55 protein-coding genes and 5 pseudogenes (1 of these 60 cut by a window edge) are annotated in these 56,749 nt (G+C 56.8%); 17 read left to right on the plus strand and 43 right to left on the minus strand.

The genetic code is table 11. From position 1 onward, the window contains the following. A pseudogene (locus A3220_RS12950) lies at window positions 1–907 on the minus strand (LysR substrate-binding domain-containing protein); the annotation flags it as partial. Window positions 908–1,056: 149 nt separating this feature from the next. Here A3220_RS12950 and A3220_RS12955 point away from each other — a divergent pair. Continuing rightward, window positions 1,057–1,939 (plus strand): annotated as a pseudogene (locus A3220_RS12955) (SDR family oxidoreductase). Window positions 1,940–2,030: 91 nt separating this feature from the next. Here A3220_RS12955 and A3220_RS12960 read toward each other — a convergent pair. From A3220_RS12960 to gmk, 4 genes and pseudogenes are all read right to left on the minus strand, one after another. After that, complete coding sequence (locus tag A3220_RS12960; RefSeq protein ID WP_044629297.1) at window positions 2,031–2,420, minus strand: RidA family protein; 390 nt, start codon at window positions 2,418–2,420, stop codon at window positions 2,031–2,033. Window positions 2,421–2,513: 93 nt separating this feature from the next. Further along, window positions 2,514–4,648, minus strand: a pseudogene (locus A3220_RS12965) (RelA/SpoT family protein). Between the two features lie 26 nt (window positions 4,649–4,674). Next, window positions 4,675–4,935 carry a DNA-directed RNA polymerase subunit omega gene (gene rpoZ, locus A3220_RS12970; RefSeq protein ID WP_062375190.1) on the minus strand — a complete coding sequence of 87 codons (261 nt, stop codon included), beginning with the start codon at window positions 4,933–4,935 and terminating at the stop codon, window positions 4,675–4,677. 88 nt (window positions 4,936–5,023) lie between these two features. After that, the gene (gene gmk / locus A3220_RS12975) at window positions 5,024–5,656 is read right to left on the minus strand and encodes a guanylate kinase (protein WP_044629294.1); all 633 of its coding nucleotides are present in this window, start codon (window positions 5,654–5,656) and stop codon (window positions 5,024–5,026) included. 121 nt (window positions 5,657–5,777) lie between these two features. Here gmk and A3220_RS16990 point away from each other — a divergent pair. Next, window positions 5,778–5,957 (plus strand): annotated as a pseudogene (locus tag A3220_RS16990) (extensin family protein); the annotation flags it as partial. A 9-nt stretch (window positions 5,958–5,966) separates the two neighbouring features. On the opposite strand, the gene A3220_RS12980 reads toward A3220_RS16990, so the two are convergent. Together A3220_RS12980 and A3220_RS12985 are read right to left on the minus strand one after the other, a co-directional pair. Further along, window positions 5,967–6,230: a hypothetical protein gene (locus A3220_RS12980; RefSeq protein ID WP_044629293.1), complete on the minus strand. Its 264-nt coding sequence runs from the start codon at window positions 6,228–6,230 to the stop codon at window positions 5,967–5,969. A gap of 107 nt (window positions 6,231–6,337) precedes the next feature. Further along, window positions 6,338–7,549 carry an MFS transporter gene (locus tag A3220_RS12985; RefSeq protein ID WP_062375192.1) on the minus strand — a complete coding sequence of 404 codons (1,212 nt, stop codon included), beginning with the start codon at window positions 7,547–7,549 and terminating at the stop codon, window positions 6,338–6,340. Between the two features lie 206 nt (window positions 7,550–7,755). On the opposite strand from A3220_RS12985, the gene A3220_RS12990 reads away from it, so the two are divergent. Beyond that, entirely contained in the window at window positions 7,756–8,367 is a 612-nt protein-coding gene (locus A3220_RS12990; protein ID WP_062375194.1) for a DNA-3-methyladenine glycosylase, read from the plus strand. 28 nt (window positions 8,368–8,395) lie between these two features. Here A3220_RS12990 and A3220_RS12995 read toward each other — a convergent pair whose 3' ends face one another. The 3 genes from A3220_RS12995 to A3220_RS13000 all read right to left on the minus strand — a co-directional run bounded on the left by A3220_RS12995 (window position 8,396) and on the right by A3220_RS13000 (window position 10,550). Further along, entirely contained in the window at window positions 8,396–9,271 is an 876-nt protein-coding gene (locus tag A3220_RS12995; protein ID WP_062375195.1) for a pirin family protein, read from the minus strand. A gap of 96 nt (window positions 9,272–9,367) precedes the next feature. Continuing rightward, complete coding sequence (locus tag A3220_RS18190; RefSeq protein WP_266100297.1) at window positions 9,368–9,493, minus strand: hypothetical protein; 126 nt, start codon at window positions 9,491–9,493, stop codon at window positions 9,368–9,370. A 16-nt stretch (window positions 9,494–9,509) separates the two neighbouring features. Next, window positions 9,510–10,550: a zinc-dependent alcohol dehydrogenase family protein gene (locus tag A3220_RS13000; protein WP_062375197.1), complete on the minus strand. Its 1,041-nt coding sequence runs from the start codon at window positions 10,548–10,550 to the stop codon at window positions 9,510–9,512. Between the two features lie 147 nt (window positions 10,551–10,697). Between A3220_RS13000 and A3220_RS13005 the strand changes: the two genes are divergently transcribed. Further along, window positions 10,698–11,177 carry an Lrp/AsnC family transcriptional regulator gene (locus A3220_RS13005; protein WP_062375198.1) on the plus strand — a complete coding sequence of 160 codons (480 nt, stop codon included), beginning with the start codon at window positions 10,698–10,700 and terminating at the stop codon, window positions 11,175–11,177. A gap of 124 nt (window positions 11,178–11,301) precedes the next feature. Further along, window positions 11,302–12,348, plus strand: a complete 1,047-nt coding sequence (locus tag A3220_RS13010; RefSeq protein ID WP_062363274.1) for a PDDEXK nuclease domain-containing protein — start codon at window positions 11,302–11,304, stop codon at window positions 12,346–12,348. A gap of 70 nt (window positions 12,349–12,418) precedes the next feature. Here A3220_RS13010 and A3220_RS13015 read toward each other — a convergent pair whose 3' ends face one another. Beyond that, window positions 12,419–13,276: a DUF3883 domain-containing protein gene (locus tag A3220_RS13015; RefSeq protein ID WP_062363270.1), complete on the minus strand. Its 858-nt coding sequence runs from the start codon at window positions 13,274–13,276 to the stop codon at window positions 12,419–12,421. A gap of 5 nt (window positions 13,277–13,281) precedes the next feature. After that, a complete protein-coding gene (locus A3220_RS13020) occupies window positions 13,282–14,160 on the minus strand; it encodes a YicC/YloC family endoribonuclease (RefSeq protein ID WP_062375200.1) in 879 nt (292 codons plus the stop codon). A 119-nt stretch (window positions 14,161–14,279) separates the two neighbouring features. Here A3220_RS13020 and rph point away from each other — a divergent pair. Beyond that, window positions 14,280–15,016 (plus strand): annotated as a pseudogene (gene rph, locus A3220_RS13025) (ribonuclease PH). A gap of 86 nt (window positions 15,017–15,102) precedes the next feature. Here rph and A3220_RS13030 read toward each other — a convergent pair. Continuing rightward, window positions 15,103–15,870 (minus strand): exodeoxyribonuclease III, encoded by a 768-nt coding sequence (locus A3220_RS13030; protein ID WP_054640729.1) that lies wholly within the window; start codon window positions 15,868–15,870, stop codon window positions 15,103–15,105. A 141-nt stretch (window positions 15,871–16,011) separates the two neighbouring features. Between A3220_RS13030 and pyrE the strand changes: the two genes are divergently transcribed. Beyond that, on the plus strand, window positions 16,012–16,677 hold the full coding sequence (pyrE, locus tag A3220_RS13035; protein WP_062375202.1) for an orotate phosphoribosyltransferase: 666 nt from the start codon (window positions 16,012–16,014) through the stop codon (window positions 16,675–16,677). Here the strand turns inward: pyrE and A3220_RS13040 are convergent. Beyond that, the gene (locus A3220_RS13040) at window positions 16,674–17,156 is read right to left on the minus strand and encodes a tRNA (cytidine(34)-2'-O)-methyltransferase (protein ID WP_054640782.1); all 483 of its coding nucleotides are present in this window, start codon (window positions 17,154–17,156) and stop codon (window positions 16,674–16,676) included. The genes pyrE and A3220_RS13040 overlap by 4 nt on opposite strands. 108 nt (window positions 17,157–17,264) lie before the next feature. Here A3220_RS13040 and rep point away from each other — a divergent pair, with 108 nt between their 5' ends. Then, complete coding sequence (gene rep, locus A3220_RS13045; protein WP_062375203.1) at window positions 17,265–19,334, plus strand: DNA helicase Rep; 2,070 nt, start codon at window positions 17,265–17,267, stop codon at window positions 19,332–19,334. Between the two features lie 120 nt (window positions 19,335–19,454). On the opposite strand, the gene A3220_RS13050 is transcribed toward rep, so the two are convergent. The 3 genes from A3220_RS13050 to A3220_RS13055 form a co-directional block, all read right to left on the minus strand. Beyond that, window positions 19,455–20,276, minus strand: a complete 822-nt coding sequence (locus tag A3220_RS13050) for a c-type cytochrome (protein ID WP_062375205.1) — start codon at window positions 20,274–20,276, stop codon at window positions 19,455–19,457. 255 nt (window positions 20,277–20,531) lie between these two features. Beyond that, window positions 20,532–20,708: a GNAT family N-acetyltransferase gene (locus A3220_RS18335; protein ID WP_354702741.1), complete on the minus strand. Its 177-nt coding sequence runs from the start codon at window positions 20,706–20,708 to the stop codon at window positions 20,532–20,534. Continuing rightward, window positions 20,630–21,418: a hypothetical protein gene (locus tag A3220_RS13055; RefSeq protein ID WP_062375213.1), complete on the minus strand. Its 789-nt coding sequence runs from the start codon at window positions 21,416–21,418 to the stop codon at window positions 20,630–20,632. Before A3220_RS13055 ends, A3220_RS18335 begins: the two co-directional genes overlap by 79 nt. Window positions 21,419–21,477: 59 nt before the next feature. On the opposite strand from A3220_RS13055, the gene A3220_RS13060 reads away from it, so the two are divergent. From A3220_RS13060 to A3220_RS13070, 3 genes are all read left to right on the plus strand, one after another. Further along, complete coding sequence (locus tag A3220_RS13060; protein WP_062375215.1) at window positions 21,478–22,152, plus strand: response regulator transcription factor; 675 nt, start codon at window positions 21,478–21,480, stop codon at window positions 22,150–22,152. Then, window positions 22,149–23,549 carry an ATP-binding protein gene (locus tag A3220_RS13065; RefSeq protein ID WP_062375216.1) on the plus strand — a complete coding sequence of 467 codons (1,401 nt, stop codon included), beginning with the start codon at window positions 22,149–22,151 and terminating at the stop codon, window positions 23,547–23,549. The genes A3220_RS13060 and A3220_RS13065 overlap by 4 nt, the downstream gene beginning before the upstream one ends. A 120-nt stretch (window positions 23,550–23,669) precedes the next feature. Continuing rightward, entirely contained in the window at window positions 23,670–24,287 is a 618-nt protein-coding gene (locus A3220_RS13070) for a CBS domain-containing protein (protein WP_062375218.1), read from the plus strand. Between the two features lie 137 nt (window positions 24,288–24,424). Here A3220_RS13070 and nhaD read toward each other — a convergent pair whose 3' ends face one another. The 5 genes from nhaD to A3220_RS13095 form a co-directional block, all read right to left on the minus strand. Continuing rightward, window positions 24,425–25,891, minus strand: a complete 1,467-nt coding sequence (gene nhaD / locus A3220_RS13075; protein WP_044628613.1) for a sodium:proton antiporter NhaD — start codon at window positions 25,889–25,891, stop codon at window positions 24,425–24,427. Window positions 25,892–26,046: 155 nt separating this feature from the next. Next, complete coding sequence (gene glmS / locus A3220_RS13080) at window positions 26,047–27,873, minus strand: glutamine--fructose-6-phosphate transaminase (isomerizing) (RefSeq protein ID WP_062375220.1); 1,827 nt, start codon at window positions 27,871–27,873, stop codon at window positions 26,047–26,049. A gap of 53 nt (window positions 27,874–27,926) precedes the next feature. After that, the gene (gene glmU, locus A3220_RS13085; RefSeq protein ID WP_062375222.1) at window positions 27,927–29,294 is read right to left on the minus strand and encodes a bifunctional UDP-N-acetylglucosamine diphosphorylase/glucosamine-1-phosphate N-acetyltransferase GlmU; all 1,368 of its coding nucleotides are present in this window, start codon (window positions 29,292–29,294) and stop codon (window positions 27,927–27,929) included. 1 nt (window position 29,295) lies between these two features. Next, window positions 29,296–30,414 carry an FAD:protein FMN transferase gene (locus tag A3220_RS13090; protein WP_062375224.1) on the minus strand — a complete coding sequence of 373 codons (1,119 nt, stop codon included), beginning with the start codon at window positions 30,412–30,414 and terminating at the stop codon, window positions 29,296–29,298. 26 nt (window positions 30,415–30,440) lie between these two features. After that, window positions 30,441–31,241, minus strand: coding sequence for an undecaprenyl-diphosphate phosphatase (locus A3220_RS13095; protein ID WP_044628609.1), 801 nt, complete (start codon window positions 31,239–31,241; stop codon window positions 30,441–30,443). A gap of 187 nt (window positions 31,242–31,428) precedes the next feature. On the opposite strand from A3220_RS13095, the gene A3220_RS13100 reads away from it, so the two are divergent. Beyond that, entirely contained in the window at window positions 31,429–32,622 is a 1,194-nt protein-coding gene (locus A3220_RS13100; protein ID WP_044628608.1) for a cation diffusion facilitator family transporter, read from the plus strand. A gap of 16 nt (window positions 32,623–32,638) precedes the next feature. On the opposite strand, the gene mgtE is transcribed toward A3220_RS13100, so the two are convergent. The 19 genes from mgtE to argC form a co-directional block, all read right to left on the minus strand. Then, entirely contained in the window at window positions 32,639–34,021 is a 1,383-nt protein-coding gene (mgtE, locus tag A3220_RS13105) for a magnesium transporter (protein WP_044628607.1), read from the minus strand. A gap of 118 nt (window positions 34,022–34,139) precedes the next feature. Continuing rightward, a complete protein-coding gene (locus A3220_RS13110; protein ID WP_044628606.1) occupies window positions 34,140–34,568 on the minus strand; it encodes a F0F1 ATP synthase subunit epsilon in 429 nt (142 codons plus the stop codon). A gap of 24 nt (window positions 34,569–34,592) precedes the next feature. Further along, window positions 34,593–35,972: a F0F1 ATP synthase subunit beta gene (gene atpD / locus A3220_RS13115; RefSeq protein WP_058577336.1), complete on the minus strand. Its 1,380-nt coding sequence runs from the start codon at window positions 35,970–35,972 to the stop codon at window positions 34,593–34,595. 76 nt (window positions 35,973–36,048) lie between these two features. Further along, window positions 36,049–36,936, minus strand: coding sequence for a F0F1 ATP synthase subunit gamma (atpG, locus tag A3220_RS13120; RefSeq protein WP_062375226.1), 888 nt, complete (start codon window positions 36,934–36,936; stop codon window positions 36,049–36,051). A gap of 65 nt (window positions 36,937–37,001) precedes the next feature. Next, window positions 37,002–38,546, minus strand: a complete 1,545-nt coding sequence (gene atpA / locus A3220_RS13125; protein WP_062375228.1) for a F0F1 ATP synthase subunit alpha — start codon at window positions 38,544–38,546, stop codon at window positions 37,002–37,004. 16 nt (window positions 38,547–38,562) lie between these two features. Then, window positions 38,563–39,096, minus strand: coding sequence for a F0F1 ATP synthase subunit delta (locus A3220_RS13130; RefSeq protein ID WP_062375230.1), 534 nt, complete (start codon window positions 39,094–39,096; stop codon window positions 38,563–38,565). Window positions 39,097–39,107: 11 nt separating this feature from the next. Then, on the minus strand, window positions 39,108–39,578 hold the full coding sequence (locus A3220_RS13135) for a F0F1 ATP synthase subunit B (protein WP_044628601.1): 471 nt from the start codon (window positions 39,576–39,578) through the stop codon (window positions 39,108–39,110). Window positions 39,579–39,654: 76 nt separating this feature from the next. Further along, the gene (gene atpE / locus A3220_RS13140; protein WP_007112217.1) at window positions 39,655–39,882 is read right to left on the minus strand and encodes a F0F1 ATP synthase subunit C; all 228 of its coding nucleotides are present in this window, start codon (window positions 39,880–39,882) and stop codon (window positions 39,655–39,657) included. A 65-nt stretch (window positions 39,883–39,947) separates the two neighbouring features. Next, window positions 39,948–40,775: a F0F1 ATP synthase subunit A gene (gene atpB / locus A3220_RS13145; protein WP_044628644.1), complete on the minus strand. Its 828-nt coding sequence runs from the start codon at window positions 40,773–40,775 to the stop codon at window positions 39,948–39,950. Between the two features lie 16 nt (window positions 40,776–40,791). Then, the gene (locus A3220_RS13150; RefSeq protein WP_044628600.1) at window positions 40,792–41,184 is read right to left on the minus strand and encodes an ATP synthase subunit I; all 393 of its coding nucleotides are present in this window, start codon (window positions 41,182–41,184) and stop codon (window positions 40,792–40,794) included. Between the two features lie 221 nt (window positions 41,185–41,405). Beyond that, window positions 41,406–42,332, minus strand: coding sequence for a ParB/RepB/Spo0J family partition protein (locus tag A3220_RS13155; protein WP_062375232.1), 927 nt, complete (start codon window positions 42,330–42,332; stop codon window positions 41,406–41,408). 55 nt (window positions 42,333–42,387) lie between these two features. Beyond that, the gene (locus tag A3220_RS13160; protein WP_054640719.1) at window positions 42,388–43,155 is read right to left on the minus strand and encodes a ParA family protein; all 768 of its coding nucleotides are present in this window, start codon (window positions 43,153–43,155) and stop codon (window positions 42,388–42,390) included. Next, window positions 43,155–43,820 (minus strand): 16S rRNA (guanine(527)-N(7))-methyltransferase RsmG, encoded by a 666-nt coding sequence (rsmG, locus tag A3220_RS13165; protein WP_062375233.1) that lies wholly within the window; start codon window positions 43,818–43,820, stop codon window positions 43,155–43,157. Before rsmG ends, A3220_RS13160 begins: the two co-directional genes overlap by 1 nt. Next, the gene (mnmG, locus tag A3220_RS13170) at window positions 43,817–45,721 is read right to left on the minus strand and encodes a tRNA uridine-5-carboxymethylaminomethyl(34) synthesis enzyme MnmG (RefSeq protein WP_062375235.1); all 1,905 of its coding nucleotides are present in this window, start codon (window positions 45,719–45,721) and stop codon (window positions 43,817–43,819) included. The genes rsmG and mnmG overlap by 4 nt, the downstream gene beginning before the upstream one ends. Window positions 45,722–46,302: 581 nt before the next feature. Next, window positions 46,303–47,061: an amino acid ABC transporter ATP-binding protein gene (locus A3220_RS13175; RefSeq protein ID WP_062375237.1), complete on the minus strand. Its 759-nt coding sequence runs from the start codon at window positions 47,059–47,061 to the stop codon at window positions 46,303–46,305. 10 nt (window positions 47,062–47,071) lie between these two features. Next, on the minus strand, window positions 47,072–47,743 hold the full coding sequence (locus tag A3220_RS13180) for an amino acid ABC transporter permease (protein ID WP_054640716.1): 672 nt from the start codon (window positions 47,741–47,743) through the stop codon (window positions 47,072–47,074). Window positions 47,744–47,854: 111 nt separating this feature from the next. Next, on the minus strand, window positions 47,855–48,622 hold the full coding sequence (locus A3220_RS13185) for a transporter substrate-binding domain-containing protein (protein WP_062375238.1): 768 nt from the start codon (window positions 48,620–48,622) through the stop codon (window positions 47,855–47,857). 149 nt (window positions 48,623–48,771) lie between these two features. After that, complete coding sequence (gene erpA, locus A3220_RS13190; RefSeq protein ID WP_062361049.1) at window positions 48,772–49,125, minus strand: iron-sulfur cluster insertion protein ErpA; 354 nt, start codon at window positions 49,123–49,125, stop codon at window positions 48,772–48,774. Window positions 49,126–49,227: 102 nt separating this feature from the next. Further along, window positions 49,228–50,262, minus strand: coding sequence for an N-acetyl-gamma-glutamyl-phosphate reductase (gene argC / locus A3220_RS13195; protein WP_062361047.1), 1,035 nt, complete (start codon window positions 50,260–50,262; stop codon window positions 49,228–49,230). Between the two features lie 170 nt (window positions 50,263–50,432). On the opposite strand from argC, the gene A3220_RS13200 reads away from it, so the two are divergent. From A3220_RS13200 to A3220_RS13220, 5 genes are all read left to right on the plus strand, one after another. Continuing rightward, on the plus strand, window positions 50,433–52,232 hold the full coding sequence (locus tag A3220_RS13200) for a chloride channel protein (RefSeq protein WP_062375240.1): 1,800 nt from the start codon (window positions 50,433–50,435) through the stop codon (window positions 52,230–52,232). Window positions 52,233–52,259: 27 nt separating this feature from the next. Further along, on the plus strand, window positions 52,260–52,691 hold the full coding sequence (hemJ, locus tag A3220_RS13205; protein WP_058577321.1) for a protoporphyrinogen oxidase HemJ: 432 nt from the start codon (window positions 52,260–52,262) through the stop codon (window positions 52,689–52,691). Further along, a complete protein-coding gene (locus A3220_RS13210) occupies window positions 52,691–53,500 on the plus strand; it encodes a hydroxymethylpyrimidine/phosphomethylpyrimidine kinase (protein WP_062375241.1) in 810 nt (269 codons plus the stop codon). The genes hemJ and A3220_RS13210 overlap by 1 nt, the downstream gene beginning before the upstream one ends. Window positions 53,501–53,536: 36 nt before the next feature. Next, complete coding sequence (hemL, locus tag A3220_RS13215) at window positions 53,537–54,817, plus strand: glutamate-1-semialdehyde 2,1-aminomutase (RefSeq protein ID WP_062375243.1); 1,281 nt, start codon at window positions 53,537–53,539, stop codon at window positions 54,815–54,817. Between the two features lie 86 nt (window positions 54,818–54,903). Beyond that, the gene (locus A3220_RS13220; RefSeq protein WP_062375245.1) at window positions 54,904–55,281 is read left to right on the plus strand and encodes a hypothetical protein; all 378 of its coding nucleotides are present in this window, start codon (window positions 54,904–54,906) and stop codon (window positions 55,279–55,281) included. A gap of 57 nt (window positions 55,282–55,338) precedes the next feature. Here the strand turns inward: A3220_RS13220 and A3220_RS13225 are convergent, their stop codons facing one another. Beyond that, window positions 55,339–56,616 (minus strand): hypothetical protein, encoded by a 1,278-nt coding sequence (locus A3220_RS13225; protein ID WP_062375246.1) that lies wholly within the window; start codon window positions 56,614–56,616, stop codon window positions 55,339–55,341. A gap of 60 nt (window positions 56,617–56,676) precedes the next feature. Continuing rightward, window positions 56,677–56,749, minus strand: partial view of a hypothetical protein gene (locus A3220_RS13230; RefSeq protein WP_062375248.1) — the 3' portion only. The gene runs 470 nt beyond the window's last position; the window shows 73 of its 543 coding nt (coding positions 471–543); its start codon lies beyond the right edge, outside the window; it ends in the stop codon at window positions 56,677–56,679.

Raw genomic sequence — 56,749 nt, forward strand, 5'->3', positions numbered from 1 at the left:
CACCGGCTGCTGGCACTGGCTAATCGCCTTGGTCCAAGGCATCAATGGCCTTGGGCCGTGGGAAGCTGGCCCGCCAGGCAATCGCCACGGTGCGTGAAGGGGCGGGGGCCACAAACGGGCGGCTGACCAGCATGGAATTTTCGTACTGGTCGGTGCCAAGTGCCGACTGAGGCAGCACGGTAATCCCCAGCTTAGAGGCCACCATATGGCGAATGGTCTCAAGCGAGCCGCCTTCGGCAATCAGGGTATTATTGGGGCTATTCAGCTTTTGGGTAATCGCCGGGCAGGCTTCCAAAATTTGATCGCGGAAGCAGTGCCCTTCCCCTAATAGCAGCAGCCGCTCTTCTAATAAGTCTTCTTTATGGATCGCCTCGCGCTCGACCCACGGGTGGCTGGCGGGCATTAACACTTCAAAGTGCTCGTCGTAGATCGGCTTGGTGACCACGTCGGTTTCAGTAAACGGTAGCGCAACGATAATCACGTCTAGCTCGCCGCTGCGCAGCTTGGCCCGCAGCGTGCCGGTCATGCCCTCTTCAATATAGAGCGGCATTTGCGGCGCGGCGTTGGCCAGCGCGGGCACCAGGTGCGGGAACAGGTAAGGCCCGATGGTGTAAATCGCACCAATGCGCAGCGGGTTCGCCAGCTGGTCTTTGCCAGCACTGGCTAACTCATAAATCAGCCCGCTCTGCTCCAACACACGCTGCGCCTGAGCAACAATTTTTTCGCCCAGAGGGGTGACTTGCACCGTGGATTTAGAGCGTTCAAACAGGGGAATTTCCAGCTCATCTTCGAGCTTTTTAACGGCCACAGAGAGCGTCGGCTGAGAAACATGGCAGCGCTCGGCGGCGCGACCAAAGTGGCGCTCCTGGGCAAGGGTTACGATATAGCGAAGTTCTGTTAAAGTCATAGCGGTGCCAGTGGCATCCTCTCGTTGCAGCTCGTGACTAGTAATGGTGTTAGCGAGACGGAAAAGGACAGACAAGCCTTATTGAAGATGGCACATCTCATAGGGACTTTGTATCTGATAGGGAATATTTATCAAGAGGGGTGAGCAAGGTGAAGCTAACGGTACTGATTATCGGCTGTGGAGACATCGGCGTCACGCTTGGACAAGAGCTGCTGGACGAGGGGCATCGGGTGATTGGCGTGCGCCGCCAAGCCAAGGCATTAGAGCATACCGGCATTGAGCCGTTAGCCCTTGATCTCAGCACCTTGGAAGGGGCCGACGCCAGCGCACTGCCCCAGGCCGACTACGTGATTTACACCGTCAGCGCAGACCGCTTTGAAGAGAGTGCCTACCAGAGCGCCTATCCGGATGGCCTAAAGCGTGTTCTCAGCGTCTTGGAACAGCACGAAACGCCGCCACGGCGCGTCTTTTTTTGTCTCCTCCACCAGCGTCTATGGCCAGCAAGAGGGCGAAGTCGTTAACGAAGAGAGCCCCACGGAATCTACCAGCTTCTCCGGCAACCTGATGCGCGAGGCCGAACAGGCGCTGCTCAATCACCCGCTGCCCGGCACCGTGGTGCGCTTCTCCGGGATTTATGGCCCAGGGCGTGATCGTTTGATTCACCAAGTGGCCGAAGGCCGACTGGCCGCCGTCACGCCGGTGATCTACTCCAACCGCATCCATCGGGACGACTGCACCGGCATTCTGGCCCACCTGATCCGCTGCCAGGAGAACGGTACGCCGCTGGCAGACCTCTACCTGGGCAGCGATTGTGAGCCGGTCACTCTGCATAACGTGATGGCGTGGCTGGCCAAGCAATTAAAGGTGGAGTCCACCGACACCATGCAGTCGCCGCTGCGCCGTCGTGCCAGCAAGCGTTGCGACAACCGCCGTATTCTCGAAACCGGCTACACCTTCCGCTATCCGACCTACAAAGAGGGCTATGCCCAGGTGTTGAAAGAGGGCGGTTTTTTAGAGTTGCAAAAAGCCTAGCGCTCTAGCCGCGAGTCGATTGGAACGCTAGAAAAGGCAAAGAGCGAGCCTCATCGGCTCGCTCTTTTTGTATGCGTCGGTGTCACGCCGTTTAGTCGCCAATCACCATTACGGCTTCGGCTTCTACCTGGCTGCCTTTAGGCAGCGCTTTAACACCCACCGCCGCACGCGCCGGGAACGGCGTGGAAAAGAACTCTTCCATCACCTTGTTGACGATCGCAAAGTTGTCCAAGTCGACCAGGTAGAGGTTGAGCTTGACGATATCGCCCAGCGAGCCTGCGGCTTCTTCACACACGGCCTGTAGGTTGGTGAACACCTGACGCGCCTGGGCTTCGAAATCATCAGAGACAATTTCCATGGTTTCCGGATTAAGCGGGATCTGGCCCGACAGGTAAACCGTGTTGCCCGCTTTGACAGCCTGGGAGTACGGGCCGATGGCGGCAGGGGCTTTTTCTGTGTTGATAACCGCTTTATTGCTCATGGGGTGTCATGCTCCTGTATTAATGAAACGTTGATTATTATCACCATGGCCTACGCTGCCAGCTTGAAAAGCCAGCGCTAGGCGCATAAGCGTTTAGTTTGCAGTACGGGTAATTTTGCCAACGTTGGGCAGGTTGCGAATGCGTTTAATAATACGGGCGAGGTGTACCCGTCCTTTCACCGACAGCGTGAGATTGACGGTGGAAAGCCGAGCATCGCGCTCCTCAATGCCGATACGTTCGATATTGGCATCGGCATCGGTCACTAGGCCTGCCAGTTCAGCAACAAGGCCACGGCGGCTTTCAATTTCGATGCGCAGCGCCACAGGGAAGTCCTCATCAATATGCTCGGACCACTCCAGGGCAAACAGCTTTTCAGGATCGTTTTTACGGTCAGCGAGGTTTTTACACTCGCTACGGTGTACCACCAGCCCTTTACCGACCGACAGATGCCCTACCACCGGGTCGCCGGGTAACGGGTGGCAGCAGCGGGCAAAGTTAAGCACCATGCCTTCGCTTCCGCTAATCACCACAGCCTTATCGCTATTGTCGGAAAGCGTCTTATCAAAGCTATCGCCATGCGCAACATCGACCAAACGGCGGGCCACTACGTGGGCCATGCGGTTGCCTAACCCCAACGATTCGAGCAAGGCGTCCAGCGACGACACATCCAACTCTTTGAACGCCTGTTCGAAGACACTCTCGTCGAGCTCTTCCAGGCTCGTTTCGAACGATGCCAGCGCCTTGTTGAGCAGTCGACGGCCCAGCATCACCGCCTCCGCCTGCTGCTGATGCTTCAACGCATGGCGAATGGCGGAGCGCGCCTTGGCAGTGGTGACGAAATTCAGCCACGCTAGGTTCGGCCGCGCACCGGGGGCGGTGATAATCTCCAGCGTCTGGCCGCTTTCCAGCCTCGTGGAGAGCGGCGCGAGGTGGCGATCGATGCGGCAGGCGATGCAGTTATTGCCGATATCGGTGTGTACGCTGTAGGCGAAGTCGATCACCGTGGCGCCCTGGGGCAGCTCCATGATGTCGCCTTTTGGGGTGAACACGTAGACATCGTCGGGGAACAGGTCGTTTTTGACGTGTTCGATAAACTCCAACGAATCCCCCGCGTGGCGCTGCATCTCCAGCAGCCCTTTCACCCAGGCACGGGCGCGGGCATGGCTGCCTTCAGCAATCGGATGCGCCGTCTGCCCGGCTTTGTAGAGCCAGTGCGCGGCAATTCCGTTATTGGCCATGGCTTCCATTTCACGGGTGCGGATTTGCACCTCGATGGGCATGCCGCGCTGGCCAAACAGCGTGGTGTGCAGACTTTGGTAACCATTCGCCTTGGGAATCGCGATGTAGTCTTTAAAGCGCCCCGGTACCGGCTTATAGAGGTTATGCACGACGCCAAGGATGCGATAACAGCTGGCCACGTCTTCGGTGATAATGCGAAAACCGAAGACATCCATAATCTCGGCAAACGGCTTGCGCTGGTCGCGCATCTTTTTTATAAATCGAGAGCAGATGTTTTTGGCGGCCAATCACCGTGCCTTTTAGGCCTTCGTCGTCCAGGCTCTGCTGCAGCGAGGCCTGAATTTCCCGCATGGCGCTGCGGCGGTTGCCCCGCGCGCTGGCCACTGCGCGCTTGATACGCTCGGCCCGCATGGGGTGAATCGCCTGGAACGAGAGGTCTTCCAGCTCCACACGAATGGTGTTGATCCCCAGTCGCCCTGCAATACGGGCGTAGATTTCTAACGTTTCACGGGCAATGCGGCGTTTTTTTATCGGGCCGCAGTGCGCCCAAGGTGCGCATGTTGTGCAGCCGGTCGGCCAGCTTGACGATGATGACGCGGATGTCCCGCGACATTGCCAACACCATCTTTTGAAAATTCTCCGCCTGAGCGACGGCTTTATCTTCAAAAGTGATTTGGGTCAGCTTGGAGACGCCATCTACCAACTCAGCCACAGGCTTGCCAAACTGCGCCGCCAGGGCTTTTTTAGAGACGCCGGTGTCTTCAATCACATCATGCAGCATGGCGGCCATCAGGCTCTGATGGTCCATGTGCATGTTAGCGAGAATATTAGCGACCGCCAGCGGATGGGTGACGTACGGCTCGCCAGAGCGGCGGCGCTGGCCATCGTGGGCCTGCTCAGCGTAGTAGAAGGCGCGCTTGACCTGCTGGATCTCATCCGGGGGTAAGTAGCCGCCGAGTCGGTCAGCTAGGTCATCAATGGTGAACATGTACCGCGCCTCTAATCGGTGCTAGCTTAATCGTCGATTTGAGCGCTAGGCGTCATAGCAGGACGCGCACGCACAGGAGCTTCAACTGGCTCGTCCAAAACGGTGTGGTCGACCAGGCCAGCGGCGATTTCACGCAACGCCATCACGGTCGGCTTGTCGTTTTCCCAGGGCAGCAGTGCATCGCGGGAGCCGCGGGCCAGCTGGCGAGCACGCTGGGTGGAAATCATCACCAGTTTGAAGCGGTTTTCTACATTTTCCAGACAATCTTCAACGGTTACGCGAGCCATGGGGCCTTCCTGTAATGACGACGCCGGGCCGGCGTTGTTGAACAACGTCGCCGACCCAGCGAAAAGAGTGGTGATAGGACCTGATAGATTACTCGACGCTAGGCGCCTGTGACAAGAGCGCATCGAGCAAGGGGGCGTGGCGTTCTTGCATTGCAGCACGCGTGAGGCGGCGGCTGATCACCAGCGACTGCAGCTCTTGCAGGGCGGTGGTGAAATCGTCGTTAATCACTAAGTAATCGTACTCATCGTAATGAGACATCTCGCTGACCGCATCGCGCATGCGCCGAGCGATCACCGCGTGTTCGTCGGTGCCACGGCTGGAGAGACGTCGCTCCAGCTCGCTACGCGATGGCGGTAGGATGAAGATCGACACGGCAGAAGGCATCTGCTCGCGTACCTGCTGCGCGCCCTGCCAATCGATCTCTAGGATGACGTCTTGCCCCGCGTCTAGCAAGGTTTGGACCGACTGACGCGACGTGCCATAGTAATTGTCGAAGACCTTGGCATACTCGAAGAAGTCGCCGCGGTCGATCATCGCTTCGAAGTCAGGCACTTGGGTAAAGTGGTAGTTGACGCCATTGACCTCACCTTCGCGTTTGGCACGCGTGGTATGCGACACCGACACCTGAATGCCGTCCAGGCTTTCGATCAGCTCACGAACGAGGCTGGTTTTACCCGCGCCCGACGGGGCAGAAACAATAAACAGCGTACCCTGGGACATGAAGCGCTTCCCTAGTTAGTCAAAATGGTCGTTCGTTATCACGCAGGCCGGCCACTGCCGGCGTTATTGGGTGCGCAGTATCGCACACCCCTGGCAGGGACTGTAGGGGTTCAAGAAACCACACGGAGGTCAGATTACGCTGATTCGCGACTGGGATGACGAGGGAGAAATGGGAGAGCTCTTGCGGGCAGCGCGGGATGGCGCCTGCGATACCTTCGGCAATGTACTGGGGCCTGAGTACAACGCCGCGCATGCCGACCACTTTCATTTAGGCATGCGCGGCTTCAGGCTTTGCCGCTAGTGGGGCGAGTTAGTCGAGGTTGATATCGTCCTCATCGGTGGCGGCACCGGTGGCAGCACCCACGCCACCGCCAATCACAGCACCTTGGGTGACGCTACCACCGGTGACCGCAGCGGCCCCAGCACCAACAGCCGCCCCTACGCCAGCACCACTGGTAGCACGCTCGCTAGTGGTCGTTCCACAGCCCGCCAGCGCCAGAGTCATCGCTGCAATAGCACTTAATGTTACGAGTCGCGGGGTTACAACGCGCGATGTCTTCACTAGGTTATGCATAGGTCACCTCCTTATGGATTGCACCTTTACACCCTAGAAACGATAAGCGTTTTTTGCCACTTTAAATGCTCTAAATATTTATTTAGCAATCACTTATTTATAGCGCTTTATTTGTAGCTCTGAGCCACCGACGGCTCCGCGGGATAGGTGCGTTTTTCCAGCCAGCGCCCCCAAGCGAAAATCACTAGGCCACACAGCGCAAGCCCGGCCCCTACCAGCCCCGTACTCGACCAGCTAAATCCGGCGCTAATCGCCAAGCCCGCCAGCCACGCCCCCAGCGCGTTCGCCCCGTTAAAGGCCGCATGGTTCATGGAGGCCGCCATGGTTTGGGCGTCTTCGGCCACGTCCATCAGGCGGGTTTGCAGCGACGGCGCAAGCGCCATGCTGGTGCCCACCAATCCCACGAACAGCAGTCCCGACCACACCTGGTTGGCAGCAAAGTAGAACAGCCCCTGCACCACCGCGCACCACACCAAAATGGTAGGAATGGCCCGCATCAGGTTTTTATCCGCCATACGCCCGCCCACCAGGTTACCGGCGATAGAGCCCAGGCCAAAAATCACCAACACCAGCGGCCCCAGCGCTTCGCTCATACCCGCCTGTTGAGTCAGCGTCGGCATCACATAGCTGAAGATCGAGAACATACCGCCGCAGCCAATACAGGCAATCGCAATGGTCACCAGCACGCGCTGTTTGACCAGCGCGGAAAGCTCTCGCAACGGGCTGGCGTGAGCATCGACAGGCTGCACAGGCACAACCAGGCGAATCAACAACGCCGTGAGCAGCGCAATGCCGCCGACCGCCGCAAAGGCGATCTGCCAGCCCAACAGGTTACCCGCCCAGGTGCCCAACGGCGCACCGATTAGAATGGCCACCGTCAGCCCCATCATGACGCGGGCAATGGCCCGCGCCCGTTGATCGACCGGCACCGCGCCGGCGGCCACTAGCGCCGCCACACCAAAATACGCCCCATGGGGCAACCCTGCTAAAAAGCGCAGCCCGACGAACGACCAAAATCCCGGGGCCATGGCGCTGGCAATGTTGCCCAAAGCAAATACCAACATCAGTGCGATCAGCAGGGCTCGTTTAGGCACCCGCGCGGCCAGTGTCGAGATTAGCGGCGCCCCCACCACGACCCCCAGCGCATAACTGCTGATGGAGTAGCCTACTTGCGGCACGCTCACGGCTAGGTCTTCCGCCACGCGGTTCATCAACCCCATGATGACGAATTCGCTGGTGCCGATGCCGAACCCGCCCAGCGCCAGCACGAACTCCGCCCATCGCGGATGCCGCGCCAGCTCCGTTGATGATGCTTGCATACCTCTCTCCCCAGGCGCTGTGTAAAGCGCCTGTTCACTGAAACGATCCTGGTTAACCGCAAATGATGGCAGGATTAGACGAAAGTAGAAATATACGACGCTAAAAAAGTTAGCATGCAAAGGGCAAGGCATTCTGCACTTTCGCGTCATCTCAAAGTAGCAACTGCTAGGATGTTACGATGCTCTATTGATCAAGAGAGGTGGCCATGACTCCCTGTACCCTCGAGCGCGCCATGCAGGCCTTGGCCAGCGCCGATCCCGACATTGCTCGCGCTTACCCCTTGGTCGGTGCGCCCAACCCGCGCCAGCGCAACCCGGGGTTTGCCACCTTCTTTTCGACCATCGTCAGCCAGCAGATCTCCACCGAGGCCGCTCGGGCGATCATGGGCCGGGTGAATACGCTGCTGCCCGAACTGCATGCCAAGGCGGTGATGGACGTAGAAGGCCAAGCACTGCGCGATGCAGGGCTATCGTGGCGTAAGATCGAGTATGCCAAAGGGCTGGCCGACGCAGAGCTTTCGGGCACGTTTAGCGCCGATGGCTTAGCGCATCTCAGCGATGACGAGGCAATTACCGCCATTACTCAACTGCGCGGGTTTGGCCGCTGGAGCGCCGAAATTTACCTGATGTTCTCGCTCCAGCGGCCCGATATTTTCCCCGCCGACGACCTCGCCTTAAGGGTAGCGTTAGGCCGCTTGAAGGGTATGGAGAACAAACCCACGCCGAAGCAAGCCCGCCAGTTGGTAGAGCACTGGGCACCCTGGCGCAGCGTGGGGTCGCTGTTTTTATGGCACTACTATCGCGGCGAGCCGGTGTAGCGCGAGTGTTTAGAGCATTAGCAGGTCTTTAAAGCGTAAGCCCGCCAAACTTACCATTCTGGTAATCCTCCACCGCCTGGACGATCTCATCGCGGTTAGTCATCACGAAGGGGCCGTGAGAATAAACCGGCTCATCGATGACTTCGCCATGGCCAAACAGCAGGCGCGCATCGCTCGCTGCTTCAATGCTCAGGCTTTTACCGTCACGGTCAACTTCGATCAAATGGTGCGCCTTGGCAGGCTCGCCACCCACCGTCACATCGCCACTCACTACGTACAGGAACACCTGCCGGCCAGGAGCCACGGGTAGCTGCTCACGCGCGCCCCCAGGCAGCGCTAGCGTCGACATGAACACGCCGGTCAGCGATTCAATTGGGCCTGTTTGCCCCTGCCACTCCCCGGCAATCAGGTTGAGTGTACCGCCGCCCGACAGCTCAACAGCGGGGATGCTCTCTTGCTGCAAGCCCACGTAGCGCGGCTCGCTCATCTTCAGCCGCGACGGCAGATTGACCCACAGCTGGAGAATTTCCAGTGGCCCGCCTTCGCGCAGGAACTCAGGGGGCGAGATTTCTGCATGCACGATGCCGCTGCCCGCGGTCATCCACTGCACGCCGCCTGCATGGATCACGCTCTGATGTTTGGCGCTGTCGGCGTGGGCCAGCGAGCCCTCCAGAATGAAGGTGACCGTCTCGAACCCCCGGTGCGGGTGCGGCCCAAACGGCAGCCCACGATTGTTGGCCGGGTAAACCTGCGGGCCGTGATGATTCAAAAACAGAAACGGATCGAGCTGATCCAACCCCGGCCCCGGCAGCGGCCGGCGGGTGACCAGGTCACCGATATCGTCCCGATGGGCAGGGTGCTGAGCGACCACGCGGCGAACGGATGGGGTATGGGGTGATGACATGACGTCCTCCTTATCGATACGCCCAGCGTAAAACCTCCGCGACGCGATGAGGAGCGAATAATTTGCCTTGGTTCATTGAAGGAAATGCACAAAACCTCAGCGGCTGGGAATGCTAAGCCGCCCCACCACCGCAAATCCATCCTCCTGGGGGCGCACGACTACCATTTCCCCGGAACTGACACCGCCGCCAGTCAGCGCCGTGATATTCACCTGATGCGTCACCAGCAGCCCTCTTTTATCAGAATTCCGTGACGACGGTGACCCCCACGCCTTCAAACTTATCCATGTTGATCAACGCCTGCACCGACTCCTCTAGCGTGATCCGGCGGCCAATCAGCTTTTCCGGCGCCAGTTTGCCCGACTGAATCATCGCCAGCATGGCATCGTAGCGATGGGCCTGCATGCCATGACTGCCCAGAATTTCCAGCTCATTAGCAATCACCTTGCTCATCGGAATGGCAGGCGTGCTGTGATCTGCCAGCATCAACCCTACCTGGACATGCTTGCCGCGCTTGCGCAAATTGCTAATAGAGTTGAAGCAGGTGGTGGGGTGACCCAGCGCATCCAGCGAGACGTGCGCGCCCCCTTGAGTGATTTCCACCACCGCCTCGACCACATCGGCCACTTGGTTGGCATTCACCGTGGCCACCGCGCCCAACTGGCGCGCCAAGGCGAGCGCCTGTTCAGAAATATCCACCGCCACCACGTTCGCGCCCGCCGCGCTGGCGATCATGATGGCCGACAGCCCCACACCGCCGCAGCCGTGTACGGCCACCCACTGCCCGGCGGACACGCGGCCCTGATCCACCACCGCACGAAAAGAGGTCACGAACCGGCAACCCAGGCTGGCGGCGGTGTCGAACGCTAGGGTATCTGGCAGGGCGACTAGGTTCACATCGGCGTAGTGAATGCCCACATACTCGGCAAACGAGCCCCAGTGGGTAAACCCTGGCTGGAACTGGCTATCGCATACCTGATGGTGGCCTGCGTTGCACTCCGGGCAAGTGCCGCAGCCGCCCACGAACGGCACGGTCACACGATCCCCGACCCGCCACTTCGTCACATCCTTGCCCACCGCTTCCACCACGCCGGACAGCTCGTGCCCCGGCACATGGGGAAGCCGGATATCCGGGTCGTGGCCCATCCAGCCGTGCCAATCACTGCGGCATACGCCGTTAGCCATCACCTTGACCACGACGCCGTGAGGTTCGGGAGTCGGATCCGGCACCTGCTGAATAGTGGGCGGGGTGGAAAACTGCTCAAATACGACGGCTTTCATGGGCCACTCCTGAACGTTTAGGCTGCGGATTCGCTAACGCTACTATAGCGAGCCTGACCTGAAATGAGCTTTCCATATCGTGGACAACACTGACCAATGTGAAGCACTCTTTCTCTTTATAGTGTTGATAAGAAAGAGACTTGCAATATGAGCGCATTGGATAAAAAAGACGCCAAGTTAGCAGCGTTACTCCAGATTGATGGCAGAATGCCCAACGCGCGACTGGCCGAACAGCTGCACCTGAGCGAAGCCACCTGCTGGCGACGGCACAAACGCCTGGAAGAACTGGGGGTGATCAAGGGCTATCAAGCCATCTTCAATCGACGCAAAGTCGGCGCCAGCGTACTGGCCTTCGTGCAGATTACCTGTACCCAACACAGCGAAGCCGCGACGGCAGAGTTCGAGCGCATCATCCAATCAAGCTCTCGGGTGCTGAGCTGCCACAACACCACCGGCGAGGCCGACTTCCTACTGCAAGTGGTCGCCAAAGGCCTAGACGACTACAGCCACTTCGTCGAAACGGTACTGCGCCAGCTCCCCGGCGTGTCGAGCATCCGCTCCAACCTCTCGCTGAGGGAAATGAAGGCGACCAGCCACTTGCCGGTTGAGGAGTTGTTGGGGTTGTGAGCGAGGCAGTTGGCTATATGCACTGTTGATATGATCGCCATCACCAACTCTTCCTATCGGCAAAATTTGATATTGTTAGGCCTCAGCCAGCTGACATTACTCTATAACGCCAGGGGTTAAGCCTATGACGGAGCAGAACCAAACCGCTTTTAGCCGCCTCGTTAGCGCAATTACTCAACAGATAGAGCAAGCACGCGGGCAGGTTCGCCAAGCCGTGAATACGGCCATGGTACAAAGCTACTGGGAAATAGGCCGTTTAATTGTCGAACACGAACAGCAAGGCAATCGTCGTGCTGAGTATGGTAAGCAGCAGCTAAAGCAGCTCTCACAACAGCTCACCGAGCGGCTGGGGAAAGGTTTTGATGTCACCAATTTACGCAATATGCGCCAGTTTTATCACGCCTTTCCAATTCGCGACGCAGTGCGTCTTGAATTGAGTTGGACTCACTATCGCACCCTTCTGCGAATAGAAAACGCCCAAGCCCGCGACTGGTATTTGCACGAAGCGATCAACCAAAGCTGGAGCGCCAGAGCTCTAGAACGCCAGATTAGCACTCTCTACTACGAGCGACTTCTGGCCAGCCAAGAAAAATCCTCGGTGGCAGCAGAAGCCCAGCAAAACACCCAGCCACTGGCAGAAAGCGCTAAAGACTATCTGCGTGATCCCTACATTCTGGATTTTCTTAATCTGCAGGATAAAACCTATCAGGAAAGCCAGCTAGAGCAGGCCATTATCAGCAACCTGCAGCAGTTTTTACTGGAATTAGGCAAAGGCTTTGCCTTTGTGGAGCGCCAGCAGCGCATTCGCTTTGACGACGAAGATTTCTACATCGACTTGGTATTCTACAACTTCAAACTGAAGTGCTTTTTGCTGGTGGATCTAAAACTCGGCAAGCTCAGGCATCAGGATATCGGCCAAATGGATACCTACGTGCGCTTATACGATGAGCAGCGCAAAGGCAGCGACGACAACCCCACTATTGGCTTGGTGCTGTGCAGCGAAAAAAGCGAAGCCGTGGTCAAGTACTCGGTACTGGCCGAGCAAAAACAGCTGTTTGCGGCGAAGTACCTGCCGTATCTGCCCTCTGAAGATGAGCTTAAACGCGAGCTAGAGCGCGAACGGGCTCAGGCCGTTGAACAGCTTCAGCAGCACGAACGGAGCGATGAGTGAACGATAGCTTCACGAACAATCTCAGCGGCTGAAGTTTTGATTTCTTGAAGCAGCTCCCTCTTTTAAGCTATTAACGTACTCCCGCCCGGTAGCTATTTGGCTCCAGCCAGAGCTGTTCGTGGAGATCACCTTTCAAGAAAAAAAGCTTCGGCCCCTTGCGGAAGTTGAACAGTCGGAACAAATGATAGTGTTCCGAATGGGCACGCGAGCATTCGAGCTCGTTGGGCGTAATAAAAAACGCACTCTCTTTGGCAAAGGCGGTGGTTTTGACTTCAATCAGCCGATCACTGCCGTCGGGCTCGAAGGAACGGATATCGAACCCCAGCCCGTCACCCTGAGTTACCGCAACGTGCTCGACCCTCTCCGCCAGCTTATCGTACTCAGCTTGGATCAGCCGGTGCTGCTCGAACCGAATCACTAGGTGCTCACCGGCTAGCCCAAGCTCGCGGTTGCGGGTTTCCCGGGCCAGGTAGTCCCGTTTTTGCGGCGGGCGCACTGAATAGTCGGCGCGGAATTCTCGAACGCCTTGTTGCGGCGGTGTCGTTCTAGGAGGTTCGACGATAATGCGCTCGTCTACGATGCCAGTGGTATCAATCACTGGAAGATCAGCGGCCAAACGCGCTGCGCGATCAACAAGCTCGCTTCGCAACAACAGCCCCTCGACAGCTTCAACTAGGCTTTGTTGATAGTTGCTACGCGGCTTATAGCCATCGACATAGGGGCAGTTGGCATCGCGTAACACTGCGCTGATATTGCAGTGCTTGAACTCTATGGCACTGGCCGAGCGGCCATCAAGCTGTATCATCAGCGCTCGATTAAGTGCGCGCTTGTTAGAACTTTGCCCGCTCAGTTCTGCTACTAGCATCTGCCGGTAGGTAGCAATGGTTGCCTCTACCTCGCCAGCACTCCAGGGTGTCGCTCGACTCATCTTCATCACTCAATATTTTGCACCTGCTCCCGCATCTGCTCAATCAGCACCTTCAGCTCCACCGCGCAGCGGGTCGTCTCTGCCACCACGGATTTCGATGAAAGTGTATTCGCTTCGCGGTTGAGCTCTTGCATCAGGAAGTCCAGGCGGCGGCCTTTGGGGCCTTTTTGGGCGAGCTGGTGGCGCACTTCTTCAATGTGCGCCGTTAGGCGGTCTAGCTCTTCGTCTACGTCGGCTTTTTGGGCTACCAGTACCAGCTCGGCTTCCAGGCGTTGGGGGTCGAGTTCGGTTTTGGCGATTTCTAAACGCTCTAGCAGCTGGGCGCGTTGGCGTTCCAGAATCTGCGGCAGCAGGCTGCGTACGGTGGCCACTTGCTCGCTCACCGCGTCTAGGCGGGTGGTGATCATCTCGGCCAGCTTATCGCCTTCGCGGGCGCGGGCGTCGATCAGTTCATCCAGCGCTTGGTTAAAGAGCGCTTTGGCGGCGGCTTTAATAGCGTCTTGGTCGAGGTGCTGGGTTTCCATCACGCCGGGCTGGTTGAGCAGTGCCAGCGTGGTGGGCGGCACGGCGCTGGGCACCTGCTGCTGAATGGCAGCCAGGGCGTCTGCAATCTCTTTTAGGCGCTGGGCGTTCACTGCCGGTGCTTGGGCGGTGTCGGCGCTCTCGAACCGCACGCTGCACTCTACCTTGCCTCGGGCCAGGCGCGTGCGTAGCGCTTCGCGCAGCACAGGTTCTAAATCTCGCAGGCTTTCATGAAGGCGAAAGTGCGGCTCTAGGTAGCGCTGGTTCACTGAGCGAATCTCGACCTGCAGGGTGCCAAACGGGGCGGCCTGCTCGGTGCGGGCGAAGGCGGTCATGCTGTGTACGCGGCGGGAAGCGGCCATAAGTCGATGCATCCTTTACATCAATGTGATTCCGAACAGTCTAACCGATAGGCCCATCCGCGCACGCTCAGACGTGTACAATAGAGGGCTTTTCCACTTTTAAGATGATGTGAGGTGCTATGCGTCCTGATGTTGTTCGCCCCAGCGGTCGCGAGGCCGACCAGCTCCGTGAGATTCGCTTGACCCGTGATTACACCCGCCATGCGGAAGGCTCCGTGCTGGTGGAGTTTGGCGATACCAAGGTGCTGTGTAACGCGAGCGTGGAAGCGGGCGTGCCGCGCTGGCTGCGCGGTAAAAATCAGGCTGGATTACTGCCGAATACGGCATGCTGCCCCGCGCCACCCACTCGCGCAGCGGCCGCGAAGCGACCCGTGGCAAACAGGGTGGCCGCACGCTGGAGATTCAGCGCCTGATTGGCCGCAGCCTGCGTGCGGCGGTGAATTTGAAGAAGCTGGGCGAGTTCACCATCACCGTGGATTGCGATGTGATTCAGGCCGATGGCGGCACGCGCACGGCAGCCATTACCGGCGGCTGCGTGGCGCTGGTGGATGCGCTTCGCTACCTGCAGCGAGAAAAGAAGATCAAGGGCGATCCCTTCAAGCAGCTGGTCAGTGCGATCTCGGTGGGCATCTACAAAGGCGTGCCGGTGCTGGACCTGGACTACCCGGAAGACAGCAAAGCCGACACCGACCTGAACGTGGTGATGACCGAAAACGCCGAGCTGATCGAGGTGCAGGGCACCGCTGAAGCGGGCGCGTTCAACCGCCAGGAACTGAACGCGATGCTGGATTTGGCCGAGAAAGCCGGTGATGAATTGCGCGAGAAGCAGCGTGAAGCGCTGGGCATTCGCGGTTAAGGGAACTCGGTATTACGGAGCCCTGAACGCAACAGGCCAGCGGTAAGCCGGCCTGTTGCAGGTGCGACGCGGGAAGTAGCTAACGCTTAGAGCGCTAAATCATACTCAACGATCAGCGGTGCGAACTCGGAGAAGGTCGCATCGTAATCAATCCACGCGTCGACCACGTGACGACGGAAGTTGGGGCCGACCAGTTGGTAGTCGATCCGCCAGCCTTCTTGACGATCACGGGGCACGTCTTGGTCAAGTTTTGGCCACCAGGTGTACTCGCCTGCATCGCGATTAATTTCGCGGAAGGTGTCGATAAAGCCGGTGGGGCCAAGCACCTGATCCATCCAGGCACGCTCTTCCGGGCGGAAGCCCGAGGTGAGCTGGTTGTCCGACCAGTTGGCCAAATCGATGGTTTTATGGGCGATGTGCCAAGTACCGCAGATGATGTATTCGCGTCGTTTGCGGGACATCTTCGTCAGGTACTCTTGGTACTGCTCCATGAACGCCTGTTTGGCTTTTTGGTCGCTGCCATCAGGCATCAGGAAGGTGGCTATACTGAAGCGGTCGTAATCCGCCTGCAGAAAGCGTCCTTCGTGGTCGCACTGAGGGAACCCCAGGCCGTACATGATGGCTTTGGGGATTTTGCGGCAATAGAGTGCCACACCGGAGAAACCATCCTCCTCAGCATCCAGGAAGTAGCCTTCGTAGCCTTCCGGATAGAGGATGTGGTCACCCAATTCGAAACTTTTCGCCTTGATGTTCTGCACGCAGACCACGTCGGCATCCTGCTGAGCCAGCCAGTCCAGGAAGCCACGGTCGACGGCATCACGTATACCATTGACATTGATGCTGGCAATTTTCATAAATCGTCCCTTTTGCGTCGCTGCTGTATGATACCCGACGTTTAGACGTTTGGGTAAAGGCAGCGAGTAAAACTTGCCATTTACCCTACTTTTATTGTTGCTTTCGTGCCGATTGAAACCTACCGCTTAGTGAGGAATGCCGTGGCCACCACTCTACAACCCTACCAGCGCGATTTCATTGCTTTTGCCATTGAACAGGGCGTACTTAAGTTTGGCGAGTTTACGCTGAAATCTGGCCGCGTTAGCCCCTACTTTTTTAATGCTGGGCTGTTCCAAACCGGTCGGGCGCTGGCCAAGCTAGGCCGCTTTTACGCCCAGGCTATTGTAGATAGTAGCTTGAAAGCCGACGTTCTGTTTGGCCCGGCCTACAAAGGCATTCCGCTGGCGGCGGTCACCGCGGCGGCGCTGGCCGACCACCACGACCTGGATATGCCTTACTCCTTCAATCGCAAAGAAGCCAAAACCCACGGCGAAGGCGGCAACATTGTGGGCGCGCCGCTGTCTGGCGATATTTTGATCATTGATGACGTGATCACCGCAGGCACCGCGATCCGTGAAGTGATGGGCCTGATTGAGCAGAGCGGTGCCCGTGCCGGTGGGGTGATCATTGCCCTGGACCGCCAGGAGCGTGGCCAGGGCGAGCAGAGCGCCATCCAGGAAGTGCAGTCCCAGTATGGCGTGCCGGTGGTCAGCATCGTGTCGCTTGAGCAAGTGCTCACCTACCTGGAAGAGCAGTCAGGTAGCGACCTCAGCAGCCATGCCGAGGCCGTGCGTGCGTACCGCGACCGCTACGGTATCGCCGGTTAGGTTGCGTCGCCCATGGGCAGTGCGCCAGCGTAGTCTTGTTGGCGCCACGCTTCGTAACTGACCACCGCCACGGCGTTGGAGAGGTTCAGGCTGCGGTTGTTGGGCTGCATGGGAATGCGCAGTTTTTGCTCTGCGGGCAGCATGGCGTGCACCTCGGGGGAGAGCCCGGCGGTTTCCGAGCCGAACAGCAGCACATCCCCCGGTGCGAAGTTGGCATCACTGTGGGCGCGGGTGCCTTTGGTGGTAATCGCCCAGATGGTGCGCCCCTGCATGGCGGTGTAAAACGCCGTAAAATCCGCGTGACGGGTCACGTTGGCAAGGTCGCGGTAGTCTAAACCAGCGCGGCGCAGCTTTTTCTCTTCGAGATCAAAGCCCAGCGGCTCGATCAAATGGAGACGGCATCCGTTGTTCGCCACTAGGCGCATAATGTTGCCCGTATTGGGAGCCATGCGCGGCTCGAATAGCGCTACTTCAAACATCACCACCTGCCTATGAGTTACCTGCTGTATTAGCCTGCTGCGCCTTCGTCAGCGCCGCTGATTGTAATAGAAATTGCCCCGAAACACTTGTAGAGGTCACCCTTCGCCATGACGCCCCAACCGCCAAAGAGCATTCTTAGCCGTATCAAAGGGCTCAACCCACGCCAGCAAGAAGCGGTGCGCTATATCGATGGCCCCTGCCTGGTACTGGCGGGTGCGGGGTCGGGCAAAACCAGCGTGATCACCACCAAGATTGCCTACCTCGTGCAAGAGTGTGGCATGAGCGCACGCAAAATTGCCGCAGTGACCTTTACCAACAAGGCCGCCCGAGAGATGAAAGAGCGGGTGGGCCAGATGCTGAAGGGCAAAGAGGGCCACGGGCTGACGGTTTCGACCTTCCACAACCTGGGGCTCAACATCATTCGCGGCGAACTGAAGACCCTGGGCTACAAGCCGGGGTTTTCGCTGTTCGACCCGGAAGACGCCAAGGCGCTGCTGCGCGACTTGATGAATAAAGACGCTCAGGTCGATGCCGAGCAGATCAACGCCGTGCAGGCCAAGATATCCCAGTGGAAAAACGACCTGGTGCTGCCAGGGGATGCGCTTTCGTTCGCTGCCGATGACGACGAGCATTTCGCGGCACGGGTGTACGAAGCCTACGTTCGCCACCTGAAAGCCTACAACGCGGTGGATTTCGACGACCTGATTCTGCTGCCCGTGGTGCTCTTGCAGCGTGACCCGGAAGCACTGGCCCGCTGGCGGCGAAAAATCCACTATATGCTGGTGGATGAGTACCAAGACACCAACGTCTCCCAGTACCTGCTGGTAAAGCTGCTGATGGCCGAACGCGCCACCTTTACCGTGGTCGGCGACGACGACCAGTCGATTTACGCCTGGCGGGGCGCACGGCCGGAAAACCTGGTCACCCTGGGGGAGGATTTCCCCCGTTTGAAAGTCATCAAGCTGGAGCAGAACTACCGCTCTACCGGCACGATACTGCGCGCCGCCAACACGCTGATTGCCAACAACCCCCACGTCTACGACAAAACCCTGTGGTCGGAGATGGGCGACGGCGCGCCGATTCGCGTGGTGGTGAACCGCCATGAGGAGGCCGAAGCCGAGCGGGTGGCCAGCGAGATGCTCACTCGACGCATCAAGGAAAAAGCCGAGTGGCGCGATTTTGCGGTGCTTTACCGAGGCAACTTTCAGGCACGGCTGCTGGAATTGAAGCTGCAGCACTATCAGATTCCGTACAAGCTCTCCGGCGGCACGTCGTTTTTCTCGCGTAACGAGATCAAGGACGCCATGGCGTATCTGCGCCTGCTGATCAATCCCGCCGACGACAACGCCTTTTTGCGCATCGTCAACGTGCCCCGCCGCGAAATTGGCCCCGGTACGCTGGAAAAACTCGCCAACTATGCCACCGAGCGCTCGATCTCGCTGTTTGCTGCCTGCCATGAGCTAGGGCTTGAACAAACGCTGCCCGCCCGCGCCGTGGAGCGCCTCTCGCGCTTTACCCACTTTATTGATGGTGTGCGCAAGCGGATGGATCAGGGCGATGCCATTGCCGCGATCCGCGATATGCTGCGGGATATGGATTACGAGGCGTGGCTCTACCAAAACGCCAGCACCCCTACTATTGCCGAGCGGCGCATGGCCAACGTATGGATTTTGATTGATCAATTAGAGAAGTCGCTCAACCGCGACCCGGAAGACGCAGATGACTCTACCGCAACAGAAACCGACGGCGTAGAAGCGGCCATTTCACGCTTAGTGCTGCGGGATATTTTGGAGCAACAGGCCGAAGAGGATGACTCTGACCGGGTGCAGCTGCTCACCATGCACGCCTCCAAGGGGCTGGAGTTTCCCCACGTTTATCTGATGGGCTGGGAAGAGGATCTGCTGCCCCACCGTAACGCCATCGAGATGGGTACCGTGGAGGAGGAGCGCCGCTTGGCTTATGTGGGCATTACCCGCGCCCGGCGGACGCTAACGCTGACGCTGGCGCGCCAGCGCAAGGCCTATGGCGAGCTAATGGACTGCCAACCCAGCCGCTTTTTGGATGAGCTGCCCGCGGATGATTTGGAGTGGGAGGGCCGCGCCGATAAAGAGGACCCGGAGAAAAAGCAGGCACGCGGCAAGGATGCCATTGCTGGGTTGCGCTCGCTGCTGGGATAAGCGTGCTGGGCAAGCGCTATGTATCGCGCAAAAAAATATCCACAGAGGGTTTGGAGCACCCACCTGTGGATATTTTATAACGCCTGACCTACCCGCCCCATGAGAGCGGGCTGCTAACGCTTACTGTACTTGCGAGACCATGTAATCCACCACGGCCATAATCTCTTCATCGGAAGCGCTGCTACCACCACGCGGCGGCATCACGCCTTTACCGTTGAAGACGCTTTGGTAGAGTGCATCGGTACCCTGCTCAATACGCGGGCCCCAAGCTTCAGCGTCGCCAATCTTCGGTGCACCCGCCACGCCAGCGGCGTGACACGCCACACAGCCCACACTGGCGTAAAGCGCTTCACCGTCTAAACCGCTACCACCGCTGGAAGCGTCTTCTTCACTGGCGACTACTTCATCTTCGCTGGCCACAGCATCTGCCGTCGCCATCTCGTCGCTACCACTCTCGTCAGTTGCTTCGGCAGCCGCGCCTTCATCACCGCCACCTAGCTCAGGAACTTCCATGACAGGCTCGACCATATACGCTGTCGCCGCTTCCATCTCTTCGTCTGACAGGTTGGGGTTGCCGCCACGGGCAGGCATTGCGCCAATACCATTAATGGAGTGGTCTAGCAACGTGGCAAAACCTTGCTCAGTACGCTCAGCCCAGGCCGCTTCGTCACCGCGCACCGGTGCTCCAGCGGCACCCGTTTCGTGGCACGCCATACAGACGTTGTTGTAAATACCGGCACCGTCAATTTCACCACCACCGCTACTGCTGGCCGCGGCCGGAGCTGCCGCCGTACCACAGTCTTGGCCTTGAAGGCAGAGTTGTCCTACCGGCGCTAGGCGCTCAGCGATTGCGTCACGCGCTGCATCTTGGGCATAAGCACCGGATGTGCCTGCCATGACGCCGAGGGCCGCCAGCCCGCTCATGATCAGCTTAGATTTCACTCTCACCACCTCTTAAGTTTTATTTAATAAAAGCTTAGTGCTTCAAAATTAGTGCTTATGCTTGATACCTAGCGCTTGGAGACGCCGCACTTGCCCCTGATGCAGCAGTACCACTATCTACTTTGGCAACCCAGACGCCAAGACATACGTATGGAGTTAGTATACCGAGAACATAAAGGGTAAGAAAATGCTACTAAGCGCGGCAATTCAACCCACGGTAATGGTGCTCATTCGTTGCGACCTCTGAAGACGACTTCAATACCACCCTAACAGGCGCTCGCGCCCCCGTAGTTCGAAGCCTGTGTGGTCATATACACGCCGTGCGGGTGTGTTTTGCGCATCGACCGTTAAGCTCAGGCTCTGCGCCCCAGCCTCGGCGGCCAACGTTTGCGCATGGCCGATGATGGCTCTCCCCAGCCTTGGCCCCGCCATTCGGGCACCAGCCCCATCAGTTGCAGGCTCCAGTGTGAGGAAGAGGTGCCCAGTAACAATACCCCCACCTCTCGCTGCTGGTACGTCAACCCAAACCAATGCGATGGTTGAGACGACCCCGCCTGAGCCTGGAACCCCGCCAGCAAAGTCGTCACGGGCAGTGCATCGCGCAGCGCTGGGCAATCCAGCGACGCTTCCCCCACCCGCGCCAACAGCGCATGCTGTTCAGCCAGAGGAAACATCGTGAACGGACGTAACCCCAGCGATGGCTGGGGAGCAACGGAAGTTCGGCATGTCCATACCCGATGCTCCAGCGTGGCCATGGCCCGCATTCCGCCATGAACCAGCGTTCTTTCCCATGCGTCCCACGGCGCGGGTAGCACCACATGGCACAACGCGATGGGTTCGCGCCTTATCCACTCTCGTAGGGCGTTTAACAAGGGCAGCGCGGCATCGACGTGCCTGGGCAACCATAGCTGCGCCGTTTGGCTCGACAGCGGCTGCACCCAAGTAGCCGCGAGAATATGCTCGCCCGCCATGGCCACCCATAGGCCTCGCCAATCGGCCGAGCGGGCCGTGGTCAGGGCGTGCTGCAAATCCGCCTGCTGGGTAGCGTTATGAACGGCTGCCAAATGCAGCAGCGCCTCGCGCCGACGGTGGTCGGTGCAGGGCCGAACGACAAGGTGGCTGAGTGGCGAACGACGTGTCATGTTAGATAATCGGGTAATATGAAAAAGCCCCTATGAGTCAAGGAGGGTCCCCCTACGTTATGCGCCTGTTATTAGTAGAAGACGACCCCAGCTTAGCATCGGGAATTCGCATCGCCCTAAAACCCGAACACTATACGGTGGATCATCTTACCGATGGAGAGAGTGCGCTCAACGCACTCCAAAGCGAACCCTTTGATGCCGTCATACTGGATCTCGGTTTACCCAACGTGGATGGTATAGAGGTATTACGGACGATTAGACGTCACGGCAATCACGTGCCCATTTTAGTACTCACTGCCCGTGATGCCGTGGATCATCGCATTGAAGGACTCGATTCAGGCGCCGATGACTATCTCACCAAGCCATTTGAGGTGGATGAACTCAAGGCACGTTTACGCGCCCTGCTACGTCGTAGCCAAGGCCACACGAATGACGTGTTGAGATTTCGCGGCATTAGCTTGGATCCTCAATCATTGATCGTGACCTATCAACACCAGACGGTTCCCCTGTCACGTCGTGAACTCGCGTTGCTTCAAGAGTTTATGAGTCATCCAGGACGTGTTTTCACCCGCGATACGCTCACTCGATTGATTTATGGGTGGGAAGAGGAGGTAGAGAGCAACGCCATTGAAGTTCATATCCATCATTTAAGGCGCAAGCTATTTCCCGATGTGGTGCGAACGGTACGAGGGATTGGTTATGTCATGGATAAACCCGAGCTGGTAGCTCCATGACCTCCATTCGCCGTCGCACGTTAGGCCTCGTCCTACTCGTCTTTGGCATTAGCATGCTGATCATTGGCTATATCAGCTATCGCTATGCCGCTCGCGAAATCGAGGCGTTGCATGATAGGAGCTTGGCGCAAAATGCCGTGTTGCTAGAGGGACTACTTCAAGCCCCTTTGCCCGAATACGAACAGTCATTGCTGATTAGTAGCCTAGAAAAAGCCCTATCGGCCCCCCACCAACGTGTTACCTCTGCGACAGCTGACACCCTGCGTGAACTCGCCTTTCAATTGTGGGAAGAGGATCGTCTGCTACTACGCTCTGCCAGCGGACCGAGCACGCCGCTGGCTCAGCAACCGGCTGGCTACTCGACGATCACGGTGGACGAGTACGAGTGGCGCGTGTACGTCCTGGATATTCCCAACAGCCCCAAACGCGTGGTGGTCAGCGAGCGCGAGGACGTGCGCGGCGAGCTGATCAGCGCCGTGGCGCTTCGCACGCTGCTGCCAGACCTGATCGGCTTACCTTTCTTAACGCTGCTGCTATGGTGGTCCATCGGCTGGGGGCTGGCGCCTCTTTCCCGCATGGCGGAACAGATCCGTAATCGCGACCCACATAACCTACAGCCGCTAACACTCTATCCGCTGCCCCAGGAGCTAGGCACTATTGCCGGGGCGTTGAACCGGCTCTTAGAGCGGCTGCGCCAGCTGCGTGTGCGCGAGAAACGCTTCATTGCCGATGCCGCCCACGAGCTGCGTACCCCACTGGCGGTGCTGGATCTTCACGCCCAGAATGCGTTAGCGGCCGATAACGCCGAAGATCGTGAAGCGTCGCTGCACTACTTGCGTAGCGGTGTCGCTCGCTCGACGCGTCTAGTGTCCCAGTTACTCACCCTAGCGCGCCTAGACCCCGAAGAGGAACCGTTGCCTGAACTGCGCCATGCCAACGTGCTGCTGGAAACCCGAGAAACCCTGGCCAAGCTTTCGCCACTGGCGGCAGAGCGCCAACAGCAGCTGCTGCTCAATGCCGATGATCAAGCCGACTGGACGATGGAAGAGGAGCCTGGTGCGATTGAAACCCTGGTGCAGAATTTGGTCGGTAACGCAATCCAGCACTCCCCCGAGCAGAGCACCATTACGATTACCCTTGAGGCTGCCGTGCTGAGCATTACGCTGATGGTGGATGACCAAGGGCCAGGCATACCGGTTCACGAGCGCAGTCAGGTAGTAGAACGTTTTCAGCGCGCAGGCCCTGGGGCGGGAGCAGGGCTAGGGTTATCCATCGTCGAGCGCCTAGTAAAGCGCCATGAAGGCTTGCTACGACTCGAAGATGCTCCCGGTAATGGCCTACGCATCAGGGCAGTATTAGCGAGAGATGCGCTGGCTCAGCGCCAGGCAAAAAAATGAGAAAAAATGTAACACAAGGGATGTCTTAAGATTGTGATAAGAATTCCGTGCAAATGTGAAGGTACAAAGCAGGCGCGTGGTGAATGACCTGCTTCTTCACAACCACGGAGGTACCCCTCGATGAACCAAACACTGCATTCTCATACGCCGCTTGTTCAATTCGGTGCTACCCCGCTACTCACCACTCCGGCACCCAAGCAGCTCACCCCGGACAGCCCGGCAATGACCGTACTGACCGATTTTACCCAGGTCATGCCGCAGTCTATTGCCGGAGACACTCCGATTGATGACGCCCACCTTAAAATGCGTCACGGCGGTGTTCGTCTGCTGTTTGTCATGGACAAGCAGGCTCACTGCATTGGCGTGCTCACCGCCAAAGAGGTGATTGGCACTCGGCGCATCAATTTGGCCATGCAGCAGCGCAATCTTGAGCGTTCGGAAGTCACCGCCGCGATGATCATGACGCCCTGGGAAAAACTCAGCGCCATGCCGCTGGAGCAGCTGGCATCGCTCACCATTGAAGATCTCGTGTTATCAATGGAAAGCTTTACCGAGCAGCACCTGTTAATTACCGAACGTAAGCCAAATCAGGAACTGAGCGTGCGCGGCATTATCTCTGCCACTGATATCCAATCGGCCATGGGCAGCCGTTTGAATACCCAACCACCCACAACGGTGGTTCCCATGGCGCGCAGCTTCGCCGATATCTGCCAAGTCATTACCGGCCACGACTTATAGGCCACCAAGGCGCGTGGTCTTAAATGCCACGCCGCCTGTCGACATATAAGCTCCTAACGAAACGCCCCTTATCCAACGATAAGGGGCGTTTTTATTGGCCTGCCTAACCAAGCGGCTAGGCAGGATAGCCAACCGCCTTAGAAAAGACTGGCGTTGATCAGCAGATGTGCCACGATACTGGCTACGTAACCTAACAAAATAGCAGGCACCCAGCGCAAATGCACCGCAAACGTATAGATACCACGGGCTTGCCCCATCAGCGCTACCCCGGCAGCCGATCCCATGGAGAGCAGGCTGCCCCCCACACCGGCTGTCAGAGTGATCAGCAGCCAGTTGCCTTCCGACATATCCGGCGCCATGGAGAGCACGGCGAACATCACTGGAATGTTATCCACCACCGCTGAGATCAGCCCCAGCACGACGTTGGCCCACACCGGGTCCCAGCCGCCGTAAAGCGTTTCCGAAAGCAGGCTGAGATAGCCCATGAACCCCAGGCCACCCACACACATCACCACCCCGTAGAAGAACAGCAGCGTGTCCCACTCGGAGCGGGCGATACGGCTGAAGATATCGAACGGCACCACGCTGCCTAGCTGCTCCAGCTTTTTCCAATCTCCGCGGCGGGAGTAACGCTCACGTTTGCGCTCCAGCGAACGGGGCAAACTGCGCCGCAGGTAATAGCCAAAGAATTGCAGCAGGCCTAGACCAAACATCATGCCCATAGCGGGCGGTAGGTACAGAATCGAGTGGCACAACACCGAGATCGCCACGGTGATCAAGAACAGTACGATGATGCGCCGGGCGCCCCGCTTCAACCACACGTTCTCGGTGAGCGCAGCGGGCTGACGATTGACGATGAAAAAGTTCATGATCACCGCAGGCACCATGAAATTCACGATGGCAGGTACCAACAGTGCAAAGAAGCCTTCGAAAGGCACCTGACCGGCTTGCCACACCATCAGTGTGGTGATATCGCCAAACGGGCTGAACGCACCACCGGCGTTGGAGGCCACCACCACGTTGACACAGCAGAGGCTGATAAACTTGTTATCCCCCTCGGCGACCTTTAGCACCACCGCACACATCAGCATGGCAGTCGTCATGTTGTTGGCGATGGACGAAATACCGAACGCCAAACAGCCGGTAATCCAGAATAGGCTCCGGTAGCTAAACCCCTTGCGCACCAGCCACGCACGCAGTGCATCGAACACACGACGCTCTTCCATGGCGTTGATGTACGTCATCGCCACCAGGAGGAACAGCAGCAGCTCGGTATACTCGAGCAGCGTCTCTTTGAAGGCGCTCTCTGCCTCATGGGGCATACCTGCTTGTACGTAGACCCACGCGACCATAGCCCAGATCAGGCCAGCAGCCACCAGAACCGGTTTGGATTTACGCATGTGGATGATTTCTTCACTCATGACCAGGGCATAGGCCAGAATGAAAATGGTCACGGAGACAATACCGGCAAGTGAGGTGGTGAGATCGAGGGGGCCAGCAGCAGCAAAAGCAAGAGAAGGAAAAGCGAAGAGGCAGAGTGCGGTCAACAACCAAGCAACGCGGCAAGCGGGATGCCGAGTTGCAAGGACGTTAGGTGGTTTCATAGCAGCGTGATCCTGGCAGGGTTAGAGAATACCGCCACGATAATAAGCACACTAACTATGTGCTGCAACGCAGCGATGGCGCATAAGATGCGACTATTTGCCGCATCTTGTAAAGCGCTTTATTCATCCAACTGCAATTAATTGTGACACGGCACTTATTCGACGGTCACACTCTTGGCAAGGTTACGCGGTTGATCCACATCGGTGCCTTTGAGCACCGCTACGTGATAGCTCAGCAGCTGCAACGGTAGAGTGTAGAGCAGTGGTGCCAGTGCTTCGTGTACTTCAGGAAGTTCCAACACACGGATATCATCTTGAGAGCTGATTCCTACCTTTTGATCGGCAAACACAAACAGCTGGCCGCCGCGGGCGCGCACTTCTTGAAGGTTGGATTTCAGCTTTTCCAACAGGTCATCATTCGGGGCTACTGAAATTACCGGCATCTCGCTATCCACCAGCGCCAGCGGGCCGTGCTTAAGCTCCCCGGCAGGATAGGCTTCCGCATGGATATAGGAAATCTCCTTGAGCTTCAGCGCGCCTTCTAAAGCAATGGGGTAGTGCGCCCCACGACCCAGGAAGAGCGCGTGATGCTTCTCTGCAAATGCCTGAGAAAGCACTTCGATCTGCCGATCGAGACCCAACACCTGCTGACAGAGCGCGGGCAGTGCCTGCAGGGCGCCAATGATCTCTGGCTGCTCTGGCTGGCCTTTCGCTTTACTGACCGATAGCGTCAACAGCATCAGCGCAATCAACTGAGTGGTAAAGGCTTTAGTCGAGGCCACACCAATTTCGGGGCCTGCGCGGGTCATCAGCGACATGTCCGACTCCCGCACCAGCGAGCTTCCGGGCACGTTGCAGATCGCCAGCGAGCCGACATAGTTGAGCGTTTTAGCAAAGCGCAGCGCCGCCAGCGTATCGGCCGTTTCTCCAGACTGGGACAGCGTTACAAAGAGCGTGCCTTCCGGCACCACCGGGTGGCGGTAGCGATATTCCGACGCCACTTCGACCTGTACCGGCACCCCAGCATAGCGCTCCAACCAGTAACGCGCGACCATGCCTGCATGGTAGCTGGTGCCACAGGCAATAATATGCACATGGCGCGTTTTCTGGAACAACGCCAGCGCATCCGGCCCAAAACTCTCTACCAACACGCCGTGGCTACTTAAACGCCCTTCCAGCGCGGCACTAATAACGGCGGGCTGCTCAAAAATCTCTTTGAGCATGTAATGACGATATTCGCCTTTGCTAGCCGCACCGTCGCCATGTTCAAAGGTATGGATAGGGCGCTCAACGTCATTGCCTTGGCGATCAACAATGCGAATCACCCCATGCTCACGCAGCTCGACTAAATCGCCCTCTTCCAGATAGATAAAGCGGTCGGTCACTTGAAGCAGCGCCAGCGGATCAGAGGCTAAAAAGGCTTCATCAATACCAACACCTACCACCAAGGGGCTGCCTTGGCGTGCGCCCACGACCACGCCGGGCTCGGCCGCACTCATTACACCCAGGGCGTAGGCACCGCCCAAGCCACTAACAATCTCTTGTGTCGCCTCAAACAGCGTCTTGCCCGTAGCGAGTTTGTCCGCCAGCAGGTGGGCAATCACCTCGGTATCGGTTTCCGAGGTGAAGGTATAGCCACTGCCCTGCAGCGTCTCTTTAATCTGCTCGTAGTTTTCGATAATGCCGTTATGCACCACGGCGACGTTATCGCTGCTGTGGTGCGGATGGGCATTGGCCTCGGAGGGTTTGCCGTGGGTGGCCCAGCGCGTGTGCGCGATACCGCTGTTGCCTGGCAGCGCGGCGGCGTCCAACTGTTCAGCGAGTGCCGCGACTTTGCCCAAAGCCCGGTGACGCGTTAACACACCGCTGTTAAGCACCGTCATGCCAGAAGAATCGTATCCGCGATACTCCAAGCGTTTCAGCCCTTCCAACAAGATTCCCTGCACATTACGCTGCGCAACCGCCGCGACGATGCCACACATAACTTGTTCTCCTAAGGCGCTCTCACGCCGTGTAATCCAACGTGCTAATACGTTTATTTAACCTTTTTAACCGGGCGCGGCCAGTCGGGCTTCTCTAGCTGCCGGCTGCGGGTGACCGCTAATGCATACTCAGTCACATCTTTTGCAATCGTGGAACCAGCGCCCACAGTGGCACCCTTACCTACCGTGACAGGTGCCACTAAGGCAGTGTTGGAGCCGATGAAGGCGTTATCGCCAATTTCGGTGCGATGTTTGTTCACGCCATCGTAGTTGCAGGTAATGGTGCCCGCGCCCACGTTCACATCGCGCCCCAATCGAGCATCACCCACATAGCTTAAATGATTGATTTTGCTGCCTTCACCCACATCGGCATTTTTGGTTTCGACAAAATTGCCCACCTTGGCTTTCACGGCTAAGCGCGTGCCAGGACGCAGCCGTGCGTAGGGGCCGACCTGGTTAAGACCCGCCGCCACGGCCGTGTCGATGACGCTGTGGCTGTGAATCTCACTCTCTGCGCCAATGGTGCTGTTTTTGATAATGCAGTAGGGGCCTACCCGCACGCCTTCGCCAAGTTCGACGTCCCCTTCAAAAACACAGCCTACGTCGATGAAGACGTCGTGGCCGCAGGTAAGCTTACCGCGCACATCAATTCTCGCTGGGTCAGCCAAGGCAACGCCTTGGGCCATGAGCGTCTCTGCCGTCTGCTGCTGGTAAGCGCGCTCCAAGCGGGCCATTTGCGAGCGGTTATTGACCCCCTCTACCTCGGTGGCGTTATGGGGCTGCGCCGTGGCGACCTTGACGCCTTCGCTGGCTGCCATGGCGATAACGTCCGTCAGGTAGTACTCGCCCTGGGCATTTTCCGCTGATAGCTGGGGCAACCAGCGCTTCAACTGGGCACTGGTCATGGCCATAATGCCGGTGTTGCACTCGGTAATTGCCAGCTGTTCGTTGTTGGCATCTTTCTGTTCCACAATCGCCACGGCGTGACCATCGCTGTCGCGCACAATACGGCCGTAGCCGCTGGGGTCATCTAACGTGACCGTTAACAGGCCCATATGTTGCTCATCCACCTGAGCCAGTAGATTAGCTAGCGTATCGCGGCGAATCAGCGGCACATCGCCATATAGTACCAGTACAATACCGCTGCCTAAGTGAGGTTGAGCTTGGGCAACCGCATGGCCGGTGCCCTTCTGCTCTTCCTGCAACGCAAACGAGACCTTGAACTCCGCCAGCGCCTCACGCAGCTGGTCGGCACCGTGACCAATCACCACGTGAGTACGGCTAGGGTTCAGACCACTGGCCGTTGCCAGTACGTGCTCTACCATGGGCTTACCCGCTAGCGTGTGCAGTACTTTGGGCAACTGAGAGCGCATCCGTGTGCCTTTACCTGCGGCTAAGATGACGATATCGAGGTCGTGCATGTCATTCACCTGTTTGCATTTGGCGATTCGCTGAGGAGGCCGTCCAGGGCTCGATGCCCAGTTCATCGATCAGCGCATCACCGAAATAGTTGACGAAGGCGGGGCTCGCCAAGCTACGCCAACGCTCCCCCTCACGTACTAACATCAAAATATTGAGGTTGTTTTCGACGGCCAGCTGCATACCCTGCTCGGTCCCCACGACGGTGAGCGCCGTGGCCCAAGCATCGGCCCAGGCATTGGAGGGGTGGAACACCGATACCGACGCTAGCCGATGCTTGATGGGCTGACCGGTTCGCGGATCCAGAAGATGCGAGAAACGCTCACCATCGACTTCAAAGTAGTTACGGTAATCACCGGAGGTAGCCACCGACATGCCCTCCAACACAATCACATGTTGCGCTTCCGGTACCCCGCTTTGCGGCACTTCAATGCCGACACGCCAAGGCGTTTGATCTTCGATGTCCCGGTAACCGCGGGCAATCAGCCCGCCACCGATATTAACCAGGTAATTATCGATGCCCTCCTGATCCAGATACGCCGCCACGCGATCGGTAGCGTGGCCTTTGGCGACGCCAGAGAGATCGGCAAATACATCCCGGAGGCGACGCGCCTGCATCCGCTGGGTATCCACCTCGACTGCATCGAACCCAATCGTGGCCATGCGCTCGCTTAACTCGGCCTCGCTAGGCACCTCTTCGGGACGTGCCTCGGGACCAAAGCTCCATAGATTCACCACATCGCCAATGGTGATATCAAACGCCCCTTTGCTTGCTTCCGACACCGAGCGGCTTATCGCCAGCACTTCGATCAGCTCGTTAGAGAGCGGCTGCCACTCGTTGAGCGGCGCGTCGTTAAAGGCGACTAGTTCTGAATCGTCACGGTAGGTCGACATCGCTTGGTCAACGTCTTCCATCTCGGCCAATATGCCCTCTTCCAAAGCATTGGCTTCGCCCTGCGTCAGCGGGTCGACCAGAGTAATTTGATAATAGGTGCCAAAAATACCGCCTTCAAAGCGCACTGGTGACTCCAGCGGCCGATCATTTTCTGAACAGCCCGCCAGCAAAACGCCCACCAGCGCCACGACGCCCAGTCGCTTACACGCAGTTTGATAGCCTTTCATCCGATGTCCTTCATTGAACGCGCGGGTTAGAAATGAAAAAACCAGAGTAGCCAGGCACCAAACAGCACGCGGTATACCACGAACGGCTGCATCCCCAGCTTTTTGATTACGACGAGAAAGTAGTGAATACACACGAAGGCGCTGATACCCGATAAAAGCACCCCTATTAGCATAGCGGGTACGTCGATCGAGTGAGGCGCTTTGACGAGATTCACCGCTTCGAGGCCACCGGCGAGCACGATGACGGGAATCGAGAGCAAAAACGAGAAGCGCGCGGCGCCTTCTCGATTCATGCCAACCATCAGCGCCGCGGTCATCGTGATCCCCGAGCGCGACGTACCGGGGATCAGCGCTAATACCTGAGCGCCGCCGATGATCAGTGCGTCTTTTAGCGTCAACTGATACTCGCTGCGGGTACCGCGCATTTTCCAGTCGGCGTAGCCTAGCAGTAAGCCGAACCCTATCAGGCTAAGGCCGATGATCAGCGTCGAGCGCATGTAGCCTGCGATCAGGTCATGGAGGAGAAAGCCGACGATGCACACCGGCAAGGTGGCCACGACTACCCAAAACGCTAGACGCGCATCCTCATTGACGCCGTTGCCTCTTACCGCCGTGAGGCTGCTGGCGATCATTTGCCAAATTTCCTGGCGAAAATAGAGGACGACGGCGCTCAAGCTACCCAAGTGGAGTGCCACATCGAACGCGAGACCTTGATCTTCCCAGGTGGTGAGCACCGGCACCAAAATCAGATGAGCGGAGCTGGAAATCGGAAGAAATTCTGTGAGCCCCTGCACCACCGCCAATACTACCACTTGGAGCCAATCCATAGGTCGTCCTGTCTGTATTACGTCATTAAATGATGTGTAAGCACCTGCAGCGGCGCTTAGGATACACATCCAGCCATTCATTGTCCGCACCGGTGAAGCGCGCAAATTCATAAGAAGGTATAGAGCTTATGCAACGGTAAGCTACAATAGGCGCCTATTAGAAGTGTGCGTCCCTGCAAGGTACCTCATGACTCAGACCGTAGAAACGCCAGTGGTTCCCAATCGCGAGTTAGATAGCCAAGAGGCTAAGCGCGTAACCTATATCGGCGCTTGGCTGGACGGTTTGCTGAGCATTATCAAAGTCGCCGTTGGTTTTTTTGTCGGCTCTGCTGCGCTGATTGCCGATGGTATCCATTCGCTCTCTGATCTTGTGACCGATGGGTTCGTGCTGGCAGCCATTCACTATGGCCGCCAGGAGCCCGACAACGACCACCACTACGGCCATGGCCGAATCGAAACCCTCACCACGCTGCTATTAGGCAGCGTCCTAATCTTCGTGGCGGGGGGTATTGCGTGGTCAAGCGTGGATCGCCTGTTGAGCGGCACAGAAGTGGGCGCCCCGGGGGCGCTTGCGATCGTCATCGCCATACTGGCACTGATTAGCAAAGAGTGGATTTTTCGCTACACCATGCGGGTCGCGAAACGCTTGAAATCCAAGCTTTTAGAAGCCAACGCTTGGCACTCGCGCAGCGACGCACTTTCAACCGCCGTGGTGCTGGTGGCTTTAGTAGGCGCACAGTTTGGCTTGGGCTGGCTAGATGCTGTGGCCGCCATTATCGTTGGCCTGATGGTCGGTAAAGTGGGTTTAGACCTGTTGTGGGAGTCCGCTCGCGAACTGGTCGACACCGCACTCCCCGAAACAGTACAGCAGCAGATGCATGACGTGGCGTGTAGCGTCCCCGGCGTGGATAGCGTGCACGACCTGCGCACCCGTCAATCGGCAGGTTGGGTGATGGTCGATCTGCATGTGGTGGTGGGGCCTAAAATTACCGTCTCGGAAGCTCATGAAATCGGTAATGAAGTGAGCCGCCGTTTGCGCCACGAGTTTCCTTTGCTCACAGATGTTATCTTCCACGTTGACCCAGAAGATGACGCCGGTGAAGGCGACCCCAGCCGCTTGCCCGGCCTGCCGCTGCGTCCAGAAGTGGAAGCGGCGCTGAACGAGCGCTGGTACAAACATCCGGTATGGCGCACGCTGAACGAGCTACAGCTCCACTACTTAGAAGATAAGGTATCGGTATCGCTGATTATTGGCGACGCCGTTCACCAGCCGCCTCAGTGTTTGGCGAGCCAGCTCAAGGCGCTCGCCAGCGACATCGAGTGGCTGGGTCATGTGGAGGTCATGTTCATCACCCGGGCGGCCAGTAGCGCCATGCGCTAGGCTACCCTAACCCAGGTCAGACGCCGGCAAGTATGGCCGTTGCAATACTGAAGTAAATCAGTACGCCGGTGGCGTCGATCAGCGTGGTCACCAGCGGAGCCGAGGCCGTCGCGGGGTCTACTTTGAAGCGCTCCAAAACGAACGGCAAGCACATGCCGATCAAGCTGCCAAACAGCACGATGGTCACCATGCTGAGCGCCACGATGATGGCCACCGCTTCCCCGCCACGAAAAATCCCAATGGGGGCGACGGCAATGGCCATGGTCAAACCCAATGAACCAGCCACCAACAGCTCACGCCCCAGCATCTTGCTCCAATCCTTCACGCCTACGTCGCCGGTGGCCATGCCGCGCACCATCAGCGTGGCGGCCTGCGCACCGGCATTACCGCCGCTACCGATCAGCAGCGGTAAGAAAAATACCAGCGCCACCTGAGCAGCAATGGTCTCCTCGAAATAAGCGATACCAGCCCCCGAAAAAAGGTTGGCAAAGACCAGTAAGACCAGCCAAAACACGCGTTTGCGGTAAAGACTCCACAGCGGTACCCGGCTCACGCCATCCTCTAGCTGACCGATGGACATCCCTTTGTGGATATCTTCGGTGGCCTCTGACTCAGCAACATCCATGGCATCATCGTGAGTCACGATGCCTACCATACGGCCATCGGCATCAACCACGGGCAGCGCCAGTAAGTCATACCGAGCCACAATTCTCGCCACCTCCTCCTGCGCTTTATCCACAGGGATTTTGATGACATCTTTGATCATGATGTCATCCACCAACGCCCCAGGGCGCGCGACCATCAGTTGACGCAGCGACATGGTGCCGATCAGATGGCCGTCGCTGTCCAACACATAGAGCTGGTAGACCGTTTCCGCATCGGGCGCGGTTTGGCGCACGCGCATCATTGCTTGTGACACCGTCATGCCACTGGCTATGGCAACATAGTCAGAGGTCATGATGGCGCCGGCAGTGCCCTCTTCATAGCTCGCCAAGCGCTTGAGATCCTCGCGCTCCTGGTGCGCCATACGACGCAACAGCGCTTCGCGACGGTCTTCCCCAAGCCGGTTGAACAAATCCGCCCGCTCGTCGGAGCCCATCTCTTCGAGCAGTTTGAGCACCTGGCTATCGGACAGCTCTCCCACCACCTCGAGCTGGCTCTCTTTGGGTAGATAGCCCAACACATTGGCGGCTCGCTCGGTGGAGAGAATGTCCAACACCGTCAGGGCCGCACGTAGCTCCTCATCCTTCTCGATCAGCTCTTCCAGCACTTCCCCAATGTCGGCCGAGCGTATTTCAGCGAGGCGTTCCGCCAATTGCGCCTTGTTGGGCTCTTCCTTGACCAGCTCCTCGAGCAGCTCGGTTTTCAATTCCTGTAAGGCTTCTTCGTTTAGCGCCATCGCTCGCTCCTGAGACGTTCAACTCTGGGATGACTCACCCGCATATTAACAGACAAAAAAAAACGCCCCTTAAACCCTGAATCGGGTTTAAGGGCGTTTGATTACGCAGAGCGTCTAATTAGCCTTTACCCGCCTTCTTACGCAACTGCTGAATCGTTCGCAGTTGGGCAACGGCTTCGGCGAGTTCAGCGGCAGCGCGGGTATAATCCAGCTCCGCTGACTTCTCATTAAAGGCTTTCAGCGCCTGCTGACGCGCTTCTTCAGCAGCGGCCTCGTCGAGGTCGCTGGCACGCGCCGCAGCGTCTGCCAGGATCGTCACGACATCTGGCTGGACTTCCATGAAGCCGCCAGAGACAAAGAAGTTCTCTTCCTTGCCATCATCGTGGATCACGCGGATCGGGCCCGGCTGAAGCTCGGTCAGCAGCGGGGCGTGCCCCGGCAAAATGCCGAGGTCACCCATAATCCCGGAAGCAATCACCTGCTCAACCTTACCTGAGAAGATGGATGCTTCTGCGCTGACGATATTGCAAGTGAAGCTATTCGCCATAGCGAATCCCCCTAATGGACGGGATTACTTCTTCATCTGGTTGGCTTTTTCGACAGCTTCGTCGATGGAGCCGACCATGTAGAAGGCCTGTTCCGGCAGATCGTCGTAGTCACCCGCGAGGATGCCCTGGAAGCCACGGATGGTGTCTTTCAGCGACACGTACTTACCGGGCGAGCCAGTGAAGACCTCGGCCACGAAGAACGGCTGCGACAGGAAGCGCTGGATCTTACGCGCACGGGCAACGGCCAGCTTGTCTTCGTCAGACAGCTCGTCCATACCCAGAATCGCGATGATGTCCTTCAGTTCCTTGTAACGCTGCAGAACGTTCTGAACGCCACGCGCTACGTCGTAGTGCTCTTCACCGACGACCAGCGGGTCCAGCTGACGCGAGGTGGAGTCCAGCGGGTCGATCGCGGGGTAGATACCCAGCTCAGCGATTGAACGCGCTAGTACTACAGTTGCATCCAGGTGGGAGAAGGTGGTCGCCGGCGACGGGTCAGTCAAGTCATCCGCAGGGACGTAAACGGCCTGCACGGAAGTGATAGAACCGGTTTTCGTAGAGGTGATACGTTCCTGCAGAACGCCCATCTCTTCGGCCAGCGTCGGCTGATAACCTACCGCAGACGGCATACGACCCAGCAGGGCGGATACTTCGGTACCGGCCAGGGTGTAACGGTAGATGTTGTCGACGAACAGCAGAACGTCGCGGCCTTCATCACGGAATTTTTCCGCAATGGTCAAACCGGTCAGCGCCACGCGAAGACGGTTACCGGGTGGCTCGTTCATCTGACCGTAGACCAGCGCTACCTTGTCGATAACGTTGGATTCGGTCATTTCATGATAGAAGTCGTTACCCTCACGCGTACGCTCACCGACACCAGCGAATACAGAGTAGCCGCTGTGCTCGGTGGCGATGTTGCGGATAAGCTCCATCATGTTAACGGTTTTACCAACACCCGCACCGCCGAACAGACCAACCTTACCGCCTTTCGCGAAGGGGCAGACCAGATCGATGACCTTGATACCGGTCTCGAGCAGCTCGTTAGACGCTGCCTGATCGGCATAGCTCGGCGCTTTTCGGTGGATCGGCATACGCTCTTGCTCACCGATCTCACCTGCTTCGTCGATCGGCTCGCCGAGTACGTTCATGATGCGACCCAGCGTTTCCTTACCGACCGGTACGGAAATCGCGGCACCTGTGTTGGTTACGTCCAAGCCACGTTTCAAGCCCTCGGTGGAGCCCATGGCAATGGCGCGTACTACGCCGTCGCCCAGCTGCTGCTGGACTTCGAGGATGGTCTCAACGTTGGAGACCTTCAGCGCGTCGTAGACCTTGGGCACAGAGTCCCGCGGAAACTCTACGTCAATCACCGCGCCGATGATTTGTACGATACGTCCGCTCATCTTGGTTCCTCTCAAAAACCTGCAAATGAAACCTGTTTGCCGGGAGCCACCTTAGCGATGGCAGGCTCCCTTGGCGTTATACGGCTGAAGCGCCGCCGACGATCTCGGAAATTTCCTGGGTGATGGCGGCCTGACGGGCCTTGTTGTACACCATCTCCAGATCGTCGATCAGGTTGCCCGCGTTATCAGTGGCACTCTTCATAGCGATCATTCGGGCGGCCTGTTCGCACGCACCGTTTTCGACTACCGCCTGATACACCTGCGATTCGATGAATCGAACCAACAGGCCGTCTAACAACGCCTTGGCATCCGGTTCATACAGGTAGTCCCAGCTTCCGGGACGGGCGTTTTCTTCGTCATGCTTCGCGTCAGCGCCCATATCGGACGACAGCGGAAGAATCTGACGTACAACGGGACGCTGTGTCATGGTATTAACGAATTCGTTATATACCACGTACAGACGGTCTAGACGCCCGTCGTCGTACGCTTCGAGCATGACCTTAACACTACCGATCAGACCCTCAACGGTCGGTGCTTCTCCTAAACCACTTTTGGCGGCAACCAAGTTGCCCCCGTAGTTACGGAAGAAAGCACCGGCTTTCGAACCGAGGGCACAGAAGTCCAGCTCAGCGCCTTGCTGTTTCCAGGCAACGGCGTCTTTCACCACTGCTTTGAACAGGTTGACGTTCAAGCCGCCACACAGGCCACGATCGGTGGAGACCACAATGTAACCAACGCGCTTTACCTCGTTACGCTCGACCATATAGTCGTGCTTGTACTCGGGGTTTGCGTCGGCAATGTGGCCTACCACGTTACGAATCTGCTTGGCGTACGGCTGGCCAGCCTTCATCAGATCTTGCGCTTTACGCATTTTCGATGCAGCTACCATCTCCATGGCGCTGGTAATCTTCTGCGTATTTTTAATGCTCCCGATCTGGGTGCGTATCTCTTTTGCAGCTGCCATAGCGATCTACCTTTCGTTCGTGGCTCTCAGAAAGCATGCAAGCCCGCCCGCAGGCGGGCCGGACATTACCAGCTCTGAGTCGCCTTGAACTTCTCGAGACCTGACTTCAAGCCGTCCTGAATCTCGCCGTTGTAGTCGCCGGTCTGGTTGATCTTATCGAGCAGCTCGCTGTGCTCAGACTTCATGTAATCGTGCAGAGCACGTTCGAAGTCCAGCACCTTATCGACGCTCACGTCGTCCAGGTGACCTTCGTTAGCGGCGTACAGAGACAGCGCCATTTCCGCCACTGACATCGGCGAGTACTGCTTCTGCTTCATCAGTTCGGTCACGCGTTGGCCGTGCTCGAGCTGCTTGCGCGTCGCTTCATCAAGGTCAGAGGCAAACTGCGAGAACGCCGCCAGTTCACGATACTGAGCCAGGGCTAGACGAACACCGCCACCCAGCTTCTTGATGATTTTGGTCTGCGCAGCACCACCTACACGAGAAACCGAGAGACCTGCGTTAATCGCCGGACGAATACCGGAGTTAAACAGGTTGGTTTCCAAGAAGATCTGACCATCGGTGATGGAGATAACGTTGGTCGGAACGAACGCCGATACGTCACCACCTTGTGTTTCGATGATCGGCAGTGCGGTCAAAGAACCGGTTTTGCCTTTCACTTCACCGTTGGTGAACTTCTCAACGTAGTCAGCGTTAACGCGCGCAGCGCGCTCCAGCAGACGCGAGTGGAGATAGAAAACGTCACCGGGGTAAGCTTCACGGCCCGGCGGACGACGCAGCAGAAGCGATACCTGACGGTACGCAACGGCCTGCTTGGAAAGATCGTCATACACGATCAGCGCGTCTTCACCACGGTCACGGAAGTACTCGCCCATGGTGCAACCAGAGTAAGCGGCCAGGAACTGCATCGGTGCCGGATCGGCAGCGCCTGCAGCGACGATGATGGTGTGTTCCAACGCGCCGTGCTCTTCGAGCTTGCGAACGACGTTAGCAATGGTCGACTGCTTCTGACCGATCGCTACGTAGACACAGGTAACGCCCTTGCCTTTCTGGTTGATGATCGCATCGATGGCAATGGCAGATTTACCAATCTGACGGTCACCGATGATCAGCTCACGCTGACCACGACCGATCGGCACCATAGCGTCGATAGATTTCAAACCAGTTTGGATCGGCTCATCAACGGACTGACGGGTGATAACGCCGGGCGCTACTTTTTCTACCGCGTCGGTCAGTTTAGCGTTGATCTCGCCTTTGCCGTCAATGGGGTTACCCAACGCATCGACAACGCGACCAATCAGCTCAGGGCCTACCGGAACTTCAAGAATGCGACCGGTACACTGAGCGGTCATGCCTTCTTCAAGCTGCAGGTAGTCACCCAGGACAACAGCACCGACGGAGTCACGCTCCAGGTTCAGTACCATGCCGAAAATGCTGTTGGGGAATTCGATCATTTCACCGAACATCGCGTCTTCGAGGCCGTGAATTTTCACGATACCGTCGGAAACGCTGACGATGGTGCCCTGATTACGGGCTTCAGATGCGACGTCAAGCTTTTCAATTCGCTGCTTGATGATGTCGCTGATCTCGGAAGGATTCAGTTGCTGCATGCCATGTCCCTCAGACTCAAGCGGTCAGCGCTTCGGAAAGTCGGTTCAATCGACCACGCACCGAACCGTCAATGACGGTATCGCCGGCACGCAGGATGACACCGCCAATCAGCGCCTTGTCCACCTGAGTAGTAATGGAGATTTCGCGATTCAGACGTTTCTTGAGCGCGGTTGCTAGCTTGGTCTGCTGTTGGCTGTCCAGCGCATAGGCGGACGTCACCAGTACCTCAACACGCTGCTCATGTTCGGCACGCAGGTGCTCGAACTGCTCAGCGATAAAAGGTAGGGCCATCAAGCGACCTTGGTCGGCCAGGGTATCCAAAAAGCGCGACACGTCGGCATTCTGCTCCGGTAACATATCGGAAAGCAGGGCTACCTTTTTGTCGTTCTCAAGCTTTGGACTACCCAACAAGCGACGAACGTCGCTATTGGCAACCGCAGTGCTTAAAAAAACAAACGCCTGGGACCAGCTATCAAGCGCCTCATGATCACGCGCGTATTCAAACGCCGCCTTAGCGTAAGGACGAGCGACGGTAAGTAATTCCGCCATGGGTCACCTCCTTACAGTTCAGCAGCAAGCTCATCAAGTAACTTGCGATGTGCTTTCTCGTCGACCGAAGCTTCTAATACACGCTCGGCACCAAGGATGGCGAGGTGAGAAACCTGGGCACGAAGCTCGTCTTTTGCACGATTTACTTCTTGCTCAATTTCGGAACGAGCGCTTGCCATCAGGCGTTCGCCTTCAGCGCGAGCCTGTTCGCGTGCTTCTTCGATCATCTGAGCAGAGCGCTTGTTGGCTTGCTCGAGAATTTGAGAAGCCTGCTCCTTGCTTTCACGCAACGTTTGCTCAGCGCGCTCTTGAGCTAACTCAAGGTCGCGAGTCGCACGGCTGGCTGCGTCCAAGCCATCAGCAATCTTTTTCTGACGCTCATGAAGCGCGTTGCTGATCGGAGGCCACACATACTTTATGCAAAACCAGACAAAGATCGCGAAGGCGATCGTCTGCCCGATAAGCGTCATGTTGATATTCACAGGGATGTACCTCTGACAAGTTCGTGGCGACCGGAGTGAAACAAAACCGAGCGGATGTCCGCTCGGTTAAGCTGCATTAACCGGCGACAACGAAGATCAGGTACATCGCGATACCAACACCGATCATCGGAACGGCGTCAAGCAGACCGGCCATGATGAAGGTTTTGGTTTGCAGCTGGTCGCCCAGTTCCGGCTGACGCGCAGTAGACTCAAGCAGTTTGCCGCCCAGAAGAGCGAAGCCAATGCCGGTAGCTAGTGCGCCCAGACCGATGATGATGGCAGCTGAGAGATAAACCATTTCCATGATGTTGCTCCTGAGTTTAAGTTTTGGTTAAGGGTTGAGGGTTAATGAAAACGTCGTTGCTTGGTTTAGTGATGTTCGTGCGCCGCGCTGAGGTATACAACCGACAGCGTGGTGAAAATAAAGGCCTGCAGCGTTACCACAAGGATGTGGAAGATGGCCCATGGCACGTCCAACAGCCAGATTGCCCAGAACGGCAGTAGAGCAATCAGAATAAAGATAACTTCACCGGCAAACATGTTACCGAACAGACGCAGGCCAAGGCCTAACGGCTTCACCAGCAGGCCAATCACTTCAAGTACCAGGTTGAAAGGGATCAGCGCCCAGTGATTGAACGGCGTAAGCGACAGCTCTTTGGCAAAACCACCGGCACCTTTGACTTTAATGCTGTAGTAAATAATCAGGCAGAACACGCCCAGCGCCATACCCAGCGTGGCGTTCGGGTCCGTGGTCGGTACAATTTTCATGTACTCAACGCCTAACCGTTTAAAGAGCTCAGGGCCATAGTCGACCGGAATAATTTTCAGCGTGTTCATGAGCAAAATCCACACGAACAGCGTCAGTGCCAGCGGGGCAATGACCGGGTTACGGCCATGGAACGTCGCGCGGGTGAGGTTCTCGATGAACTCAACCACCATTTCAACAGCGTTTTGCAGTCCGCTAGGAACGCCCGTTGTTGCTGCTTTACCGGCTTTACGGAAAATCCAGATAAACAGGAGGCCCATGGCGATCGACCAGCCCATGGTGTCCAGATGAATGGCCCAAAAGCCCATTTCACGAGCTTCTTCGGCGGAGTGCGCCAGCGACCAGCCATTCTCTGGATGTTTACCAAAGGTCAGGTTCTGCAAGTGGTGCTGGATATAGTAAGTCGACGAGACTTCGTTTCCTGCGGCCATAGACATGTCACCTCAATCAGTTGTGCGATTTCCCAGGCATTAACCAAGGTGCAAGCCAATGCGTTAGAACAATCGCAACATAAGCACTAAAAAAGAAAGCGGGGTTTGAGGGAGGCACTACCACGAACACCAAAGCAAACAGTGCCACCGTCAAACCAAACTTACCTGCCTCGGCGCGAAACAGAACCATAGCGCCTGGAGAACGACGCGTTTTACCAAAAATTCCCATGCGCTGTATAAAGAAAGCGTGTGGCAGCAACGCTACCAGTGCTCCCGTTATGACCGATAGCACCCCTGGCATCTGGGCTACCGGATAAGCCAGCAGCACTCCAAGCAGCATCACCACGAGCTGGGCGCCGGTTAGCCGAGCGAAGTAGGCTCGCTGCCGCTGGGTTTCAATTCGCTGCATAAGCTTTCAACATATCGCTAGTAAGCAAATGATTCCCCAGCGCGTTAGATGGGTTGCTGCCGATGTGCCTTTCAAGCGCATCGATAAGCAACCTACACAAATCTTGCGCGATTATAGGGAAGCGCTATCACACCTTCAACCGAAGTTGCACGGATTTCACGCGTTTCAGCGCCGACTTGCGACCAAAGGGCTAAAAACAGGCCATATCTTTCATTAGCGTGCTATTTAATATGCGCCAGAATCCCGTCCAACTCTTCGAGGCTAGTGTAGCGAATGGTGACCTTCCCCTTGCCCTTTTGGCCATGGTCAATCGAAACAGGCGCACCGAGAATTTCGCCCAGGTGGGTTTCTAAGCGGGCCACATCCGGTGTCTTGGCCGCTTGCTTGGCGGTCGGCGCAGGTGCCTGATTGGTTTGCACCTTTTTCACCAGCGCTTCGGTATCGCGCACGGTAAGGTCTTTATTGACCACTTCGTGGGCGACTTGGCGCTGCTGTGCACTGGTTAACGAGAGCAGTGCGCGAGCGTGACCCATATCTAAGTCGCCCCGTTCTAGCAGGGTTTGCACCTCTGGGTCGAGGGCCAGCAGACGAAGTAAGTTGGCAACCTGGGTACGAGACTTACCCACTGCATCAGCAATCTGTTGCTGAGTGAGCTCAAATTCATCGCCCAAACGCTTCAGCGCAATCGCTTCTTCAATCGCGTTGAGGTTTTCCCGCTGGATATTTTCAATCAGCGCTAAGGCCAGCGCGACTTCATCACTCACATGGCGTATGACCGCCGGAATAACGTCCAGCTCGGCCAGTTGCGCGGCGCGCCAGCGGCGCTCACCGGCAATAATTTCATAGCGGTCTTTACCTACCGGACGCACCACGATGGGCTGCATCACGCCTTGGGCGCGAATGGAGTCGGCAAGCTCTTCCAGCGCTTCGGGCTGAATGTCGCGGCGAGGTTGATACTTGCCACGTGTCAATTGACCCAGCGGCAGGCGCTCCAAACGTTCGGGGGCGTCATCCGACATGCCCTCGGTTAGGGACGCCTCAGCGTTGTCCAGCGTTGTCTCGCCGGTGAGATCCAAACTGTCACGACGACGGGCGCCCGCACCAATCAGGGCATCCAGGCCACGTCCTAGCGCGCGTTTACGCGTCATTCGCTTTCCCTCGTACTTTTAACGTTATGTACTTTGAACGCTACAGCGGCAACCGTTACAGCGATAGACGCCGAATCATCTCTTTGGCCAACACGCGATAGGCTTGGCTCCCCCGCGAAAAACGCGCGTATTGAGTGACCGGTACGCCGTGGCTTGGCGCTTCAGCGACTTTCACGTTGCGCGGAATCGTCGTTTTCAAAAGCGCATCGCCGAAAAAGTCGCGTAGCTGCTTATCTACTTCTCGGGTGAGACTGGTGCGCTTATCGTACATGGTGCGCAAAATGCCGGAGACAGCCAGCTCAGGATTCACGCTTTGCTTGATCTGCTCCACCGTATCCAGCAGCGCCGAGAGCCCCTCTAGGGCGTAAAATTCACACTGTAGCGGAATCAGTACGCCATGCGCGGCGGTGAGCGCATTCACCGTCAGCATATTCAGCGATGGTGGGCAGTCGATCAGCACCACGTCGTAATCGTCCGCGACGCTGGCAAGTGCAAGCGATAGGCGGCTTTGACGTTGGTCGCTATCCAGTAATTCCACTTCCGCGGCGGTCAGGTCGCCGTTACCGGGTAGAACATCGTAATGAACCGGCAGCCCGCGAACGATAACCTCGCCCGCAGTGGCTTCGCCAAGCAACACGTCCAGCACGCTTTTCTCAAGATCGTACTTGTCGATCCCGCTGCCCATGCTGGCATGGCCCTGTGGATCCAAGTCCACCAGCAGTACGCGGCGGTCAAGAGCAGCCAGGCTGGCGGCCAGGTTAACGGCTGAAGTGGTCTTGCCCACGCCGCCTTTTTGGTTGGTCAGGGCAATGATCTGGCTCACTACTCAACTCCTTTTGGGGTCAGGATCAACAGCTGCCGCTCGGCCGTTTCAAAGGGTACATTCAACAGGTGGCGCTCGCTGAGTTCAATGCCTTCCGGCAGGTTACGCAGCTCGTCATCAGCACCGGGGCCTTTCATTGCTAGCCACTGGCCATTTGCAGATGGCAGGGGGCGCGTTAGCGTCACGAAATCCACCAAACTGGCAAACGCACGTGAGATCACCTGATCAAAGTGCTGGCCGGTGAACTGCTCTACCCGTGCCTGAGTAGGCGTCACGTTCGTCAGCGCCAACTCCATCACCGCTTGGCGCTGGAAGCGGACTTTCTTGCCATTGCTATCCAGCAGCGTCACCTGAAGTTCGGGCTTCATAATCGCGAGTACCAAGCCGGGTAACCCAGGCCCTGCCCCCACATCCAGCAGCGTTGGGCCGTGAACGTAGGGAGCAACGGCGGCGCTATCCAGTACGTGACGCGAGACCATTTCTTCAACATCACGCACTGCGGTGAGGTTATAAGCCCGGTTCCACTTGTGCAACAGCGCCAGTAAACCAAGCAGTTGCTCTCTCTGTTCAGCGCTAATCACAACCCCTAGCGCTGATAGGCCTTGATCAAGTCGTGATGCAACGCCATTGGGTAAGCTGTTGACCAGCGGCTGGAGTCGACTCATCCGTTGGCCACCTCGGCGTTGGTAATTAGGCGGCGTTTTTTCAGATGCACGAGCAGAATCGATATGGCTGCGGGCGTTACCCCAGAAATCCTGGCTGCATGTGCAAGGGTTTCTGGACGGGTATTGCTGAGTTTTTGGCGAATCTCGTTGGAGAGACCTTCCACCTGGTGATAATCAAGTTCCGCAGGCAGCGGCGTAGCTTCATGACGCTTAAGCTTATCGATCTCATCCTGCTGACGATCAATATAGCCCTGATATTTGGCTTGAATTTGCACCTGTTCGGCCACGGCTTCGTCGTGTACGTCACCGCTTTCCATACCGGGGAGCGAGGTAATATCGGCATACGTCAGCTCAGGGCGTTTCAGCAAATCACTTAAGCAGTACTCTCGGGGTAGCGGCCTGCCGGTTTTTTCAGCGATTTTTTCCGCCGCCGGGCTATTGGGTTGCACCCAAGTGGTGGCCAAGCGTGCAGTTTCCCGCTCGATGGCTTCGCGCTTTTGACTAAATGCGGCCCAGCGCGTGTCGTCGACTAAGCCTAGCTTGCGGCCTTTTTCGGTCAGGCGCAGATCGGCATTGTCTTCACGCAGCAGCAGTCGATATTCCGCCCGCGAAGTAAACATGCGGTAGGGCTCTTTGGTGCCCATGGTGATTAAGTCGTCTACCAAAACGCCGAGGTAGGCTTCATCACGGCGGGGGTACCAAGCGTCGAGCTGTTTAGCGCGGCGAGCGGCGTTTAAGCCCGCCAGTAGCCCCTGGGCACCTGCTTCTTCATAACCAGTTGTGCCGTTGATTTGCCCGGCAAAAAACAGGTTGTGGATAAATTTGGTTTCCAGCGAGTGTTTCAAATCCCGCGGATCAAAGAAATCGTACTCAATGGCATAGCCAGGACGCGTGATGTGTGCGTTTTCTAACCCTTTGATCGAGCGCACCACCTGCAGCTGCACATCAAACGGCAGCGAGGTCGAGATGCCGTTGGGATAGAGCTCGTGGGTATCCAGGCCTTCAGGCTCGATGAACACCTGATGGCTCGATTTGTCGGCAAAGCGGTGCACTTTATCTTCAATCGAGGGGCAGTAGCGCGGGCCGATCCCTTCAATCACGCCAGAGTACATTGGCGAGCGATCCAAGTTACCCAGAATAATCTCGTGCGTGCGCTCGTTGGTGTGGGCGATATGGCAGCTCACCTGCTGGGGATGCATCTCCCGCGAGCCGAGGTAAGACATCACCGGCGTTGGGGTATCACCCGGCTGCTCTTCCAACTGCGAAAAATCGACGGTTTTGGCATCGATACGCGGCGGCGTGCCGGTTTTGAGCCGGTCAACATGAAACGGCAACGCACGCAGTCGTTCTGCCAGCGCGTTGGAGGGCGGATCACCCGCGCGGCCTCCGCGGCTTTGATCCAACCCGATGTGGATAACGCCACCTAGGAAGGTACCGGTTGAGAGCACAACGGATTCTGCGTGAAAGCGAATGCCGGTTTCAGTCACGACGCCGCGTACGGTGTCGTTATCCACAATGAGATCACCTGCCGCCTGCTGAAAAATCGTCAGGTTGGGCTGGTTTTCCAGCATGCCGCGAATGGCGGCTTTGTAGCGGATACGGTCGGCTTGGGCACGGGTTGCACGTACCGCTGGCCCTTTGCGTGCGTTGAGCACGCGAAACTGGATGCCGCCTAAATCCGTGGCTAGCCCCATTGCACCGCCGAGCGCATCAATTTCTTTCACCAAATGGCTTTTGCCGATGCCGCCAATGGCGGGATTGCACGACATTTGGCCAAGCGTCTCGATGTTGTGAGTTAGCAATAGGGTTTGACAGCCCATACGAGCAGAGGCCAGTGCGGCTTCAGTTCCCGCATGGCCACCGCCGATGACAATCACGTCAAAGCGGTCGGGGTAGTTCAAGAGACACCTCGTCTTGTGCCTGTTGGCACGGATGATGTGGTCAGCATATCGGTGCTGATGGAATAAGCCCGCCAGTATAAACCTCCTGTGGGTAACCGTCAGGTTTTTCCACACCCCGGTTTAAGGGTTCTGTCTTTATTAATAACAAAATAAAAATAAATAAGAGAAGTTCTGTTGATGTAGTAACTACTGGTGTGGACAAAATCTGTTGATAAGTCTACTAACGCTAGTTTTATCAATATTTTACATTGTTGACCTTTAGGTGATTAAGCAGCGGAGTGCCTGCGTAGAAGCGGTGTTGGAGCTGTGGATGAAAGTGCGGCTTACCCACAAGGCTGACTGACAACGGGTTATCCACCGCTGGGTACCTGGCTTGTTACCGCACCTGTGAACAACCTGCTTCACATACTCAAATCATGCTGATAAGCGCTCATGGTGGGCTTCGTGGCGAAGTAGCGAGGAGCGTGTAAAAAAATAGTATCCACAGGCAAAAAAAAAATGGCCTGTCATGAAGACAGGCCATTAGATAGGACGTTTTAAGCGCAATATTGGCGATTTAAGAGCGCATGGTTAGCACGACATTAGTGCTTCAGTACCCGTGCCAGGAACGACTGAGTACGTTCGTGTTGAGGAGCATCAAACAGCTGCTCGGGAGTGCCTTGTTCGGCAATTTCGCCTTTATGAATAAAGATGATGCGGTCGGCCACCTCACGGGCAAAGCCCATTTCGTGGGTAACGATCACCATGGTCATCCCCTCTTTAGCAAGCTCCCGCATGGCGTCTAGCACTTCGCCAATCATCTCGGGGTCAAGGGCTGAGGTTGGCTCATCAAACAGCATGAGGCGCGGCTCCATGGCCAACGCACGCGCCAGCGCCACACGCTGCTGCTGGCCACCGGAGAGCTGGCTGGGGTACTTATTTGCCTGGTCGGCAATACCTACGCGATCAAGTAGCCGCTTGGCAGTCTCTTCGGCATCCTGACGGCTCCAGCCACGCACCTTCATCGGCGCGAGAGTGACGTTATCGAGCACGCTAAGATGCGGGAACAGATTGAACTGCTGAAATACCATGCCCACTTCGGTGCGGATGGTTTGCAGCGCCTGACTGCTTTTACCGTTGGGTAGCAGCGTATTGCCGTCCACATCCAGGCTGCCTGACTGAAACTCTTCTAAGCCGTTGATACAGCGAATGAGTGTGGATTTACCCGAGCCGCTGGCCCCGATGACCACGACGACTTCACCAGGCACAATTTCCAGGTCGATATCTTTGAGTACGTGCAGGCTGCCAAAGTGCTTGTGGAGCTTTTGCATACGCACAATGGGCGTTTGAGTAGAAGTCATTGTGCGCTCCTTATTGTCCGGCGAGGCCGCGGCGCTCGATTTGGCGCAGCACCAGTGAGAGGGTCCAGGTAATGGCGAGATACATCAGTGCCACCATGAAGTAGACCTCCAGCGCGGTGAAGGTGGTGGCGATATAGATCTGCCCTTGGCGTACCAGCTCACTGACCCCGATAACCGAAAAAAGCGAGGTATCTTTGATACTGATAATGCCCTGGTTACCCAGCGGTGGAATCATACGGCGCAGTGCCTGCGGCCAGATCACATAGCGGAACGCCTGCACCCGAGAGAGGCCAAGCGATAGCGATGCTTCCCGCTGGCCGCGCTCGATGGACTGAACGCCGCCGCGCACAATTTCAGAGATATAGGCACCGGAGTTGACGGCAATGGCCGCTATACCCGCTACCAGGGCGTTGATGGGCCCACCCAACAGTTGCGGCAAGCCGTAAAAGATAAACAGCACTTGGACCAAAATAGGGGTGCCGCGGAATACTTCAACATACACAACCGCAGGCCAGCGCAGCCAGCGTACCGGGCTAATACGCAGCAACCCAAAGAAAATACCGATGAAAAAACCAATCGCCAGGCCGCCAAATGAAATCAGTAGCGTCCAGGGAATACCGGGTAACAAGTAGGGGATCGACCCGAACGCAGCCGACCAATCAAACTGAAAGTTAACGTCCACGCGTTATCTCCAGATAATAAGAGGAACAACGACACAGGGCCGGGGGAAATGGCCGCCCGGCCCTGTGTGGTGAGAGTCGCTTTAAGCGTTGGTTATGGCATATAGCGCTAATTACTCAGCGCTGGGTGCTTCACCGAACCACTTTGTGTAGATCTCATCGTAGGTGCCGTCTTCACGCATAGCGGCCAGCGCTTCGTTGGTCGGCTCTACCCACTCGCTGCCTTTGTGAAATACGATGCCGTACTGCTGACCTTCGTACAGCGGGCCGACGACTTTAGTGCGACCTTCGCCACGGGTTTGTGAGAAGTAAGCTACGTTGGGCGCATCGTAAAGTACGGCGTCGACGTTACGGCCCAGCAGCGCCATGTACATATCAGCGGTGCCTGGGTAGGGCGTGATATCGGCGTCTTCGCCAAGCTCTTGTTGTAAGAAGTCGTAGCTGGTGGAGCCGATTTTGGTGGCCACTGACAGTCCTTCGAGATCCTCGATGGAGGAGACCTCTTCGTTATCAGCACGTACGATGATTTGCAGACCGGAGTCGTAGTAGGGATCAGAGAAGTCAACGACCTGAGCACGCTCTTCGGTGATAGTGGTGCCCGCAATGGCGATTTCTTGACTGCCGGTTTGCACCGCAGGAATGATGCCCGAGAACTCCATGGTGGTGAGGTTGACGTCAAAGCCAGCGCGATCAGCGACTTCATTGATGATGTCCATATCAAAACCGATCATTTCACCGGTCTCGGGGTCGAGCATCTCAAAGGGCACAAAGCTTGGGTCAGTGGCCACGTTGACGGTAGGCGTTTGTGCAAACGCGGTGGTACTGCCCAAACCCAGTGTGATGGCGGTCGCAATAGTAGAGGTAGTGAATAGGTGTTTCATTAGTTTCCCCATGTTTTATGTGGTTAGCCGCGCAATTTATAGAATTTTTTTTTCTTATAAATTGGCTAGGCAACCGTTATTGACCTTTCAACCTTGGCGAGAAACCGCCAAGGCGTCAAGTCATGGGGAGGGGTTGTCACCAACGTTGGTCACACCATAAACGAGGCGCCACATCCGCACGTGGTAGTGGCATTGGGGTTTTGGATACGAAATCGAGCCCCTGCTAGGCCCTCCTCGTAATCCACTGTGGAGCCTACCAAATACTGATAAGAGAGCGGGTCGACCACTAGCGTTGCATCGCCAAATTCGATGAGTGTGTCGTCTTCGGCAACGCTGTCCGCGAAGTCAAAGCCGTATTGAAAACCAGAGCAGCCGCCACCGGTAACGTACACGCGCAGTTTCAGCGCCGGGTTACTCTCTTCAGCCATTAACGCTTTGATGCGTTTGCGTGCACTGTCTGACAGTAACAGAGGAGTTGGAACAAAAGCTTCTGCACCGCTCATGGGTACCTCCCGCGAGCTTTAAGAACGAATAATCCGTATTAGGGGGTGATTATGGGTAATTCCCAGCAAATTGGTCAACTATTGCTGGGAATTCCTCAAACGTTAGGGCATCAGCGCGGGGGCGTTAAGCCCCATGTGCTCATCAAAGCCAAACATCAAGTTAAGGTTTTGAATGGCTTGCCCAGAAGCGCCCTTCACCAGGTTATCAATGACTGAAAGCACCACAACCGTATTGCCGTTACCCGGGCGGTGGACCGCGATGCGGCAGGTATTGTTGCCTTTGACACTGCGGGTTTCCGGGTGGCTGCCGGCGGGCATGACATCGACAAACGGCTCGTTGGCGTAGCGCTGCTCAAAGAGCGCCTGTAGATCTTCTGGCTCGGCGGTCAGCGTGCTGTAAAGCGTGGCGTGAATGCCGCGAATCATAGGCGTTAGATGGGGAACAAAGGTCAACCCCACTGGGTTGGGCTGCATATCGCCCAAGCCTTGACGAATTTCCGGCAGATGGCGGTGGCCACCCGCGCCGTAGGCCTTCATGGATTCACTGGCCTCGGCCAGCAGCGAAGCAACTTTGGCACCGCGGCCAGCACCGGTCACACCAGATTTGCAGTCGGCAATCAGCTGGTTCGGATCAATTAAGCCAGCTTCTAACAGCGGCAGATAGCCTAGCTGAACGGCGGTGGGATAGCAGCCAGGGACAGCAATCAAACGAGCCGTTTTGATCTTTTCGCGGTGCATTTCGGGCAGGCCGTAAACGGCTTCTTCAAGCAGCTCCGGCGCGCCGTGGGGCTGGTCGTACCAACGGCTCCACTCGTCGGCATCGCGCAGGCGGAAGTCCGCAGAGAGGTCGATGACGCGGGTGCCGTTGGCCAGCAGCTCGCCCGCTAAGGCATGGGCAACGCCGTGGGGAGTCGCAAAAAACACCGCATCCATTGCGCCTAGCGCCTTGGCGTCGGGTTCGCTGAATGCCAGCGTGTCGTAGTGACCGCGTAAATTGGGGTACATGTCGCACACTTTTACGCCCGTCTCCGAGCGAGAGGTGATGGCCTTGACGTTTACCTGAGGGTGCTGAGCCAGCAGTCTGAGAAGTTCGACGCCGGTATAACCGGTGCCACCCACGATGCCAACGTTAATCACAAACCACTCCTTGTGCGCTTCGCGCAATCGACGCTTGAATAATTAACAGCCTAATCAGTGTGGCCAGGCTGTTGAAGTGTATCCAGCTATGATACACAAGAGAGCCAGCGCTTAAGAGCGCTGCGCAACGCGAGACAATGAAACGAACAATAAACGCAAGGACGGACGTTGTGGCACGTTTTTCTCGGTCAGATTTCACTCTAGAGAGCTTTCGCCGCCAGTTGGCGAACGTGGATGCCTTACCGCAGCTGTGTGTACTGGGGTTGGTGTCTGGGGTGATTACTGGGGCGGTGATGGTGGCGTTTCGCCTGCTGCTGGAAGCGGGGGCGGCGCTCTACATGCCGGACGGTGATCCGGAAGCCTTCGAAGGGTTGATGCCTTGGCTAAGAGCACTTCTGCCGATCATGTCCGTCACGTTGATTGGTCTGTTGCTCTATCGGCAGCGATCTACCGCACGCAAACTCGGCGTCAGCCATGTGATCGAGCGACTGACCTATCATCAGGGGCGCTTCCCGCTGCGCAACTGGCTCAACCAGTGGTGGGTGGGTGTGGTCTCGGTGCTGGGTGGATTATCTGCCGGTCGGGAAGGGCCTGCCATTCATCTTGGCGCGGCGGCTTCCAGCGGGTTGGGGCTAAAGCTGCGGCTGCCCAATAATAGCTTGCGGGTGTTGGTGGCTTGTGGCACGGCAGCCGGTATTTCGGCCTCGTTCAACACGCCCATCGCTGGGGTGATCTTTGCCATGGAAGTGGTGATGATGGAGTACACCCTGATGAGCTTTATGCCGGTGATTTTAGCCTCGACCATGGGGGCGCTGGTGGCGCAGGTGATGTATGGCAATGCGCCCGCGTTTCGGATTCCTGAGGTGGCGTTAGGGTCGCTGATGAACCTGCCCTGGATCATCATTATTGGCCTCGTGATTGGGTTAATGGCAGGTATCTTTATCCACATCTCTCGAAGCCAACGCCTTCAACAACTGCCGCTGTGGATAAGACTAGGTGTGGTGGGTGTGGCAACCGGGGTATTGGCGTGGTGGTTTCCTGAAATCCAAGGCATTGGTTACGACAGCGTGGCGGCAGCGCTGAATAATCAGTTGGCGATCAATGTGCTATTGGCGCTGATGGTTGCCAAGCTGTTGATTACTGCGATTACCGTTGCAGGCGGCGTGCCGATCGGCATTATTGGCCCGGTACTGGTCGCTGGGGCGGCCACCGGTGCACTAGGCGGTATGTTAGGGGGCTGGCTATGGCCTGAGAAAGCTGCTGACCCAGGGATTTATGCCATGCTCGGTATGGCAGCCATGATGGGGGCTGTTCTTCAGGCACCGTTGGCGGCGTTGATGGCACTGCTAGAACTCACTCATACACCGACGATTATGCTACCGGGGATGCTGGTCGTGGTGGTGGCCTGCTTAACGTCGCGGCAGTTGACGGGTTGTGAAGGTTTTTTCATTAGTTCAGTACGCTATGGATTGCATCCGTTACAGCAGCCTCTGATGCAAGCGCTTTCCCGAGTGTCGGTGCCTGCCGTGATGGAGCGTCAGCTGGTGCGTACCGAGCGCATGATCACTCTCAACCAGGCGCGCCGCCTGCTAGAAGCGAATCCTATGTGGCTGGTAATTGAGCGCTCCAGTGAGGATAAGCCGGTACTGGGGCTAAAGGCAGCAGAGCTTGCCCGCTGGCTGCTGGAGCACGATGAGGCGCTCGATGGAGAAGTGCCGCCGGAAGATGAGTTAATTGATCTTTTGGAGATTCCCGGCCAGCGGCTGGAAATGGCCCCGATTGGTTTGCAGGCCACGCTATCGGAAGCGTTTTTAAAGCTTCAAGACAGCGCGCTTGGGGCGCTTTATGTGGTGCATGGCTATCGACCAAAGCAGCAGCGAATTTCAGGTATCATTACCCGGGGCGCGATCGAGCGTTATTACCACTACACTGACGCTCGGCAAACAGATGCCCGCGAGACCGATTCCTAGCCATATGCCACCGCCTAAGGAGAGACCATGTACGAATGGGTAAAGGCTATTCACTTGATGGCCGTTGTTACTTGGTTTGCCGCACTGTTCTACCTGCCAAGACTTTATGTTTACCACGCCATGGCACGCGACAAAGGTGATGAGCAAGCGATCACTTACTTTAAAACCATGGAGCGCAAGCTTTACCGTGGCATCATGACCCCGTCGATGATCCTGGTACTGATTTTTGGGGGCTGGATGCTCTATTTGGTGCCCGCCTGGTTTAGCCAAGGATGGATGCACGCCAAGCTTACCTTGGTGGCACTGTTAATTGCTTACCACCATGTTTGCTTGATTTACCTTAAACAGTTTGACCAGTCGCGTTGTACCAAGAGCCACGTATTTTTTCGCTGGTTCAATGAAGCGCCCGTGATTGCGCTGGTCGCGATTATTCTTTTGGCGGTAGTGAAGCCCTTTTGATGCACCAACCTCTTCCCCCTGTTGTTTTAGTGCTAGCGGGTCATGACCCCACGGGCGGTGCCGGACTGGTCGCTGATAGCGAAGCCATCGCCGCCTGCGGCGGTTGGGCGGTCACGATCCCCACGGCGATGACCGTGCAGAACTGCCATAACGTGTCGCGGGTAATGCCAGCCGACCCCGGCGCGATGCGCCAAATGGCCGAAGCTGTCGGTGATATGCAGATTGCCGCGATTAAGCTCGGCCTGCTGGCGGATGAAGCTACGCTGCGGGCTGCAGAGCAGATTATTCGTCGCTTTCCAGGGGTGCCCGTGGTTGCTGACCCGGTTCTCAAAGCAGGGGGAGGCACTATGTTATCCACAGAGGCTTTGCAGATGCTTTATCGTGACCGGCTGCTACCCCTTGTGGATATCTTAACGCCGAACCGCTTTGAGTTGGCGGCGCTGACACCGGAAATTCTAGACACCCATGACGACACTGCCCGGGCGGTGTCACTGCTGTCACAAGGTTGCCAAGCGGTGCTGGTGACGGCAACGGATGACCCCTTACCCGGTTCAGCCGAGCAGGTGGTGCATACGCTTCACTCGCCCGATACCACTCGCCAGTGGCAGTGGCCGCGCCTACCGGACGTCTTTCATGGTTCTGGCTGTACGCTCGCGTCAGCCTTAGCAGCGCGTCTAGCGGTAGGTGAGCGCTTACCAACGGCGTGTGAACAGGCCCAGCACTTTACTTGGGAGAGCTTGTCTCACGGCTACCAGCCCCCGAGTGGCCAGTGTTTGCCGAATCGCTTGCCACGCCCCGTGCGCTTTTGATCTCATTGGTAGTAAGCCATTTATATTGAGGATGCCATGACCACATCTGCTGAACTGTTCGACCTCGCGAGTCGCCATATCCCTGGGGGCGTGAACTCTCCCGTCCGTGCCTTCAAAGGGTTGCACCGCCCGCCGGTATTCATGGAACGTGCACAGGGCGCTTACCTCTTCGATGTCGAGGGCAACCGCTACGTCGATTACATCGGCTCCTGGGGGCCGATGATTACCGGTCACGCCGATCAAGACGTATTGGCGGCCGTACGTGCGCGGTTGGATAATGGGCTCTCATTCGGGACACCCACGGCCGTGGAAACCACCATGGCCGACCTAATTTGCGACATGATTCCCACCATGGAAATGGTGCGCATGACCAGCTCGGGCACCGAGGCCACCATGTCAGCGATTCGGCTGGCGCGGGGCACCACGGGTCGCGATAAGATCGTCAAGTTCGAGGGTAACTACCACGGCCACTCGGATTCCCTGCTGGTGAAAGCGGGCTCCGGTGCCTTGACCCACGGCGAGCCCAGCTCTCCGGGCGTTCCGGCGTCGCTGGCCGAGCACACCATCACACTATCCTACAACGACCCGGAAGGCGTTGAAGCGTGCTTTGCCGAGATCGGTGAGCAAATTGCCTGCATCATCGTCGAGCCGGTGGCGGGCAATATGAACTGCATTCCGCCTCAGCCAGGTTTCTTGGAAACCCTGCGCCACGTTTGTAACGAGTACGGTAGCATCCTGATTTTTGACGAAGTGATGACCGGATTCCGGGTTGCCCTTGGTGGTGCCCAGGCTTACTACGGTGTCACGCCGGATCTGACTTGCTTGGGTAAGATCGTTGGTGGCGGTATGCCGGTCGGTGCGTTTGGCGGCAAGCGCGACATCATGCAGAACATCTCGCCGCTGGGGCCGGTATATCAGGCGGGCACGCTGTCGGGGAACCCGCTGGCCATGGCTGCCGGGGTGGCGCTGCTGACCAAGCTGCAGGTGCCGGGCTTCCACGATGCCCTGAGCCAGCGCGTGCAAACGCTGTGTAACGGCCTGCAAGAGCGTGCCAATGCGGCGCGGGTACCTATGATGACGCAATCCGCAGGCGGCATGTTCGGCGTGTTCTTCACCTCGCAGTCCCGTGTGGATAACTTTGCCCAAGCCACGGCGTGTAATCCCGATGCCTTCCGCCGCTTCTTTGGCGCAATGCTGGATCATGGCGTCTACCTTGCGCCTTCTGCCTACGAAGCTGGCTTTATGTCCAGTGCCCATACGCCTGAGGATATCCAACTCACTCTGGATGCCGCAGAGAAAGCCTTTGCTGTTATGTAACACTAGGTAACTGGTAGTTAGAACGTCTGCTACACTGCAAGAGCCGCTCTTATCGAGCGGCTCTTGTGGTTACCGAGGTAGCTAACATGAAACGATTATCGGCTTGGCACGCGTCACGACGATACGGTGCGTGGTTGACCACCGTTCTTACCCTTGGCTTGTCTTTCCCAGGGCTAGCCGCACAGGAGCAGGATATGACCCAAATCCACATCACCATGAGCGGCTCTCCCGGCGCTGAGTTTTCGGCCGAGTGGCGCATTACCCAGGACGGCGACACCATCGAACACCCTGAAACTCGAGGCACGGTGCCCGCAGAGTTCACCTTCGAAGGAGATACCCTAGAAGGTACCGTCAAACTCCTGAGCGACGATGAGCGGTTGGAAGTCGATATCGTCAAAGGCAGCAACCGCACGCGCTCCTCGACCCAAGGCAAGGGCGGCACGCTGACGGTGGTGGTGCGTTAAGGTATAAAAAAACCGCCCCCCGAGGGGGCGGTATGAGAATATTCAACTGGCTAATGATTAATACTGGATAGTGGAAGCGCGGTTGCCACTGCCTACTTGAGTTACAGTAGCGTTTCCTTGATTTGCGCTAATTTGAGTGATAGTTGAAATGTTATTCCAACCACCTGCTGGAGCGTGGTCTTGATTCACTGTAGCTATGTGAGACCCACCGCCAGTTTGTAGAATGAATGATTCATTAAACTCTTGTCCAGCGATACCAAGTCCTTTCTGTGTAACGTTTGCTTCGTTATTACTTCCTTCTTGTGTAATGAAGGAAATATCACCCACTCCGCTTTGTTCTACATTAGCATAGTTCAATGCGCCACTTTGTAGAATGGTTGAATCGCCGTAGCTGCCAGTTTGTTTTACAAACGCTTCATTGCCGTCGCCAACCAGCTGAGAAACATAAGATTCATTATTGTTTCCGTCTTGGGTCACATCGGCAAGGTTATTATCACTTACGCCACCTTGGCCTTGTAAAATGTATGAAGTGTTCAATTCGCTTCCAGCTTCCTGTTTCAGTTTAGCTTCATTACCGGAGCCAGCTTGCCAGATTTGACTCATACCATTATCACCGAACTGGTCAGACATGGCAGTATTATTATGCCATTGCTGAAAGACGTATGATTGGTTGGAGTCTCCATTTTGTTGTACGAAAGTGTTATTGCCAGTAGCACCGCCTGGGTTTGTTCCTTGAACAACGATAGATCTGTTGTCATTACCGGTTTGATTGACATCAGATCCATTGTTATCTGCACCAAACTGGTCCACTTTAGAGAGGTTTCTATCGCCATATTGGTATACGTTTGCAACAGCTCCAAAACTCAAGTCTTGTTTTACAATAGAGCTGTTGCCCTCACCATTTTGATAAACATCAGCTTCTAGTGCATCGCCGCTTTGCTGCTTGTTTTGGTCTACATTAGAGTAGTTTTGATCGCCTTTTTGCATGACGCTGGCCATATTGCCAAACTGAGCGCCGCCTGCCTGTGTTTCCTGTCTAATGAAAGATGTGTTTTCACCCGAAATTACAGTAGATGGATCCATTGATCCTAATGAATCAGTGAAGGTTTGAAACCTAGTATCGTCCCCAGCACCAAAATTACTGTTATCCCATGCATTATCGTCAATATTAAGTGCGTTGGAATTTTCGTTGTTTACTCCCCAGCCGCCACCTTGCTGTGGAGACGTAGCAGATTCATATTCTAAGTCTACGTTTGATTGCACGGTTTGTGCTAAAGATGAGGCGCTCATTGCGATACTAACAGCAGCGGCGAGGGCGGTAAGTTGCAGTTTCATGATATTTCCCCTTTTTTCGATCAACTTGCTTTGGTGGTTAACTGAGAAGCCAGGTGCGACTCAGTTGATATCGATAGTGACCGGTCGTGAAGTGCCCGAGTAGTTTTGTTGGTGGACATTTACATCGCGTAGG

It is taken from the genome of Halomonas sp. KX33721, assembly GCF_001596805.1.
Classification (GTDB): domain Bacteria; phylum Pseudomonadota; class Gammaproteobacteria; order Pseudomonadales; family Halomonadaceae; genus Vreelandella; species Vreelandella aquamarina.

What these genes read in the sequence shown, in the direction of transcription:
- A3220_RS12960 (WP_044629297.1), bottom strand. Translation starts at nt 2,420, where the DNA reads ATGAGCAATAAAGCGGTTATCAACACAGAAAAAGCCCCTGCCGCCATC.
- rpoZ (WP_062375190.1), bottom strand. Translation starts at nt 4,935, where the DNA reads ATGGCTCGCGTAACCGTTGAAGATTGTCTGGAAAATGTAGAAAACCGC.
- gmk (WP_044629294.1), bottom strand. Translation starts at nt 5,656, where the DNA reads ATGTCCCAGGGTACGCTGTTTATTGTTTCTGCCCCGTCGGGCGCGGGT.
- A3220_RS12980 (WP_044629293.1), bottom strand. Translation starts at nt 6,230, where the DNA reads ATGCATAACCTAGTGAAGACATCGCGCGTTGTAACCCCGCGACTCGTA.
- A3220_RS12985 (WP_062375192.1), bottom strand. Translation starts at nt 7,549, where the DNA reads ATGCAAGCATCATCAACGGAGCTGGCGCGGCATCCGCGATGGGCGGAG.
- A3220_RS12990 (WP_062375194.1), top strand. Translation starts at nt 7,756, where the DNA reads ATGACTCCCTGTACCCTCGAGCGCGCCATGCAGGCCTTGGCCAGCGCC.
- A3220_RS12995 (WP_062375195.1), bottom strand. Translation starts at nt 9,271, where the DNA reads ATGTCATCACCCCATACCCCATCCGTTCGCCGCGTGGTCGCTCAGCAC.
- A3220_RS13000 (WP_062375197.1), bottom strand. Translation starts at nt 10,550, where the DNA reads ATGAAAGCCGTCGTATTTGAGCAGTTTTCCACCCCGCCCACTATTCAG.
- A3220_RS13005 (WP_062375198.1), top strand. Translation starts at nt 10,698, where the DNA reads ATGAGCGCATTGGATAAAAAAGACGCCAAGTTAGCAGCGTTACTCCAG.
- A3220_RS13010 (WP_062363274.1), top strand. Translation starts at nt 11,302, where the DNA reads ATGACGGAGCAGAACCAAACCGCTTTTAGCCGCCTCGTTAGCGCAATT.
- A3220_RS13015 (WP_062363270.1), bottom strand. Translation starts at nt 13,276, where the DNA reads ATGAGTCGAGCGACACCCTGGAGTGCTGGCGAGGTAGAGGCAACCATT.
- A3220_RS13020 (WP_062375200.1), bottom strand. Translation starts at nt 14,160, where the DNA reads ATGGCCGCTTCCCGCCGCGTACACAGCATGACCGCCTTCGCCCGCACC.
- A3220_RS13030 (WP_054640729.1), bottom strand. Translation starts at nt 15,870, where the DNA reads ATGAAAATTGCCAGCATCAATGTCAATGGTATACGTGATGCCGTCGAC.
- A3220_RS13040 (WP_054640782.1), bottom strand. Translation starts at nt 17,156, where the DNA reads ATGTTTGAAGTAGCGCTATTCGAGCCGCGCATGGCTCCCAATACGGGC.
- rep (WP_062375203.1), top strand. Translation starts at nt 17,265, where the DNA reads ATGACGCCCCAACCGCCAAAGAGCATTCTTAGCCGTATCAAAGGGCTC.
- A3220_RS18335 (WP_354702741.1), bottom strand. Translation starts at nt 20,708, where the DNA reads ATGGCGGGGCCAAGGCTGGGGAGAGCCATCATCGGCCATGCGCAAACG.
- A3220_RS13055 (WP_062375213.1), bottom strand. Translation starts at nt 21,418, where the DNA reads ATGACACGTCGTTCGCCACTCAGCCACCTTGTCGTTCGGCCCTGCACC.
- A3220_RS13060 (WP_062375215.1), top strand. Translation starts at nt 21,478, where the DNA reads ATGCGCCTGTTATTAGTAGAAGACGACCCCAGCTTAGCATCGGGAATT.
- A3220_RS13065 (WP_062375216.1), top strand. Translation starts at nt 22,149, where the DNA reads ATGACCTCCATTCGCCGTCGCACGTTAGGCCTCGTCCTACTCGTCTTT.
- A3220_RS13070 (WP_062375218.1), top strand. Translation starts at nt 23,670, where the DNA reads ATGAACCAAACACTGCATTCTCATACGCCGCTTGTTCAATTCGGTGCT.
- nhaD (WP_044628613.1), bottom strand. Translation starts at nt 25,891, where the DNA reads ATGAAACCACCTAACGTCCTTGCAACTCGGCATCCCGCTTGCCGCGTT.
- glmS (WP_062375220.1), bottom strand. Translation starts at nt 27,873, where the DNA reads ATGTGTGGCATCGTCGCGGCGGTTGCGCAGCGTAATGTGCAGGGAATC.
- glmU (WP_062375222.1), bottom strand. Translation starts at nt 29,294, where the DNA reads ATGCACGACCTCGATATCGTCATCTTAGCCGCAGGTAAAGGCACACGG.
- A3220_RS13090 (WP_062375224.1), bottom strand. Translation starts at nt 30,414, where the DNA reads ATGAAAGGCTATCAAACTGCGTGTAAGCGACTGGGCGTCGTGGCGCTG.
- A3220_RS13095 (WP_044628609.1), bottom strand. Translation starts at nt 31,241, where the DNA reads ATGGATTGGCTCCAAGTGGTAGTATTGGCGGTGGTGCAGGGGCTCACA.
- A3220_RS13100 (WP_044628608.1), top strand. Translation starts at nt 31,429, where the DNA reads ATGACTCAGACCGTAGAAACGCCAGTGGTTCCCAATCGCGAGTTAGAT.
- mgtE (WP_044628607.1), bottom strand. Translation starts at nt 34,021, where the DNA reads ATGGCGCTAAACGAAGAAGCCTTACAGGAATTGAAAACCGAGCTGCTC.
- A3220_RS13110 (WP_044628606.1), bottom strand. Translation starts at nt 34,568, where the DNA reads ATGGCGAATAGCTTCACTTGCAATATCGTCAGCGCAGAAGCATCCATC.
- atpD (WP_058577336.1), bottom strand. Translation starts at nt 35,972, where the DNA reads ATGAGCGGACGTATCGTACAAATCATCGGCGCGGTGATTGACGTAGAG.
- atpG (WP_062375226.1), bottom strand. Translation starts at nt 36,936, where the DNA reads ATGGCAGCTGCAAAAGAGATACGCACCCAGATCGGGAGCATTAAAAAT.
- atpA (WP_062375228.1), bottom strand. Translation starts at nt 38,546, where the DNA reads ATGCAGCAACTGAATCCTTCCGAGATCAGCGACATCATCAAGCAGCGA.
- A3220_RS13130 (WP_062375230.1), bottom strand. Translation starts at nt 39,096, where the DNA reads ATGGCGGAATTACTTACCGTCGCTCGTCCTTACGCTAAGGCGGCGTTT.
- atpE (WP_007112217.1), bottom strand. Translation starts at nt 39,882, where the DNA reads ATGGAAATGGTTTATCTCTCAGCTGCCATCATCATCGGTCTGGGCGCA.
- atpB (WP_044628644.1), bottom strand. Translation starts at nt 40,775, where the DNA reads ATGGCCGCAGGAAACGAAGTCTCGTCGACTTACTATATCCAGCACCAC.
- A3220_RS13150 (WP_044628600.1), bottom strand. Translation starts at nt 41,184, where the DNA reads ATGCAGCGAATTGAAACCCAGCGGCAGCGAGCCTACTTCGCTCGGCTA.
- A3220_RS13155 (WP_062375232.1), bottom strand. Translation starts at nt 42,332, where the DNA reads ATGACGCGTAAACGCGCGCTAGGACGTGGCCTGGATGCCCTGATTGGT.
- rsmG (WP_062375233.1), bottom strand. Translation starts at nt 43,820, where the DNA reads ATGAGTCGACTCCAGCCGCTGGTCAACAGCTTACCCAATGGCGTTGCA.
- A3220_RS13175 (WP_062375237.1), bottom strand. Translation starts at nt 47,061, where the DNA reads ATGACTTCTACTCAAACGCCCATTGTGCGTATGCAAAAGCTCCACAAG.
- A3220_RS13185 (WP_062375238.1), bottom strand. Translation starts at nt 48,622, where the DNA reads ATGAAACACCTATTCACTACCTCTACTATTGCGACCGCCATCACACTG.
- erpA (WP_062361049.1), bottom strand. Translation starts at nt 49,125, where the DNA reads ATGAGCGGTGCAGAAGCTTTTGTTCCAACTCCTCTGTTACTGTCAGAC.
- hemJ (WP_058577321.1), top strand. Translation starts at nt 52,260, where the DNA reads ATGTACGAATGGGTAAAGGCTATTCACTTGATGGCCGTTGTTACTTGG.
- A3220_RS13210 (WP_062375241.1), top strand. Translation starts at nt 52,691, where the DNA reads ATGCACCAACCTCTTCCCCCTGTTGTTTTAGTGCTAGCGGGTCATGAC.
- hemL (WP_062375243.1), top strand. Translation starts at nt 53,537, where the DNA reads ATGACCACATCTGCTGAACTGTTCGACCTCGCGAGTCGCCATATCCCT.
- A3220_RS13220 (WP_062375245.1), top strand. Translation starts at nt 54,904, where the DNA reads ATGAAACGATTATCGGCTTGGCACGCGTCACGACGATACGGTGCGTGG.
- A3220_RS13225 (WP_062375246.1), bottom strand. Translation starts at nt 56,616, where the DNA reads ATGAAACTGCAACTTACCGCCCTCGCCGCTGCTGTTAGTATCGCAATG.